Below are 54,332 nucleotides of genomic sequence, written 5' to 3' on the forward strand. Positions count from 1 at the left end.
TATCATCACCAATCTCTGCCTTGTTGTAGACGTCGTCGCCACCTGCACCTTGCAGTTCAACGGTCGGCGCCGGGGCCGCCACGTTGTCTACGGTGTAGTCTTTGGTGTCGGACTTAGTGGTGCTGTTACCCGCCGCGTCGGTCACTGTAATCTCGGCTTTGACGCTGCTGCCGCCAACCAGTTTGTCGGCGGTGGTGCTGGTGCTAAAGCCCCGCAGGCCGTTGCCCAGAACGACTACCTGGGTGGTCAGCTTGCTGCCGTCGCCCAGCGTCAGAGTCACGGTGTCGCCCACTTTGGCGTCGCCGCTCACGGTGCCGCTCAGGGTGACACTGGCCTTGTCATCCGCCTCGGCCTGGTTCACCACGTTGTCGCCACCCACCACGATCGGGTTCAGGTTGATGCCCAGATCCGGTGCCACGCTGTCAACGCTACCGTCGTCCGTTGCCTTGCCGGTGTTACCCGCCGGATCGGTAACGCTGGCCGTCACCTGATAGCTGCCTTCAGCTAACGGGGTGGTGACATCCACGCTGTAGCTGCCGTCCGGCTGTAGGGTGGTGGTCAGGGTCTGTTGGTTGCCGTTGGCATCGGTCACGACCAGGGTAACGGTACTGCCCGCCGGGGCATCCGTCGTACCGGTAATGGTCGGGGTGGTGTCGTTGGTGTTGTCCGGCGCATCGACCGTGATCACTGGCGCTGTCACATCAACGCTGCCATCGTCGGTCGCGGTGCCAGTGTTGCCGGCCGGATCGGTCACTGTGGCTGTGACGGTATAAGAACCTTCCGCCAATGGGGTGGTGACATCCACGCTGTAGCTGCCGTCCGGCTGTACCGTAGCGGTCAGGGGCTGCTGGTTGCCGTTAGCATCGGTCACGACCAGGGTAACGGTACTGCCCGCCGGGGCATCCGTCGTACCGGTAATGGTCGGGGTGGTGTCGTTGGTGTTGTCCGGCGCATCGACCGTGATCACTGGCGCAGTCACATCGACACTGCCATCGTCGGTCGCACTGCCGGTATTACCCGCAGGATCTGTCACGGTGGCTGTAACGGTATAAGAGCCTTCGGCCAACGGGGTAACCACATCCACGGTGAAGGTACCAGCGGGTGTGACGATAGCGGTCAGGGTTTGTTGATTACCGTTTGCATCTGTGACCAGCAGGGTCACGGTGCTGCCAACGGGAGCATCCGTGGTCCCGGTCAGGGTTGGTGTGGTGTCATTGGTGTTATCTGGCGCAACCACGGAAATGGTGGGCGGCGTCAGGTCAAATACTTCATCTTCGCCAGCAACACCCAGCGGTGGCTCGCCATTGGTGTTGTAGGTGGTATCGAAAGTGGCTTCGGCAATGGTTGCATCACCGGTACGATCGATGGTGACAAAACCGCCGTTACCACTGGACCCGGCAACACCACCAATTCCGCCACCGCCGGCGGCAGGCGCGCCGCCTGCTGCAGAGGCTTCAAAGGCCTGGGTCGGGTCAGCGCCACCCAAGATCGCCTGTTGTAGGGCACTGATATCATCAGGAGTACCTGCAGCGCCGTTTTGCGCCAGCTGGGGAGCATCTCCCTCTTCGGCAGGCTCACTCTGTTCGCTGGCTGGTTGCACAGTGAACGACTGTCCGCCGCCCATGAAACTAGCGCCATCCGGCGACATGATCACCGCCCCTTTCGGCAGCACATCACCTTCAGCCAACAGCTTCCGGCTGCCATCTGCGGCAACCAGATAAATTTGTCCTTTAAGTTGGGTTACGGTTACGCCCTGTTCCAAGGTAACGGCATTGGTGATCATGTTCTCTCCTGAATCCTGATTTGAATGCAATAAGCCACAGCCTACTTTGCAGACTGAGGGGAAAAATAACCAGCTCGAAAATTCGAAAGGATAGACCGATTTGAGGCTGAACTGTTCAGCCAGACAGAAGTGTATAAAACGAGGTTGCAAGAATGGCAAAAACCAAAATTATCAATAAATTACAGAGTAATGACAGGAGCATGACAAAGCATGCTCCCGTCAGGATTAACCCTATACACCCGCCCAGAGGATGATAGCCAGCAGCTGTGGCGAGATGATCCGCAGGAACATCACCAGCGGGTAGACAGTGGCGTATGAGAGCGCACTGGCGCCACTGGTCGGGTGCATGGCGTTGGCAAAGGCCAGCGCGGGAGGGTCTGTCATGGAGCCGGCCAGCAAGCCGCACAGGGTCAGATAGTTCATCTTGCCGTAGAGGCGCGCCAGCACACCGACTACCAGCAGCGGGATCAGGGTGATCGCCATGCCGTAGAGCATCCAGGCCGGGCCATCACCGTTGATCAGGGTATCGACGAAACCGGCTCCGGACTTGAATCCGACCACCGCCAGAAACAGCACGATCCCGATCTCCCGCAGCGCCAGGTTGGCGCTGGGTGGCATGAACCAGTAGAGCTTGCCGATGCTGCCGATCCGCGACAGGATCAGCGCCACCACCAACGGCCCGCCCGCCAGACCCAATTTGAGGGCGGCCGGAAAACCGGGCAGATAGAAGGGGATGGAGCCGAGCAATACGCCAAGGCCAATCCCGATAAATACCGGCAACATCTGCACCTGCTGCAGTTTTTGCTGCACGTTGCCGACCACATTGGTCACCGCTTCGATGGCATCGAGGCGCCCCACCAGGTTGAGGATGTCACCAAACTGCAGGCTGGTCTGACTGGTCGGCACCAGCTCGATACCGGCGCGGTTAAGACGGGAGATCACCACGTCATAGCGCTGTTTGATGTCAAGATCGCGGATCTTCTTGCCAAGTACCTGCTCGTTGGTCACCACCACCCGCTCGACGCGCAGATCGGTGCCACGGGTCGAGAGCGAGGTCTCCACCTCCTCCCCCAATACCAGCAACACCTTGTGCAGCGCGTGACGCTCACCCACCAGGTGCAGCAAGTCACCCAGTTCGATACGGGATTCCGGGCGCGGCACCATCAGCTCGTCGCCCCGTTTGAGCCGTGAACAGATGACATCGGACTCGTCGAGACTCGGGATCTCGCTCAGCATCAGGCCGTGCATGTTGGGATTGCGCACCGCGATGTTGATGGTCTGCAAGCTCTCCTTGGTTTTACCGGTTTGTAGCTCGAACTGGGCGGCTTCATCGTCGATCTTGATGCGAAAGAAGACCCTGACCAGCCACATGGTGAGCAAAATGCCACAGATACCAAACGGATAGGCAACCGCATATCCCATCCCCATCAGGCCGGTAGAACCGGGCGCGGCGCCCAGCTCGGCGAGGATCTGCTGGCCCGCACCGAGGGATGGCGTATTGGTGACGGCACCGGAGAAGACCCCCAGAATGACCGGCAACGGCACATCGAAAAATTGATGCAAGCCAGCAGCCACCACGCAGCCAAGGATGACCAGCAAAGCGGCAAAGGCGTTGAGTTTGAGACCCGAACTGCGCAATGACGAGAAGAAACCCGGCCCGACCTGGATGCCGATGGTATAGACAAACAGGATCAGGCCAAATTCTTGAATAAAGTGAAGCGTTTGTGCATCCAGCGCGAGATCGGAGGCGCCTGCAAAGTGACCCACTATGATGCCGCCGAACAGCACCCCCCCTATTCCCAAGCCAACGCCATAGACTCGCCAGTTTCCCAGCCAGAGTCCTAGCACTGCCACCAGCGACAACATGCTGATGGAAAGCGCGATTTCACTCATTTCGTGCATCCTTTGCGAATTGAACTGGCCCTAGCTTGTCAGCAAACGCTGATGCCAACTGTGTGATACCGCACGAATTTATCCTTTTACGCGCTAAAAATACCAATTAAGGGCTAGTTGCAAGACGTTAGGCGACGTAGCCGTAAATGGCCATAAAGTGACAAACGCTGCCACCCAGCACAAAGAGATGCCAGATGGCGTGGTTATAGGGGATCTGCTTGGCCACATAGAAAATGACCCCGAGGCTGTAGATAAGGCCACCGAGCCCGAGCAGCAGCAGCCCCTCACCGGCCAGATGGATATAGAGCTGATAGATGACCACCAGCGACAGCCAGCCCAACATCAGGTAGGTAAAGAGCGACAGCTTCTTGAAGCGGTTGATAAACACCAGCTTGAACACCACACCAGCCAGCGCCAGGGCCCAGATCACCACCATCAAGCCCTTCGCCAGCGGCGTATCGAGCGCCACCAGCAGGAAGGGGGTATAGGTGCCGGCAATCAGCAGATAGATGGCGCAGTGATCAAACACCTTGCACCAGCGTCTGGCCCGCCCTTCCGCCATGCTGTGATAGAGGGTAGAGGCTAGATAGAGCAGCACCAGACTGCCGCCATAAAGGCTGTAACTCACCAGCGCCTGCGTGCCCTGCCCCCATCCCTTGATGAGCAACAACACCAGCCCGACAATCCCCAGCAACAATCCCGCACCGTGACTCAGCCGGTTTGCCAGCTCCTCTCGGGGGGAGTAATCCATCACACCACTCATAACATCGACTCCACAATAACTGTGGCTCACTCTACCCAGCGCCATTTCAGAGTACAAGTGTTCGCTTAAAAAATGGAGTGGCTGTCACCTGCCCCCCTTTGGTGTATGCTCTGCCGCCGATGCCCGAGACAAACGGCATAGACACCTACCCTGGTGAACTGGTCTGGAGAACCTGATGAAGTTGACTGAGCTGTTTGCACAAGCGGATCCCGCCTTTGGCGAGGCGATGAACACCTTGCTGGAGAGCTTCCACCACTCCGACGACAGTCAGGCCCCCTATCAGCGCGACCTGTTCACCCACCAGCTCGATCAATCCCGCATGCCTGCAGTCGGCCAACCTATCGAGGAGTATCTGGCGCGGCTGGCCACTCTGGTGCCCGGCGCCTCGCACCTCACCTCACCACGCTACATGGGCCACATGACGGCGCCCCTGCCGGCCTATACCGCCGAGCTGTCGCGCCTGCTGGTGATGCTCAACCAGAATCCGATGAAGATGGAGTCCTCCCGCCTGCTCAGCTTTCTGGAGCGGGAGGTGCTGGCCAAGCTGCACCGCCTCATCTATGGCAGGGACGATGCCTTCTACGGCGAGCAGATGCATGCCAAGGATGCCGCCCTCGGCGTCATGACCAGCGGTGGCACCATCGCCAACGTCACGGCACTGTGGCTGGCCCGCAACCGCGCCTGCGGCGACAACCTGTTCACCCTCTATGAGCAGGGCTATCGCGGCGCCGTTATTCTGGGCTCCCGCCTGATGCACTACTCCTTCGACAAGGGGATGGATCTGCTGGGGCTGGGCGCCCGCAGCGTCTGGCGCCTCGAGACCGACGAGCAGAACAGGCTCAGTCTGGCTGCGTTGGAGCGGGCGCTGCTACAGTGCAAGGAACAGAAATTGAAAGTACTGGCATTGGTCGGCGTGGCTGGCAGTACCGACTTTGGCTCCATCGATCCCCTGCCTGAGCTGGCCGCCATAGCCGAGCGCGAGCAGATCCACTTCCACGTGGATGCCGCCTGGGGTGGCCCGACCCTCTTCTCCCCCCGCTATCAAAACCTGCTGGCCGGCATTGAGCGAGCCGATACCGTCACCCTGGATGGCCACAAACAACTGCTGGTGCCGCTCGGTACCGGCATGCTGCTCTGCCGCCAGCCCGACCTGATGATGGCGGTCAAGCGCGAAGCCCCTTACGCCATTCGCGCCACCTCGTTCGATCAGGGGCGCTTTACGCTGGAGGGCACCCGTCCGGCCAACGCCCTCTATCTGGATGCCGCCTTCCAGCTGTTTGGCCAGCAGGGTTACGCCCATCTCATCGAAGCCAACTACGACCGCGCCCGGCTGATGGCAGAGCTCATCGAAAGCGACCCTGCCTTCGAGCTGATGTCGGCGCCGGTGATGAACTTGCTCTCCTACCGCTGCATTCCGCCCCACCTGCAGGGCAAGGTGCTGGACGAAGCGGCCAACGCGCAGATCAACGACTTCAACGTGGCGCTGCAAAAAGCCCAGCGGGCCGAGGGGCACAGCTTTGTCTCCCGCACCCAGCGGGCAGTAGTGCGCTACGGCGCCCAGCCGCTCACCCTGCTGCGCGCCGTGCTGCTTAACCCGCTTATCGAAGAGCGCCACATCCGCGAGCTGCTGGCGGATCAAAAACGGCTGGGCGAGCCCCTTGCCCGCCAGCTATTTGGCTAGCGCCGCGCCAGGGAACTGGACGTAAATTGGGCGGTCTTATTCATTTGCCGTTGCCCATCGGGCAGGTAAACTGGACACAGTTTTGAGATCCATTCTTGAGGGCTACGCGCCAGACATGAAGCAATTTATTGAATTTATTCCACTTATCGTTTTCTTCGCGGTCTACAAGTTTTACGACATCTACATGGCTACCGGCGCACTGGTGGTGGTCACCGGTCTGCAGCTCGCCTATAGCTGGATCCGCTACCGCAAGGTCGAGAAGATGCAGCTCTTTACCTTCCTGCTGGTCGGCTTCTTCGGCGGCCTCACCGTGTTTTTCCACGATGACACCTTCATCAAGTGGAAAGTGACTGTCATCAACGTGCTGTTCGCACTGGGTCTGCTCATCAGCCGCTACGGCTTTGGCAAGAATCTGATCAAACAGATGCTGGCCAAGGAGCTGCAAGCGCCCGATGCAGTCTGGGACAAGGTCAATCTCGGCTGGGTCGGCTTCTTTACCGTCTGTGGCCTGCTCAACCTCTACGTGGCGTTCAACATGCCGCAAGAGATGTGGGTCAACTTCAAGGTGTTCGGCCTGCTGGGGATGACGCTGGTCTTTACCCTGCTGAGCGGCGTCTATCTCTACCGCCACATTCCGGCTGAACAAAAAGAACAGCTGAAAAAATAACCCTCATCAGAAAAGGATCCTCTCATGTGGTATCTCATCTACTCCGAAGATGTCCCCGATAGCCTGCCACTACGCAAGCAGGTTCGCCCTGCCCATCTGGCCCGGCTGCAAGCGCTGCAGGATGAAGGTCGCCTGCTGACTGCCGGCCCCAACCCCGCTATCGATGCCGAGGATCCGGCCGATGCGGGCTTTACCGGCAGCACTGTCATCGCCGAGTTTGCCTCGCTGGCTGACGCCAAAGCCTGGGCCGATGCCGACCCTTATGTGACCGCCGATGTCTACGCCAAGGTCACCATCAAGCCGTTCAAGAAAGTCTTTTAAACCGGCGTCAGATGCAAAGAGGCCGGAACGGGTGTACAACCCGCTCCGGCCTCTTTTTATTGGGCGATATGAGCAATGCTCAGCTCCCCGACAAGGTCACGCCCTGGCGACAAACCAGGGGTTGAGGATATCTGGCTTGTTGTAGGCAAGGGGTGAACCGTCGAGTTGGGTGACGCTCCCTCCAGCCCCCTCCAGCACCGCTTGCGCCGCACCGGTATCCCACTCGCAGGTGGGGGCGAGGCGCGGATAGAGCTCGGCGCCCCCCTCGGCAATGATGCAAAACTTGAGGGAGCTGCCCATGGAGACCAGCTCGATTTCACCAAAAGGAGCCAGAAAATCGAGGGTCTCCTGCGACAGGTGGTTGCGACTGCCCACCACCCGCCACACTTCGCCTTCACGATGAGGCCGGGTCTGGATGGACTCGCGTTTGCCATCGGCGATGCGCCAGGCGCCAAGCCCCTTTCCGCCATACCAGAGCGTGTCCAGCACCGGCGCATAGACCAGCCCCCAACGCGGCGCCCCCGCTTCAATCAGCGCGATATTGACGGTGAACTCGCCATTGCGAGAGACAAACTCCTTGGTGCCATCGAGAGGATCCACCAGCCAGTAGCGTGACCAGCCGTGGCGCGCGGCCATCACCTCGGGGCCAGATTCCTCCGACAGCACAGGGATCTCGGGGGTCAACCGCGCCAACGCCTGCACAATCACCTCATGCGCCCCCTTGTCAGCAGCCGTGAGCGGACTCTCGTCGCTCTTGTACTCCACCGCAAAAGGCTCGCGGTAGATCGCCATGATGGCTGCCCCCGCCGCACGAGCGACAGGTTCCAGATCGGTGATATCGGGGTGGTACAGGGGGTGCTCCATAACAATCTCGTCCAGCTCACAGGGTCAACCAGTGTAACTCTTTTGACATCAACTGCTTATAGCCGATTGTGCTGGGTTATTACGGTGCGGGAGTCGCCAGCCCATTTCGCTTGGGTAAACAGGACCAGAAACAACAAAGGACGCCGTGGCGTCCCTTGTTGTTTTGGCGACCTTTATCAGGCCGCTGACCTATCCAGCGGATCAGATCCCCTGACGGGCTTCCTGCATCAGCAGGCGCATGTCGCTCACGGCCTTGGCCAGACCGTCGAAGGCGGCGCGGCCGATGATGGCGTGGCCGATGTTGAGCTCATAGAGCTCGGGGATGGCGGCGATGGCCTTGACGTTGTGATAATGCAGGCCGTGGCCGGCATTGACCTTCAAACCCTTGCCAGCGGCATAGGAGGCACCGGCGGCGATGCGCTTGAACTCGGCGTTGCGCTCGGCATCTGTGGTGGCATCGGCGTAACGGCCGGTGTGGATCTCGATAAAGGGGGCACCACTCTCGGCGGCCGCATCGATCTGGATGGGATCGGCATCGATAAAGAGCGAAACCTGAGCACCTGCGGCAGAGAGGCGGGCCACGGCGTCGGTCACCTTGGCCAGCTGACCGGCAACATCGAGACCGCCCTCGGTGGTCACTTCGGTGCGCTTCTCCGGCACCAGACAGACGAAGTGGGGCTTGATGCGACAAGCGATGCCGACCATCTCCTCGGTCACTGCCATCTCCAGGTTCATTCTGGTCTGGATGGTCTGGCGCAGGATCTCCACATCACGGTCGGTGATGTGGCGGCGATCTTCACGCAGATGCACGGTAATGCCATCAGCACCAGCCTGCTCGGCAACAAAAGCGGCCTGCACCGGATCCGGATACTGAGTGCCACGGGCGTTACGCAGGGTGGCGATATGGTCGATGTTCACACCCAGATAGATTTCACTCATTGAGAACTCCTTGAAAAGCTTCATCTGTTGACTGCGCGGTCAGCGAATCACCCCGCGCCAATATCCGTATGTCTGTAATCTGTGTCAGCTCGTAGGTTCGATTAGCGCAGCGTAATCGGACGTAGGTAACATTCTTATCGTGCCGGGTAACACCGCAGGACGGTTAACCCAAGCTATTACGGCGTTTTAAAAACAGCTCCCGGCTCTTTAACTGGCGCTTGCCCAGATAGGGTTGCAACGCCAGTCGGCTGAAACGTTTGGCCGCCTGCAGCAAGGGAGGGGTATCGAAACGGCCCTCGGCAAAGGCGAGCAGGTGGGCACCGAGAAACAGGGTACGGGGATCCGGCGCCCGCTCGCAAGCAACAAAGCCCAATTCACGCTCGAAGCCATAGAGCAGGGTCGGCTCGATGGGTGACTCGTCGTCCGCCGTGTATTCGAAATCCACCGCATACCCCAGCGCCTGCAGCAGCAGGAACTCGAAGCGGCGCAGCGGCAGCTCCGGCGTCTCGCCGTCGGCCAGCGCCATGATGGCTCGGGCATAGGCGTCAAATACTTCGGGGAACGGGGTATGCGCTTCCAGCAGGTAATAGACCAGCTCGTTGAGATAGAGGCCGTAGAAGAGGCGGTCGCCGCCGAGGCGCAGGGAGTGATCCGGGCATTCGACTTGGGTGAGGTTCTTGAGATCCCCCTTGCCGCGCCAGGCGATGGTGAGCAGGGTAAAGGGTTGCAGCAGCCCCTTGAGGGGGGAGCGTGGCCCGCGAGAACCGCGAGCCACCAGGGTAAAGCGGCCACTATCCTGGGTGAAGACCTCGACCAGCTGGCTGGTCTCCCGATAGGGCCGACTGTGGATGACGAAAGCCGGGCTCAGCAATCAGTCATCACCATACCCGAGACTACGCAGGGCGCGCTCGTCATCAGCCCAGCCTGACTTGACCTTGACCCACAGCTCGAGGTGCACCTTGTTCTGGAACAGCCGTTCCATGTCGAGGCGCGCTTCGGTGCCGATGGTCTTGATCTTCTCGCCTTTATTGCCGATGACCATCTTCTTCTGGCCATCACGCTCGACCAGGATCAGGCCGTGGATGTGGTAGAGGCCGTTCTCCTCCACCTTGAAGCGTTCGATCTCCACCGTCACAGAGTAAGGCAGCTCCTCACCGGTGAAGCGCATCAGCTTCTCACGGATGATTTCGGAGGCCATGAAACGAGACGAACGGTCGGTCACGTAATCTTCCGGGAAGAAGAAGTTGTTCTCTGGCAGCAGATCCTTGGCCCACTCGCGGATCTTCTCCACATTGGTGCCCTTCTCAGCACTGATGGGCAGGATATGGGCAAAGTTCATCTGCTGGCCCAGCCACTCGAGGTGGGGCAGCAGATCTTCTTTCTCTTTGACGTTGTCGATCTTGTTGACCGCCAGCACCACCGGACACTTGAGATGGCGCAGCTTGCCGAGCACCATCTCGTCATCTTTGGTCCAGTGGGTACCATCGACCATGAACACCACCATGGCCACATCACCCAGCGAACTGGTGGCGGCACGGTTCATCAGGCGGTTGATGGCCCGTTTCTCTTCGATGTGCAGACCCGGGGTATCCACATAGATGGTCTGGTAGTTCTCCTCGGTGTCGATCCCCAAAATCCGGTGACGGGTGGTCTGGGGTTTCTTCGAGGTGATGCTGACCTTCTGGCCAAGCAGCTTGTTGAGCAGGGTGGACTTGCCCACATTCGGGCGGCCCACGATGGCGACAAAGCCGCAATAAGTGGTATCTGTCATGCCAGTGTTTCCAATGCCTGTTGTGTCAAAAGACCGCGCCTTTTCAAATCGGTAGTATCTGTCATGACAGTTTTTCCAATGCTTGCTGCGCTGCGGCCTGTTCGGCCTTGCGGCGGCTGGTGCCGACCCCTTTGATCGGACCATCCAGACCTTCCACGTCACACTGGACGGTGAACTCCTGGTTGTGGGCCTCACCCTTGACGTTGGTCACGGTGTAGGTCGGCAGGGATTTGCGGCTTCCCTGCAAAATTTCTTGCAGACGGGTCTTGGGATCTTTCTGCTCGATGCCGGGCTTGATTTCATCCAGGCGGCTGGCGTACCAGCTCAGCAGCAGCGTCCGCACCGTCTCAAGATTGGTATCCAGATAGACGGCACCGATCACCGCCTCGACCGTGTCGGCCAGAATGGATTCGCGGCGAAAACCGCCGCTCTTGAGTTCGCCGGGACCGAGGATCAGGTGATCCCCAAGGTCAAACTCCCGGCCCAGTTCGGCCAGGGTCTTCTCACGCACCAGAGTGGCGCGCATCCGGCTGAGATCCCCTTCCGCCGCTTGCGGGAAGCGGTGGAACAGGTCATCGGCAATCACCAGACTCAAAATGGAGTCACCCAGAAATTCCAGTCGCTCATTGTGACGGGAACCGGCGCTGCGGTGAGTCAGCGCCCGGGTCAGCAGTTCCTGATCCTGAAAGACATGCCCGAGACGGGACTGCAGTCTGTTCATCTTGATATTCATTTACTTGATTCCGCCAATGCGGTTGAAGCGCACACCTGTCGGTACCCAACTTGGCAGCAGGGAGCCTTCTTCGCGCTCGAATTCAAAACTTATCCAGATAGCGACCGCCTTGCCGACCAGATTCTGCTCGGGCACAAAGCCCCAGAAACGGCTGTCGGTGCTGTTGTCGCGGTTATCGCCCATCACGAAATACTGGCCTTCCGGTACCACCCACTCGTCGGGGTAGGTGCCGGGCTGGCGATAGTAACGACCAACCATGTCGGGCATCAGCGGATTGCGCAGGGTCTCGTGGGAGACATCACCCAACTGCTCGGTATAGCGGTCAAGGGGGATCCCCATCTGGGTAAATTCGCCTCTTTGTTCAAACTTGACGTCGAGCTTCTTGAAGCCCGGGCACGTTTTCCCTTCCTGCTCCTCGCACTTGGGCCGAATCATCAGCTCCTTGTTGCGATAGATGACCCGATCACCCGGCATGCCGACCACCCGCTTGATGTAGTCAACGCGCGGTTCAAGGGGATACTTGAACACCACCACGTCGCCACGCTGGGGCTCGCCGGTCTCGAGGAACTTGGTGTTGGTCACCGGGTCCCGCAGACCGTAGGCAAATTTTTCCACCAGGATGAAGTCGCCCACCAGCAGGGTGGGCATCATGGAGCCTGACGGGATCTGGAACGGTTCAAAGATGAACGAACGCAGGATCAGCACAAAGGTGATGACCGGGAAGACCCCGGCGGTCTGTTCAATCCAGACCGGCACGGGAGCAACCTTGGCCAGGGTCTTCTCATCCAGGTGGGCACCGCCATGGGCACGAGCCACGGCAATCTTGGCGGCGCGCTGCTTGGACCAAATCATCTTGTCCAGACACCAGATAATACCGGTGATCGCGCAGACCACCACCAGGATCAGGGAAAACGTGCTTGCCATCTATTATTAGTCCTTTCCGACGTGGAGAATCGCGAGGAAGGCTTCCTGCGGCACGTCTACACGGCCGACAGACTTCATCCGCTTCTTACCTTCTTTCTGCTTGTTCAGCAGCTTTTTCTTCCGGCTCACGTCACCACCGTAGCACTTGGCGGTCACGTCTTTACGCAGCGCCTTGACGGTACTGCGGGCGATGATCTGGTTGCCAATGGAGGCCTGAATAGCGATGTCGAACATCTGACGCGGGATCAGCTCGCGCATCTTCTCAACCACCTGGCGACCGCGATACTGGGCGTTCTCCTTGTGGGTGATGATGGCCAGCGCATCGACGCGCTCACCGTTGATCATGATGTCCAGACGGACCATGTCAGAGGTTTCGAAGCGCTTGAAGCCGTAATCCAGCGAGGCGTAACCGCGACTGGTGGATTTCAGGCGGTCGAAGAAGTCCAGCACCACTTCTGCCATCGGGATTTCATAGGTCAGTGCCACCTGCTTGCCGTGATAGACCATGTTGGTCTGCACGCCACGCTTCTCGATACAGAGGGTGATCACGTTGCCCATGTACTCCTGCGGCAGCAGGATATGGCACTCGGCGATCGGCTCACGCATCTCTTTGATATTATTGACCGCAGGCATCGCTGCCGGGCTATCGATGTGGATAGTCTCGCCGTTGTTCAGCTCGATTTCATAGACCACGGTCGGCGCCGTGGTGATCAGATCCAGATCGTATTCCCGCTCCAGACGCTCCTGAATGATCTCCATGTGCAGCATGCCAAGGAAGCCACAACGGAAGCCGAAGCCCAGCGCAGTGGAGCTCTCCGGTTCGAAGAACAGGGAGGCATCGTTGAGCGACAGCTTGTCGAGGGCGTCACGGAACGACTCGTAGTCATCGCTGGAGATGGGGAACAGACCGGCATAAACCTGCGGCTTCACCTTCTTGAAACCGGCCAGCGCCTTGTCGGCACCGTTCTTGGCCTGGGTCAGGGTATCGCCCACCGGCGCGCCGTGGATGTCCTTGATACCGCAGACAACCCAACCTACCTCGCCGCAACCCAGACCCTGGGTATCCACCTGCTTGGGCGTGAAGATACCGATACGATCGACACCCCATACCTGGCCGGTGCTCATCACTTTGATCTTGTCGTTCTTCTTCAGCGAACCGTTCTTGACCCGCACCAGCGAAACAACGCCCAGATAGGAGTCGAACCAGGAGTCGATGATCAACGCCTGCAGCGGGGCATCCGGATCACCTTCCGGAGCCGGGATGCGGGCAACGATCTCTTCCAGCACCAGATCGACACCGAGGCCGGTCTTGGCGGAGCAACGTACCGCATCCATCGCATCGATGCCGACGATGTCTTCGATCTCCTCGGCAACCCGCTCGGGCTCTGCCGCAGGCAAGTCAATCTTGTTCAGCACCGGCACCACTTCCAGCTCCATTTCCATGGCGGTGTAGCAGTTGGCCAGAGTCTGTGCCTCAACCCCCTGGCCGGCATCCACCACCAGCAGCGCCCCTTCACAGGCCGCCAAAGAGCGGGAGACCTCGTAGGAGAAATCCACATGGCCCGGGGTGTCGATAAAGTTCAGCTGGTAGGTGTTACCGTCTTGTGCCTGGTAGTTCAGGGTCACACTCTGTGCTTTGATGGTAATGCCGCGCTCGCGCTCCAGATCCATGGAGTCAAGCACCTGAGCCTGCATCTCGCGGTCGGACAAGCCACCGCAAGTCTGGATCAGACGGTCCGACAGGGTCGATTTACCGTGGTCGATGTGCGCAATAATCGAAAAGTTACGAATGTGTTTCATCGAGCAAGAGTCACTCAAAATTGGTTAAGGTCAGTTATGGAGGCGCGATTTTACTGGATAACCCGGCTGACGGCCATTCTTTAGTCGCCAGCGCCAGTGAAATAGCGCCTGTTCGGTCAGGGGAGGATGCGGACAGGAACCACCACGCCAAGCATCTGCGGGCCGTAGCGCCCCTGATCCAGGCGGTTGGAAAAGTAACGAACCAGTAAAAAGCCCAGCAGGCCCCCCAGCAGGCAGCAGAGTATGGTAATCCCCTCCCCGCCGGAGAGCAGCGGCGCCAGCCAGAGCTGCCCCAACAGGGCCCCCACCAGCAGGCAGAACAGCGGCAGCACATAGACCAGCGCCGCCCCGCGCAACAGACTCGCCTGCGGGATGCCGAGCCTCACTTGTTGGCCAATCCGCACTTCGGCGGTCAGCCTGACCCGCAAGCGGGGGGATTTCAGGGGAAATGCCTTGGCCACTGTGCCGGTACCGCAACTGGATTGCTGCTGGCAGCCACTACAGGCGGAGCGACGTTCACACTCCACCCAGGCATGGTCACCCTCAATGGCCACCACGGTCGCCAGCTCTTCACTCATCTCGTTCACGGCAACACCTCGTGCTCATGCAATGGCAGGATCTGAACACGACTTGCAGTCTGCGGCAAGCTGGGCACCACTGTCAGCCCAGAGCATGGACTCACTGCACGGCCTCGTTGCGAGCCAGCGGCTGGACCGACTCGGCGATGCGCTTGGCGGTCTCGGCCGGCACTTCCCCGACCACGGTGATCTCGACGCCCACTTCGTTGACATAGCTCACCAGCGAGGTCGCGCCCTGGCGGATCAGCTGCTGGCGCACCGCCTGCTTGGGATCCACCCGGGAGACATAGACAGAGAGATCCACCAGCCCATCGGAGAGCATCATGTAATCCACCGGCATACTGGTGGTCACCAGCTGGTGCCGGTCTTGCGACAGCACCTTGAAGCCATCGGGCAGCCAGGTGATCTGCCAGTTCAGCGCCTGCTGCGGCGCCGGATAGGCATCCTCCAGCGCCAGCGCAGGAGGCTGCTTGCTGTTGGCCAGCTTCACCAGCCAGGGGGCCGGTTTGCTCTGCAGATCCAGCTCGACGCCGAGCACCTGCTCCACCAGATTGCCTTCCCGCTCGACCATGTCGATCCGCAGCAACAAGTGGCTCTGCTCGTCAATCCAGAGCACGAAACCATATTTGTCGGCCTCTTTAGGCACCAACCTCACCACCTGCGCCACCACACCGGCGACCCGGCTGCGACCGGCCAGCACAGGATCATAGCTCTCCAGCACCTGCGCCAGCGGCATCTTCACCAGGGTCGACCAGATGCCGGGGAAGCGGGCATCCTTCAGGGTGTAGGGATCGTGGCTGTTTTCAAAGAAGGTGTATTCGTTCTGGCGCTGGAGATACTCGATCGCCTTGCCATCGAGGTAACTGAGGTGGGCCACTTCCTTGCCGTTGATCACGGCGTGGCTGATCCGGATCGGTTCAAGGCGCCCCTGACGGGCCTTGACCATGGACAACTCGAAATTCTGTTGCTGCACGGCACTCTGCATCTGCTGCAACAAGGCCTCGGCCGACTTATCGTCGGCCGAGGCCTTGGCACTGATCAGCAGGAGAGAGGCCAGCAAAATACGGCTGGACTGGCGCACGTTTGTATCCCTGACAATTCGTTATTGTTGGATCTGTCTGTCTTGCAACAGGCGCTGCTGCAACTGGTGGTCACGCAGGAAGGCGTTGATCCGCTCCCGCTGCTCCTGCATCTGCTGTTCGGTCAGCCCTTGCTGACGGGCACGGGCGCCATCCTGTTGCGGATAGTGAACACTCACAGGCGCCGCACTGCCACCGATAGGAATGGTATTGAGCACCGGATTGGCCGGTACGCCATCCTGTCCCTGATACTGCTGCACACCGAAGATGACGGCAGCGGCCACGGATGCCGCAATGGCATATTGACCCAGTTGCTGACCGACACGGCGGAACAACGGAACCACATTGGAATCTGTCTTGACCGGTGCAACGACAGGTTGCAGCACAGGCGGAACCTCAACCGGCTTGGGTGCCAGTATGGTGGGCTCATCCTCCAGCGCAGCCATGATGCTGTCACTGAGATCCAGTTGCAGATTGACCGGCAGGTCACCCCGCATGGCATCGCCGATCAGGTGGTAACGACCCCAGGTATCTTGCAAGTCGGAGTCCATCTCCAGCTCGTTCAGTACCTCTGCGTCAATCAGGTCACCATCCATCAGGGCAGAGATTTGCTCTTTATTTGCCATAAGTTAACCCGTCTTTCCCCAGTTAATTCTCGATCAGAGGTTGCAGCTTTTTATCGATTGCTTCCCTCGCCCGGAAGATACGGGATCTGACCGTACCCACTGGGCAATCCATGATTTCGGCAATCTCTTCGTAGCTCAGCCCTTCCAGTTCGCGAAGGGTGATAGCTGTCCTCAGGTCTTCCGGCAATGCCTCTATGGCTGAAAACACCGTGCGCTTGATCTCGTCAGTCAGCGCCAGGTTTTCGGGTGTTGAGACCTCTTGCAAGGCTTCGCCACCACCATAAGACTCCGCTTCGTCAGCCTCCACATCACTGCTGGGCGGCCTGCGCCCCTGGGAGGTCAGATAATTCTTCGCCGTGTTCACGGCAATTCGGTACAACCAGGTATAAAAAGCACTTTCGCCACGGAATGTCGGCAATGCACGGTAGGCTTTTATGAAGGCCTCTTGCGCCACATCGGGCACATCACCGGGATTGTTGACATACCTGGCAACCAAGTTGACCACCTTTTGCTGGTATTTTTTTACCAACAGGTTGAAAGCTGCTTTATCGCCGCGCTGGACCCGTTCAACCAGCTGTTCGTCCAGTAGATTCTGGTCGCTCATCAGAGCCGTAAAACCCCCATCAGGTTATCGTTCTTCTTTTCCGGCCCTTCCTAAGCGCACAAGTTCAGACAGGGAGAATCAGAGAAAGTTCGCTTCAATTGAAAAAAATGTGATGCAGGCTGCATCCTCGCCCTCGCTTGGGCTACCATGGTGCCAGTTCTTAATCCAGGCTAATGATACTTATGAAAGCAAGTGTTGAATACCTTTGCGATGTACTGATCATTGGCAGCGGTGCCGCTGGTCTGTCCCTCGCGTTGCGATTGGCAGACCACGCCAAAGTCCTGGTTCTGAGCAAGGGGCCCATCAGTGAAGGGGCCACTTTCTATGCGCAAGGAGGCATCGCTGCCGTTTTCGACGAAACCGACAGCATCGAATCCCACGTGAGCGACACGCTCAACGCGGGCGCCGGGTTGTGTGACCCGGCAGTGGTGGAGTTCACCGCTCGCCACGCCCGCGAGTCCATCCAGTGGCTCATTCAGCAAGGGGTCCCCTTCGATCAGGAGGAGAACGCCGATGGTGAATCCCACTATCACCTGACTCGCGAAGGGGGCCACAGCCATCGCCGCATATTCCACGCGGCCGACGCCACCGGCAAGGCGGTGCAGCTCACCCTGATCGATCAGGTACATGACCACCCCAATATCCAGCTGATGGAGCGCTTCAACGCGGTCGACCTCATCACCACCCGCAAGCTCAATCTGCCGGGCAACAAGGTGCTGGGTGCCTACGTCTGGAACCGCAACGCCGAGCAGGTCGAGGTGATCCGCGCCCGTTTCGTGGCACTGGCCACCGGTGGCGCCTCCAAGGTCTACCAGTACACCTCAAATCCGGATGTGAGCTCTGGCGATGGTATCGCTATGGCGTGGCGGGCCGGTTGTCGGGTGGCGAACCTGGAGTTCAACCAGTTCCACCCCACCAGCCTGTTCCACCCGGATGATCCCAACTTCCTGCTGACCGAAGCACTGCGTGGCGAGGGGGCCTATCTGCGCCGCCCGGACGGCAGCCGCTTTATGCCGGAGTTTGACGAGCGGGCCGAGCTGGCGCCACGGGATATCGTCGCCCGCGCCATAGACCACGAGATGAAGCGGCTCGGGGCGGATTGCATGTATCTGGATATCAGCCACAAACCGGCCGATTTCATCATCAAGCACTTCCCGACCATTTATGAGCGCTGCCTCGCGGTCGGCATCGACATCACCAAAGAGCCAATGCCCATCGTGCCTGCCGCCCACTACACCTGTGGCGGCGTGATGATCGACAACAACGGCCAGACCGATATTCCCGGCCTCTACGCCATCGGCGAAGTGACCTATACCGGTCTGCACGGCGCCAACCGGATGGCCTCCAACTCCCTGCTGGAATGCGTTGTCTATGCCCATCAGGCGGGGGCTGACATTCTGGCCAAGCTGCCGATGAGCGTGGAGCCGCCGCACCTGCCGGTATGGGACGAGAGCAAGGTGGAAGATTCTGACGAACTGGTGGTGATCCAGCACAACTGGCACGAGCTGCGGTTGATGATGTGGGACTATGTGGGAATCGTGCGTACCAACAAACGCCTGGCCCGTGCCAAGCGCCGCATCGACCTGCTCAAGCAGGAGGTGCAGGAGTACTACGCCAACTTCCGCGTCTCCAACAACCTGCTGGAGCTGCGCAACCTGCTGCAGGTGGCCGAGCTTATCGTCAACTGCGCCCTGCAGCGCAAGGAGTCCCGCGGCCTGCACTACAACCTGGATCATCCGGATATGCTGCCGGACTCCAAACCGACCGTGCTGACCCCGGAGCGGGATTAATCCCCTTCCCGCCAAGCATTACAGCAATCAGTGACCCCGCCCCGGCGGGGTCACTTTTTTCAGCCTGTTTTTTCAGCAACAAAAATAGTGCCACCAGCCATATGGCCGCCGCTCACCACGATAAGTCAGCGCATGATCATCACGGGAAACGGGTGTCAGCGCCGGGACGGCAGAAAGTGGATGGCTCGCGCCAGCAGGCGGTAATGTTCGGGGGGAAGGGCGTCGGAGAAGAGCCACAGTTGCCGTGGCAATTGAGCTTCAGAGTCTTGCGGCTCGGGGCAAAGCGCCAGCCTGAGCACGCCGGGCAGAATGCGGCTTTTCTTGCCGAGCTGATAGCGGCGCCCTTGCCACTGTAGCCACTGGCCATCCCAGACAAGCTCGAACGGGGGCTCGGCGAGCGCCCGCCAGCTCAGCCAGAGCGACACCAACCAGACGGGCAGCAACAACGCCCACTGCCAACCGGCAATCAGGCCCGCCACCGGCCAGAGCAGGAACAGAAAGAGGGCCACCAGCAAACATTGCTGATGGCGGGAGGGGTGAACCGTCATGATCACCCGCTCCACGGTATTACCCCTGGCGGTCGTGGCGCGCCTGATTGCGCTCCAGGATCATCGGGATCATGGCGGCAAATGCGGGATCGGCAGGGACACCATGACCCATGCACCATTTGAACAGATCCGGATCGTCGCTCGCCAGCAGGCGGATAAAGGTCTGCTGATCGGCGTCGCTCAGGGAGTCGAACTCGTGTTCGAAAAAGGGCATAAAGATCACATCCAGCTCGAGCATGCCGCGACGGCAGGCCCACTTCAGGCGGGATTTTTCAACTGGGCTCAACATGGCTCTCTCCTTACAAAGACCGGGGGATGGTACCAGCTGGATTTTCCAGCTGACAAACATTAGTTACGTCTTTACCATGCAGCTCACATACTTTCTCTCTGGAATACCATCGTGAGCCTGCAACCACCTGTTTTTCCTGCCGAGCCGACCCGCTTCCCCCTGACCAAGCTGGCCATCACCCGTATCAGCGGCCAGGATCGCGTCAAATATCTGCAAGGTCAGGTCACCTGTGATGTCAACGCCCTGCAACCGGGGCAACAGACCCCGGGTGGCCACTGTGATCCCAAGGGCAAGCTGTGGAGCAATTTCCGCCTGCTCTGCCTCGACGACAGCCTGCTGCTGCTGACCAGCCCCTCGGTACTTGAGCGTCAGTTGCCGGAGCTGAAGAAATTTGCCGTCTTCTCCAAGGTGGAGATTGCCGCCGACGAACGCCACGCCACCGGTCTGGCTGGCAAGGGCACAGATGCGTGGATCGCCGAGCAGTTTGGCCTTCTGCAGAGCGGTCTTATCGACGGCGGCATGGCGGTGAAGATTGAGCAGGATCGCTGGCTGCTGGTGAGCAATCAGCAAGCCGACGCCCTGCCGCAAGGTGACGAGTCACTCTGGTGGGGGCTCGAGATCAAGGCGGGCCTGCCACACATGGAAGCGGTGCATCAGGGGGAGTTCATCCCGCAGATGCTCAACCTGCAGGCACTGGACGGCATCAGCTTCAACAAGGGCTGCTACATGGGGCAAGAGACGGTGGCCCGCGCCAAGTATCGCGGCGCCAACAACCGCGCCCTGTTCCTGCTGGCGGGCACTACCGGCGAGCAGGTCGCCAGCGGCGATACCCTTGAGCTGCAACTGGGTGACAACTGGCGCCGTAGCGGCATGGTGCTCAACGCCTGGCAACAGGCCGGGCAGGTGTGGCTCACCGCCGTGCTACCAAAAGATACCGAGGCTGACGCCCAATTCCGCCTCAAGCAGGACGAAGGCTCCCGCCTCACCCTGCAACCCCTGCCTTACGCCCTGACCGAGTAAGGTCGGCTAGCGAGGCACCCGCGCCAGCAGTGCCTCCTTCAGCCAGTGCCCCGCCTGCCCGAGCGGGCGGGCGCGATGCCACTGCAACTCCAGCGCCAGCGCGTGGCTGGCGATAAAATCCGGCTCCAGCACCACCACTTCACCCCGCTTCAGCGGCTGATGCAGCAGAAATTCCGGAATGGCGGACCAGCCAAGACCCCGTTTGACCAGCTCCAGCACCCCGAGATCCCCCTCGACCCACCACACCTGAGCCGAGATGCGAAAACGCTGGCGATCGCTCCCTTCCCGTCGGCCGGTCACCATCAGCTGGCGTGCCCCCTGCAGATCGACCTCCCGCAGCGGCTGCTTGCGGGCCAGCGGATGATCCGGTGACACCACCAGCGGCATGGTCACCTCCCCCAGCGAACGGGCGACGATCTCCCGCTGGGGATGCACCTTCTGATAACTGATGCCGAGCTGGGCCCGGCCGGTCACCAGCATCTCGGTCACATCTTCCATCAGCGGGAAGAGCAGCTCCAGCTCCACGGTCGGGTAACGAGTGGCGAACTCCTCCAGCAGGGTGCCGAGCCAGGGGAGGTGGGAGTCATCATCGATGGCCAGGGTGAGGCGCGTCTCCACCCCGGCCGCCAGCTCCCCGGCAATGGATTGCAACCGTTCACTCTGCGCCAGCAGGATCCCCGCCTCCTGCACCATGCGGGCCCCCGCCTCCGTCAGCTGCGGATAGCGGCCGCTGCGATCAAACAGGGTGAGAGCCAGATCGATCTCCAGATTGGCGATGGCGCTGCTCACCACCGACTGCGCCTTGCCCAGCTTGCGGGCGGCAGCGGAAAACGAGCCGGTTTCGGCGGCCGCCAGCAAGATCCTCAGTTGTTCCAGTGATGGCGTCATCTTATGGCCCTCCGGTAAGCACTCTAATCCATCTATTTTAGCGATGGATACCAACATGAATCTATCGCCAAAAATCTATAGATTAACCAGTAATCCGTGAATAAATCTGATTGAGAGAGTGACTTATGCGTACCCGTAACGATCGCTTGCGCCATGCCATTGGCTTTGAATTCATTGGCCTGCTGATTGCCGCCCCGCTGGCCAGCTGGGTTACCGGGGTCGGGCTCAACCATATGGGCCCGCTGGCACTGTTCTTCTCGGTGCTGGCCACCGTCTGGAACTACATCTACAACATCGGGGTCGACAAGCTGCTGCTCAAATATCAGGGCCATACCCACAAAACCCTGTGGCAACGGGTGCTGCATACCTTCGGCTTTGAGGGCGGTCTGCTGATTGTCGCGCTGCCGGTCATGTCCTGGTGGCTGAGCGTCAGCATGCTGGAGGCGCTGGTGCTGGATCTGGGCTTCGTCGTCTTCTATCTGATCTATGCCTTCGTCTACAACTGGGGCTATGACAAGGTGTTCCCCATCCCCCGCGAAATGCCGCACGGCATGCCCCAAGAGGCGCGCTAAGGCACGAAGCAGTTGGATTGAAACCGAGAAGTGAAGGTCAACAAAGGAAGGCAACAGAAGAAACGACAAGGCCCATCATGGCAGACATGATGGGGCCGCAACAGGGATCAGCGCTGGCAGGCCGGCTGATTCAGAAGTAAGGATTCAGGCCTGCCCGTCGCTCAAGCCTGGGCCTTGAGCTCTTCGCCGCTCTCGTCGGCCGCGGCAGCCTCTTCAGGCTGTGCCTGGACAGCCTGCAGCGCTTCCAGCTCGCTCTGATAATCGCTCAGGATCTGCTGGGCAACCGCCATATCTCCCTTGTGTTTGCGCTCGAACAGATGGTGCTGCACCACGCCGTTGAGATACTCCACCGTGATGGGCTGCTCCAGGGTGGCCATCAGCTCCTCTTTCTCCAGCTCGGCATTGATTTCATCGGCGGTCGTGCGCAGCAGCCCGGCCAATTGAACCAACATGCGGCGCTCACCTTCGCGCAGCAGGCTCAACATGCGGTTTCTCTGCTGCTCATTCTGTTGGGTCATACATTTCCTTACGTCAATTGGGAACAAGCCCGCTCATTCTGCCCTGTCCCCATGACAGCGTCTATCTCATGCCCCCCACAAATTTTTGGCGCTGGCTCACAAATGGCTACAGATGCTATTTGAAGCGGCTCTGGGGTATAGTAGCCGCTGATTTTCAGGCGCTTTTTTCACCTTCATCCGCGGAAAGGGATGAGACGGCAAGAGCGCCTGCCCGGTTTACCCCAACGAGGTGAAGATCCGCTTTATGACCGACGCCATTGTGGTGCTCTGCACCTGCCCAGATCAAACCAGTGCCGACCTTCTCTGCGAACAGCTGCTGAACCAGCGACTGGCCGCCTGCATCAATCAACTGCCGGGTATTACCTCCGTCTATCGTTGGCAAGGCAAGGTGGAGCGCGCCACCGAAATTCAGCTCATCATCAAATCCCGCCAGCCACTCTTTGCCGAGCTGCTGGCATGTATTCAAATCCATCACCCCTATGAGGTGCCCGAGCTGCTGGCCCTGCCGGTGAGTGCCGGACTACCTGCCTATCTCGACTGGCTCAATGGGGAGACCTCATGACGTTCAACCGCTTGCTCTCTCCCCTGTTGCTGCTCTGTGCCCTGTTGATGACAACAGTGGGCAGCTCCCCTGCCCGCGCCAGCGGCGCCGATCTGCTCAGCTCGCTGGGTATTGAGGCCAACGCCAAGCCCAAATTTTTGCAGGTCGATGAGGCCTTTCAGATCGAGAGCGAACAGCGTGGCGATCAGCTGCTGCTGACCCTCCACATCGCCGACGATTACTACCTCTATCGCCACAGCCTGCGCTTCAAGGGGAACAACCTCACCTTCAGCGAGCCGACCCTGCCAGAAGGCGCCGAGCACGAGGATGACTTCTTCGGTAAGACCCTGGTCTACTACCAGCAGTTGAGCATCGCGGTGCCGCTAAAGGAGGTGGGGGAAAATGCCACCCTGCGGGTGCGCTATCAGGGCTGTACCGACGGCCTCTGCTATCCGCCGACTGACAAGCTTATCGATGTGGCCCCGCTGGTCACGGCAACCACAGCTTCCACTGCTGATACGGCACAAAGCGTCGCACCGGTTAGCCAGCAGGATCAGCTCGCCGCAGCCCTCGGCCATCAGGGGTTCTGGCTCAGCATCGTCGCCTTCTTCGCCCTGGGGCTGGGGCTCGCCTTCACCCCCTGCGTCTTCCCCATGTACCCGATCCTGACCGGCATCATCGCCGGTGCCGGCCATCGCCTCTCTACCGGTCGCGCCTTCCTGCTCTCTCTGGTCTATGTGCAGGGGATGGCGGTCACCTACACCTTGCTGGGGCTGGTAGTGGCCTCGGCAGGGCTGAAATTCCAGGCGGCGCTGCAACACCCCTATGTGCTGATCGGCCTCTCGGTGATGTTCGTGCTGCTGGCCCTCTCCATGTTCGGACTCTACACCCTGCAACTGCCGAGCAGTTTGCAAACCCGACTCTCCGGCCTCTCCAACCGCCAGCAGGGCGGCTCGGTAGTCGGGGTTGCCATCATGGGGATGATCTCCGGGCTGGTCTGCTCCCCCTGCACCACGGCGCCGCTCTCGGGGGCGCTGATCTACGTGGCCCAGAGCGGCGATCTCTGGCTCGGCGGCGCGGCGCTCTATGCACTGTCACTGGGGATGGGGCTGCCGCTGCTGCTGCTCGGCACCTCAGGTGGCAAGCTGCTGCCCAAAGCGGGCGCCTGGATGGATGTGATCAAGCAGCTGTTTGGTTTTGCCCTGCTGGCAGTGCCGATCCTGCTGCTGTCACGGCTCTGGAGCGATCAAGTTACTACCCTCGCCTGGCTTGGCTGGGGGCTGCTGCTGTGCGGCTATCTCTATCACCACAACCAGCACCAGCCCCACTCGGTGGCCAAAAGCGTGCGCGGCTTCGTGCTGTTGCTGGCGATGATCAGCGCCGTGGTGGTGGGCAAGGATCTGCTGCAACCGGCCGCCCCGGCTGCCGTCACGGCGGATGCCAGTCAAACGGCGCCGCAGTTTATCCGCATCAAGACGCTGGATGATCTCAAGGTGCAGCTGGCCGCCGCTCGCGGCAAGCCGGTGCTGCTCGACCTCTACGCCGACTGGTGCGTCGCCTGCAAGGAGTTCGAGCACAAGACCTTCAGCGACCCGGCGGTGAGGGAGCGCTTCGGCCAGATGGTGCTGCTGCAGGCGGATGTTACCGCCAACGACGATGCCGATATCGAGCTGCTCAACAGCCTCAATGTACTGGGGTTGCCGACCCTCATCTTCTTCGACCGCGAGGGCAAAGAGCTGACAGGCCAGCGAGTCACCGGTTTTATGGGGCCGACCGAGTTTCTGGGCAAGCTTGATCAGCTACGCTGACCAGCGGCGCCCTTGTCGACAGACAGGGGCCGCTTCATGCGTTACGCGCTGATTTTTCTGGCAATCCCTTGTATATGACCGGCAGCATGGCAAAATTTGCCCTTCGATTGTCTCGCCCGTCCGGAGTTTTGATGAAAAAGTGGTTCCTCCCCCTGCTAGCCCTCTGGCTTTATGGCTGCAGTGCAGGGCCCGGTGAAGAGGATATCCGGAGCCAAGTTACCGCCAGGTTGCTGGCCGAGACAGATGCCAACCTGTTCGAAATCAGCGACTTCACCATCCTCGGCAAGGAGGAGCGGATGGAGGGGGTCTATCTGGTCAAGGTGAGTTACCAGCTTCACTTCAAGCAGGGGCTCGATCAGTTGCAGGTGTTGCACGACGAGGATCTGGTCTACGACCGGGTTGGCCCCTTCCAGCAGGAGATGGGACTGATGGAGCTCGAGCGCAAATATGGCGAGTTCGAGGCAGGTCAGGTGCTACCGCAAGAGGAAGAGGTGTGGATGATGAAGGACGAACAGGGCTGGCGGCTGGCCGAACCGGCCCAATAAAGGGCAGCAAACCCCCTCTGCAACGACGGGGCTGCCGTTGCCAACCAGCTCAGACCTGGGTATCGACCCGATACCCTTTTCGCTCTGCGGGTTCGTTCGGCAGCTTGCTGGCCAACCCTGACAGTACCTCCTTGAGGGTGAACCCGCGCTCTGCCGCACCGCTGCTCTCCAGCAGCTTGGTCAGCTGGCTCTGCAAGGGGTTCACCGCTTCACGCTCGGCTCCTTGCTCGCTCTCTTTTCCCTGCCCGCCCTGTTGATCCAGCTTGTCCAGCAGGCGCTCCAGATCCCGTTTGAGCGGGTTCTCGCTGCTGTCATCGATGGCGAGTTTGCGCTGCTCCTGCTCTTGCTGCTGTTGTTGCTGCAATGCCAGCTGTTGCTCCTGCTGCTGTTGCAGGGCTCCCATCATGGTGTTGATAAACGCCTCCAGCGAATCCCTGATTGAGATGCTGCTCCCGCCGCGGCTCTCACCTTGCGGTGACAACCCCAGCTCGTCCAACACAACACCAAGGTCGCGTACCATCCGGCTGTCGCTGCCTGTCGATGACGACGGGGTGGCCCTCTCCGGTGCCTGCGCAGCGAGAGATCCCTGCCGTTGCGCCAGCGGGCTGAGCCCGCCAGACGCGACCACATTCATCTCCATCTCGGCCCTCCTCTCTCTCCGTCCTCGGCCCTTTTTCGGCAAGTATTCCGACAAGCAGACACACCCTCGTCCCCTTGGCAGATAACCGCTCTCACACCTAAAAGATAGCGCCAACCGGAAGGGATTGGCGCAAAGGCATCTTTTGGTCTATCAGGCGGAACGATAGTGCCAAGCCGCTATAAACAAGGGGTTGGCAAAAAGAGGCCACGTTCAGCCAGCACTGTGCAGGCTGACAATGGGGGTCAGAAGATATCCTTCATCCGGTGCCACAACATTCCCAGCGCCAGCAGCGGGGAGCGCAGCGCCGGGCCGCCGGGGAAGGTGATATGAGGCACGCTGGCAAAGAGATCGAAACCCCGGCTCTCGCCGCGGATCGCCTCGGCCACCAGCTTGCCCGCCATATGGGTGGCGTTGAGGCCGTGGCCCGAGTAAGCCTGGGCGTAGAGCACGTTGGGGTGCTCTTTGAGACGGCCAATCTGTGGTAACCGGTTGGCACTGATCCCGATCATCCCGCCCCACTGAAACTCGATGGAGGTCTCGGCCAGCTCGGGGAAGACCCGCAGCAGCTTGGGCAGCATAAACGCCTTGATATCCTTGGGATCGCGGCCGGAGTAGTTGCAGGCGCCGCCAAACAGCAGGCGGCCGTCGGCGGAGAGGCGGTAGTAGTCGAGCGCCACGTTCTGGTCGCACACTGCCATGTTTTGCGGCAGCAGTCGCTGGCGCAAGCGGCGATCGAGCACCTCGGTGGCGAGGATGTAAGAACCGGCGGGCAGCACCCGTCCTCCCAGCTCCGGATTAAGATCATTGAGATAAGCGTTGCAGCCAATCACCAGATAATCGGCAGTGACCCGGCCGTGGGCGGTGGTCACCTCGACCTGCTTGCCGTAGTCGATATGAGTCACTCTGGAGTGTTCAAACAGGGAAACCCCGAGGCTGGCGGCGGCGCGCGCCTCGCCCAGCGCCAGATTGAGCGGATGCAAATGGCCGGAGCCCATGTCGATGAGGCCACCGATATAGCGATCCGACCCCACCACGCTATGGATATCTTCGCGCGGGACCAGTTTCAGCTCGTGCTCATAACCCAGACTCGCCAGATGTTCGAGATCATCTTCGAAACCGGCCAGATGACGCTGACGGGTCGCGAGATCGCAGTAGCCCCAGGTGAGATCACAATCGATATTGAAACGCTCGACCCGCTCGCGCACCAGTTGCACCGCCTCCAGCCCCATCAGATCCAGCTCGCGCACTCCTTGCTCGCCAATCCAGCGGGCAAACTGGCTGGTGTCGTGGCCGATACCGCGAATAAGCTGGCCGCCGTTGCGCCCGGAAGCGCCCCAACCGATGCGATTGGCCTCCAGCAAGGCGACCTTGTAACCGGCATCCGCCAGATTGATGGCGGTGTTGAGACCGGTAAAGCCGCCCCCGATGATGCAGACGTCAGCCTTGTACTCCCCCTCCAGCTCGGGCCACTGCTGCGAGTCGTTGCGGGTGGCCGCGTAGTAGGAGGCGACGTGCTCCTGATATCCGTTGTGCTTTCCTGCCTGCATACTCAGCATCCTGCTTTTATGGCAAATTGTTTAATAAAATAAGCAAAGTTGTTTCGATAATACCCACCTCTTCGCCCACTCGCCAACCTGCGCGGATCACAGAAATGCAAAAGGCGCCCCGAAGGGCGCCTTTTCATGCAATCAAGGTGCGGTAACGAATTACAGTACGTCGATGGCGTTCAGGTCGGAGAATGCTTTCTCCAGACGAGCGATCATGGAAGTCTGACCTTCACGCAGCCATACACGCGGATCGTAGAACTTCTTGTTCGGCTTGTCGGCGCCTTCCGGGTTGCCCAGCTGGCCTTGCAGGTAAGCTTCGTTCTTCTTGTAGAAGTTCAGCAGACCTTCCCAGGTTGCCCACTGGGTGTCGGTGTCGATGTTCATCTTCACTACGCCGTAGGAGATGGACTCGCGGATCTCTTCCAGAGTGGAACCTGAACCACCGTGGAATACGAAGTCCAGAGACTTGGCAGGGATGCCAAACTTCTCGGAAACGTACTTCTGGGAAGCGTCCAGGATGGACGGGGTCAGCTTGACGTTACCCGGCTTGTATACACCGTGTACGTTGCCGAAGGAGGCAGCGATGGTGAAACGCGGGCTGATCTTGGACAGACGCTCGTAAGCGTAAGCAACATCTTCCGGCTGGGTGTACAGAGCGGATTGATCCATGTGGCTGTTGTCGACGCCGTCTTCTTCGCCACCGGTGCAACCCAGTTCCAGCTCCAGAGTCATGTTCATCTTGGCCATGCGGGTCAGGTACTCGCAGCAGATGTCGATGTTCTCTTCCAGAGACTCTTCGGACAGATCCAGCATGTGGGAGGAGAACAGCGGCTTGCCGGTTTCAGCAAAGTGCTTCTCGCCCGCGTCCAGCAGACCGTCGATCCACGGCAGCAGCTTCTTGGCAGCGTGGTCGGTGTGCAGGATCACCGGTACACCGTAAGCTTCGGCAACGGCGTGAACGTGCTTGGCACCGGAGATGGCACCCAGGATGGCGGCTTTCTGGCCTTCCAGCTTCAGACCCTTACCGGCGGTGAACACGGCACCACCGTTGGAGAACTGAACGATAACCGGCGCTTTAACCTTGGCGGCAGCTTCCAGTACGGCGTTAACGGAGTCGGTACCAACGCAGTTTACGGCCGGCAGAGCAAAGCCGTTCTCTTTAGCGATGGCGAACACTTTCTGAACGTCATCACCAGTGATCACGCCGGGTTTTACGAAGTCGAAAATTTTCTTAGACATGTTTAATCGTCCTGTCTCGTATGCCGTTAATAAAAAATGGGGGGTTCATCATGAACCGGCACAGCGGGCACATGATAAACGAAACGGGAGGCTTTTGCCCCCCGTCTCGGGTCAATTAGGCTTTGGCGCGCTGTTCCAGAATCTCAACAGCCGGCAGAACCTTACCTTCTACGAACTCCAGGAAGGCGCCGCCGCCAGTGGAGATGTAGGAGACTTTGTCAGCGATGCCGAACTTGTCGATGGCAGCCAGGGTGTCACCACCGCCAGCGATGGAGAAGGCCGGAGAAGCAGCGATCGCTTCAGCGATGATCTTGGTGCCTTCAGCGAACTGGTCGAACTCGAATACACCGACCGGGCCGTTCCACAGGATGGTCTTGGCGTTCATGATGATGTCAGCCAGGGCCTTGGCAGAATCCGGGCCGATGTCGAAGATCATGTCGCCGTCGGTCACGTCAGAGACGGACTTGATGGTGGCCGGAGTGGACTCGGAGAACTCGGCACCTACAACCACGTCGGTGGTCACAGGAATGTTGGTCTCGGCAGCCAGTTTCTTGGCGGTGTCGATCAGATCGTGCTCGCACAGGGACTTGCCGACGTTGTGACCGGCAGCAGCGATGAAGGTGTTGGCGATGCCACCACCGACAACCAGCTGGTCAGCGATTTTGGAGAGGGATTCCAGAACGGTCAGCTTGGTGGAGACCTTGGAGCCGCCAACGATGGCAACCATCGGGCGCTCGGGCTTCAGCATGGCTTTGCCCAGCGCTTCCAGTTCACCCGCCAGCAGCGGACCGGCACAAGCGACCGGAGCGAACTGGGCCACACCGTAGGTGGAACCTTCGGCGCGGTGAGCAGTACCGAACGCATCCATTACAAAGACGTCACACAGGGCGGCGTATTTTTTGGCCAGCTCTTCGGTGTTCTTCTTCTCGCCTTTGTTGAAGCGGCAGTTTTCCAGCACAACCAGCTCACCGGCAGCGACTTCTACGCCATCCAGGTAATCCTTGGCCAGGCGAACCGGGCAGGACAGAGCGTCTTTCAGATAGTTGACAACCGGAGCCAGGGAGAATTCTTCGTTGTATTCACCCTCGGTCGGACGACCCAGGTGGGAGGTGATCATCAGCTTGGCGCCCTTTTCCAGAGCCAGCTTGATGGTCGGCAGAGTCGCAACGATACGTGCATCGGAGGTGACCTTGCCGTCTTTTACCGGTACGTTCAGGTCAGCACGGATCAGAACGCGTTTACCCGCCAGATCCAGGTCAGTCATCTTGATAACAGACATATTCAGTCCTCTATATTTTCAGGTAATGTTAAAAACAGTAACCTATTCGCCCGGGGCAGGCTCAGCCTGCGGCCATCATGGCCCGGGTGGTATCCAGCATCCGGTTTGCGAAGCCCCATTCGTTATCGCACCACATCAACATCTTGACGAGGTTGGCATCGCTCACCCGGGTCTGGGTACCATCAATGATGCAGGAGTGTGCATCATGATTGAAGTCTACGGAGACCAAAGGCTCTTCCGTGTAATCCAGAATACCGTGTAATGTACCTCTGGATGCCCGTTGCAGGGCTTGATTTACGTCAGTAACTGTCACTTTTTTACGAACAGTAATACTGAGATCCATCGCTGTTACATTGATGGTCGGCACCCGCACCGCGATCGCCTCGAACTTGCCGGCGAAGTGGGGCAGGATACGCTCCAGCCCCTTTGCCAGCTTGGTATCCACCGGAATGATGGACTGACTGGCAGCGCGGGTTCGGCGCAAGTCACTGTGGTAGGCATCGATGACTTGCTGATCATGCATGGCCGAATGAATTGTCGTAATAGTACCACAATTTATCTCGAATTCTCGATGCAATGTTTCAATCACCGGCACCACGCAGTTGGTGGTACAGGAGGCGTTGGAGACGATCCGCTCACGCCCCGTCAGCACCTGATGGTTGACCCCGTAGACCACGGTGGCATCCACATCCGCATCGGCCGGATGGGAGAAGAGCACCTTGCCCGCCCCCGCCGCCAGATGCAGCTCGGCATCGGCCCGCGAGCCGAACACCCCGGTGCAATCGAGCACCACATCCACCCCCAGCGCCCGCCACGGCAGCTTTGATGGATCCCGCTCGGCAAACAGGGAGATGAGGTCCTCCCCCACCAGCATGCTGCTGCCCGCCAGTTGCACCGGATGGTGGAAGCGACCGTGACTGGTATCGTAACGGGTCAGGTGCACCATGGCCTCGGGGGCCGCCAGCTCGTTGATGGCGACGATCTTGATGGTCTTATCGCGCCCGCTTTCATAGAGGGCTCGCAACACGTTGCGACCGATCCGCCCGTAACCATTGATGGCAATCTTGATCATCGAGAATCCGTTTCCTTGAACCAGCAACAGGGCGACGCACCGGCCGCCCGGGAGCCCCGGCTACGACAGCAGGGCCTCCTGGAATTCACCGCGGGCCAGCAGTGCGGCCCCGAATACCCCGGCACTGTCGCCAAGGGCAGGAGCAATAATGGGGGTTGCGAAGCGGGGATTAAAGAGGAAGGGCAAAATTGTCTGCCGTCCGGCGCTGTAAAGGCTCTGCACATTGCCCACCCCGCCACCGATGACGATCACATCCGGGTCGAGAATGTTGACCACATTGGCCAGCGCCTGACCAAACAGCAGGTTCAACCGGTCGATGGTGAGCTTGGCCACATGATCGTAAGCGGTGGCAGCCGCGATTTGGGCCAGCGAAAGATGACGCTTGGCCTTGGCCTCGTACCAGGCCTCCAGCGCCGGGCCGCTGATCAGGGTCTCGACGCAGCCGCGCTTGCCGCAGTAGCACTCGGGACCATCGGGGGAGAGCACGTTGTGGCCCCACTCACCAGCGATGCCATGGTGGCCGTTGAGGATCTGGCCGTTGATGACGATGCCGGAGCCAACTCCAGTGCCCATGATGATGCCGAACACCACTTTCGCATCGGGATGGTGCTGGCGCACCGCCCCCAGATGGGTTTCTGCCAGCGCGAAGCAGTTGGCATCGTTGGCGATCAGCACCGGCACGCCCAGTTTGCGCTCCAGATCCTCCTTGAACGGCTTGCCGTTGAGCTCGGTGGTGTTGCAGTTCTTCATCAGGCCGGTCTGCGGATCCCGCGCCCCCGGCGTGCCCATACCGATGACGGTCGGGCGCTGGCCAATCTTCTCGGCACACTCAGCTACCAGTTTGGCGATCTGGCCGATCATGTGCTCATAACCGCCAGCCCGTTCGGTGGGGATGCGGTGGCGCAGCAGCACCTCGTCGCCATCCAGCACCACGCATTCACACTTGGTACCGCCAAGATCGATACCCCAATCCAGTGACTTGCTGTTCATCTTGCCTCCTGCACCGGCGCCGCGGCTCATTCGTGGCGACGCCTTTTAAATGTAAAACGGGGCCTTGCGGCCCCGGATATCAATCAGTTTCTCTTCGCTCGCCCCGGCCTTAGCGGCCGTGATACTGGGCGGAGAGCTCGTGCACCGCGTTGACGAACACGCCAGCGTGCTCCGGGTTAACATCCTGATGGATGCCGTGGCCCAGGTTGAATACGTGGCCATTGCCCTGACCGAAACCGGCCAGAATGGAGGCGACCTCTTCACGGATGCGAGCGGGAGTGGCGTAGAGCATGGAGGGATCCATGTTGCCCTGCAGCGCCACCTTGTCGCCGACCCGGCGCTTGGCGTCGGCGATGTCAGTGGTCCAGTCCAGACCCAGCGCATCGCAACCGGTGGCGGCGATTTGCTCCAGCCACTGACCGCCGTTCTTGGTGAACAGGGTGACCGGCACGCGGCGACCATCGTGCTCGCGGATCAAGCCATCGACGATCTTGTGCATGTACTGCAGGGAAAAATCGCGGTAGTCACGCGGGGTGAGCACGCCGCCCCAGGTATCGAACACCATGACAGCCTGCGCACCCGCCTTGATCTGGGCGTTGAGATAGCTAATCACGCTGTCGGCCAGCTTGTCGAGCAGCAGGTGCAGGGTTTGCGGCTCTGCGTACATCATCTGCTTGATCTTGGTGAACGCCTTGGAGCTGCCCCCCTCCACCATGTAGGTGGCCAGGGTCCATGGACTGCCGGAGAAGCCGATGAGCGGCACTTCGCCCTTGAGCTCACGGCGGATGGTGCGCACCGCGTTCATCACGTAGCCCAGCTCATCTTCCGGATCCGGGATCGGCAGCGCCTGCACATCGGCCATGGAGGTGATCGGACGCTCGAAACGCGGGCCTTCACCCTGCTCGAAGTAGAGCCCCAGCCCCATGGCATCGGGCACGGTGAGGATGTCGGAGAAGAGAATGGCGGCATCGAGCGGGTAGCGGCGCAGCGGCTGCAGGGTGACTTCACAGGCCAGCTCGGCATTGCGGCACAGGGACATGAAATCCCCCGCCTGGGCGCGAGTCGCCTTGTATTCCGGCAGATAACGGCCAGCCTGGCGCATCATCCATACCGGGGTCATATCCACGTCCTGACGCAGCAAAGCGCGCAGGTATCGATCGTTCTTCAGCTCTTTCATCCCAGTTCCTGAGTTCGTATCACGCATAAAATGGCGGCCATAATACCACTTTGCCCAGCCAAGCGGACTGCCCAAAACGTGGCAAATGGGCGCGCGGTTGCAAAGATGTGAAGGGGCGCAAACCTGACCGCCCCGCTTGTAACAAGAAGTGCAAAAAGATTGGCGAAAAGATAAGCGCCTCGTTATGCCTCGCCCGCCAGCGAACGCTCAATCAAGCGTCGAGCGATGGTGCCGTGGGGCGGCAAGCGCGGCAGCCGATCGGCGGCAAAGAAATCGGCTGCGACCAGTTCGTCGTCCTGTACCTTGATCTCTCCGCTCTCGTAGTCAGCGGTAAAGCCCATCATCAGGCTGTGGGGGAAGGGCCAGGGCTGGCTCGCCACATAGCGCACATTGCGCACCCGGATGCCGCTCTCCTCGAACACCTCCCGCGCCACGCACTGCTCGAGGTTCTCCCCCGCCTCCACAAAGCCGGCCAGCACGGTATACATGGGATCGTCCGCCTGATAGTGACGGCGATGGGCCGCCAAGAGGATCTCCGGCCCCTTGCGCACCGCCACGATAATGCAGGGGGAGATGCGCGGATAGGCCGTGTGACCATGGTGGCACACCTGCGCCCACTCCCCCGCCTTCGGGCTCATGGGGGCGCCGCACTCGCCGCAGAAACGGTGGGTGCGGCGAAAGGTGGTGAGCTGCCAGGCGCGGCCCGCGAGGCGAAAGCCCTCTTCATCCCCCGCCACCATCAGCTGGCGCAGAGGGGCCATCATAGTCGTGTCGGCCTCAGCCCCCAGATCCAGCAGATAGCAGGGCAATCCCTGCCACTCGTCGAAACGCTCGAAAGGGGCGTCAGCCAGCGCAGCAGGCAGGCACCCTTTACTGCCCTGTGGCACCTGACCCTGCTGATCGAGCAGTACCAGATGATCGCCCCCCAGCACGAACCAGCGGGCTTGTTCGGTTAATGACATCAGATGAACACTCTCGTTTAAACAAAACCCTGGCTACGGCGGGCCCGCCAAGGGGCAAAAGCCGTGCGAATGGCCCCATCTTACGACCAGCACAGGTCGCTGACGACCCCGCCGTGGCCGATTGTCCTATTCGTAAAAAACGGATGGCGCAAATAAAGAGGCCGCCCGAAGGCGGCCCGCTGTTATCCGGCATCCACTATCCGGCCTCTATCGACGCGGATCAGGCATCGCCCATCGCCAGCAGGGAGGCGTTGCCACCCACAGCAGTGGTGTTGATGGTGCGGGTCTTCTCGGTGACGAAGCGACTCAGATAGTGAGGACCACCCGCCTTGGGACCGGTGCCGGAGAGCCCCTGCCCGCCAAACGGCTGCACCCCGACCATGGCGCCGATCTGGTTGCGGTTGATGTAGACGTTGCCCACGTTGATGCGGCTCGCCAGCTCCTCCGCGTGGGATTCGTTGCGGCTGTGGATCCCCAGCGTCAGACCGTAGCCGGTGCCGTTGATGTTGCTGATCACCTGGTCCAGATCCCGGGTGGCGTAGCGCACCACGTGCAGGATGGGGCCGAACTGCTCCTTGGCCAACTCACGGATGGAGCCGATCTCCAGCGCGGTCGGCTGGACAAAGTGCCCTTCCATGGTCGCGGCTGGCATCGGCGCCTGGGCAATCAGGCGAGCACGCGGGATCATGTAGGCGAGGTGGGCATCGAGACCGGATTTGGCATCGGCATCGATCACCGGGCCGACGTCGGTGTTGTGCTCGGCCGGGTTACCCACTTTCAGCTCCTGCATGGCGCCGGTGAGGATCTCCAGCACCCGCTCGGCGATCTCTTCCTGCAGGTAGAGCACCCGCAGGGCCGAGCAGCGCTGACCGGCGCTCTGGAAGGCGGCGCTCACCACGTCGCGCACCACCTGCTCGGGCAGGGCGGTAGAGTCGACGATCATGGCATTCTGGCCGCCGGTCTCGGCGATGAGCGGCAGGATGGCGCCATCGCGCTTAGCCAGCGTCATGTTGATCAGCTTGGCGGTCTCGGTGGAGCCGGTGAAGCAGACGCCGCCGATGCGCGAGTCCGCCGTCAGCTTGGCGCCGACGGTGGCGCCGTCACCGGGCAGCAGTTGCAGCACATCGCCCGGAATACCGGCCTGATGGGCCAAAGTCACCGCCAGATGGGCGATAAGACCGGTCTGCTCCGCCGGCTTGGCGATGACGGTGTTGCCGGTGGCCAACGCTGCAGCAACTTGGCCCAGGAAGATCGCCAACGGGAAGTTCCACGGGCTGATGCAGACAAACACCCCGCGCCCCTGCAGGAACAGCTCGTTCTGCTCGCCGGTGTAGCCCGGTAACAGAGTCGCCTGCCCCATCAGGCTGCGCGCCTGCACCGCGTAGTAGCGGCAGAAATCGACCGCCTCGCGCACCTCGTCGATGCCATCTTGCAGCAGCTTGCCCGCCTCGCGGGTACAGAGGGAGACAAACTGCTCGCGGTTCGCTTCCAGCAGATCCGCCAGCTTCTCCAGCGCCGCGGCACGATCGCTCACCGGGGTTTCGCGCCAGCGCGGGAAGGCGGCGTGGGCGGATGCCAAGGCCTGCTCCACCGCCTGTTCGTCAGCCCAGTGGATCTTGCCGACAGTCAGGCTCACATCCTGCGGGCTCAGCACGGTGCGAGCCTCGCTGCGCTTGAGGGTCTCGCCATCGACGATGGGCCCTGCCAGCCACTGCTTGCTCTCCAGCTCTTTCAAGCGGGCGAAGAAGGGGCGCTGGATGGAGAGAATATTCATATTGACGCCGCTGGAGTTCTTGCGGTCGGTGAAGAGGTTCACCGGCTGCGGAATGCGGTCGTTGGCAAAGCCAGAGTAGCGCTTGAGGGTGCGCAGCGGGTGCTCGGCCAGTGAATCCACCGGAGTGTTGGGATCCACCAGCTTGTGGACGAAGGAGGTATTGGCCCCGTTCTCCAGCAGGCGGCGCACCAGATAGGGCAACAGATCCTTGTGGGCACCGACCGGTGCATAGATGCGGCAGTGCAGGCCGGGATTGTCGTTCAGCACGGCGTTGTGCAGCTCCTCCCCCATGCCATGCAGGCGCTGAAATTCAAACTGGCGATCACCCGCCATCTCCAGAATGCTGACCACGGTATTGGCATTGTGGGTGGCAAACTGGGGGGCGATAAAGCCGCGGGTCGGCTCGCTCAGCAGGTAGCGGGCGCAAGCGAGGTAGGAGATATCGGTGCCCGCCTTGCGGGTAAAGAGCGGGTAGCCGGGCAGGCCCGCCTGCTGGGCATATTTCAGCTCGCTGTCCCAGTAGGCCCCTTTCACCAGTCGCACCGGAATGAGATCACTCTGCTCGCGGGCCAGCGCGGTGAGCCAGCAGAGTACCGGCAACGCTCGCTTGGAGTAGGCCTGCACCACCATGCCGAGCTTGCCCCAGCCACGATTGGCGTCGGAGCGGTAGAGTTGCTCGAACAGATCCAGCGACAGCTCGAGTCTGTCCATCTCTTCGGCATCGATGCTGATGGCCACATCTTTGTCGCGAGCCAGCCGCACCAGCCCCACCAGCCGCTCGCACATCTCGCCAAGCACCCGCTCACGGTTGGCTACGTCATAGCGCGGATGGAGCGCCGAGAGCTTGATGGAGATGGAGGGGGCCGGGCCACCGTCGCTGATCCGCTCGTTGCCCACCGCCTCGATGGCATTGCGGTAATCGGTCAGATATTTGTCGGCATCCTGCAAGGTCAGCGCCGACTCACCCAGCATGTCGTAGGTGTGGGTGTAGCCCAGCTCGCGGGATTTGCGGCTCGCCTTGAGCGCCTCTTTCATGTCGCGCCCCAGCACGAACTGCTTGCCCATGATCTTCATGGCGGCGTACATGGCGGAGCGCACCACCGGCTCGCCCAGCTTGTTGACCATCCGTCCCAGCAGGTTGGCCGGGTTACCGTCGAGCTTTTTGTCGAGCTTGATGATCTTGCCGGTCAGCATCAGCCCCCAGGTGGAGGCGTTGACCAGAGTAGAGTCGCTCTTGCGGAAATGGGAGGACCAGTTGGCGCCGGAGAGCTTGTCCTTGATCAGGGCGTCGGCGGTCTCGGCATCGGGAATGCGCAGCAGCGCCTCGGCCAGACACATCAGGATGATCCCCTCCTGGGTATCCAGGCTGTACTCCTGCAAGAAGGCGTCGATACCGTCACCGGAGCCGCTCTCCTTGCGCACCTTGGTCACCAGGGTGCGGGCACGCTGGGTCACCTGCTCCAGCGAGGCGCCATCCCCCGGCAGCATGGCCGACAGTTCGGCCAGATAGGCATTTTCATCCACCACGTAGTTCTGGGTGATGGCTTCGCGCAGGGCGGCCAGATCGGAGGGGATATAGTCAGCAGCAAGCACTTGAGTAGCTTTGAACATAGGGGTCTTCCTGTACGCCCGAGGGCTGATATCGACAAAGGCGGACGCGCCGCCGAAATGCCGATAATGTATACAATGTTGCCCCCTATATGAAATGAATTTGTTGCCACTCTTTAACAAAGATCGTTAATTTTGCGCCACCATCCCTCTGCGAGCTGCCTTGCTGAGTATGAGGAGGGTCATCTGGCATCATTTTGTATACAATCCTGCCGCCATGCATTCCGCTTCCCACCCCACCGCCAGCGGCAACCGGTGCGGTCGCAAATCGGGATAAAAAAGAAGGGCCGCCACGGCGACCCTTCGATTCGTTCAGACAACTATTGTCAGTTCATCCAGCGATCGCCGCGGCTGCGACGACGGGGCAGCATCGGCAGCAGGATGCCGAGCAGGATCCCCGCCCCCACCATGGCGCCACCACGAATAAACCAGTCCATCTGCATGTCGTGTTCCTGGTTGTCGTAGCTCTGGGTCAGGGCATCATTCTGCTCTTTGAGATTGCTCATCTCCTCGCCCTGGCTGGCCAGCTGGGCCTTGAGGGCGGCGATCTCCTTGCTCTGGGCCGCGATCTGGCCATCCTTCTCGGTGAAGCGTTGCTCGTTGTCACCGTTGAGGTTCTGCAGCCGGGCTTTGAGCTCGTCACGCTCCTTTTCCACCTGGGGCAGGCGCTCGCGCAGGCTGATCTCGCCCTGCAGCTCGCTGTTCTTGATCCACCCCTCGCGGCCACGACCGTCCACCACCTGGGTGAAACCGGCCTCGCTGTTTACCGCCTTTACCTCCAGCGGTTCACCAGCCTTGACGCTACCAAGGATCCGGTACTGGGTGCCCGGGCCATTGTGGATAAAGGTAAAGATGTTGTCGGAGACATAACGGGTATCGGCCAGTGCCTGATTGGCACACAAGCAGATCAAAATCCCGAGAAGGGCGCGCATGGTCGATCGGTTCTCTTTTTCAGGTTTGGACAAGAGGTTGAATGTTAAGCCGCCTGCAGGTTAAAGGACAAGCAAAGAAAAAGCACCTCCCCCCGGATAAAGAGCGCAGAGTTGCGAGTCACCTCGCAACTTGCCCGCCCGCGGCCTCACTTGTTCTTCAGCTCCCGCACCTCGTTGCGCAGGGCGCGAACCTCCCTCAGCAACTCCTCCTGCTGATTGTTGTAGTGATGGCGCCACTTGTCGGTTTCGCCATCCCCTTTATGAGGTTGCAAAAACAGACTGGCCATAAAACCGCTCAGGGCACTGAACAGACCGACACCGAACAGGATCAGCAAGCTGGCGACGAAACGCCCCTCCTCGGTTTGCGGCACTATGTCGCCATAGCCGATGGTGGACAGGGTCACTAGAGTCCACCAGAAGGCATCATAGGCATTGTGGATCTGACTGCCGGGCTTATCTCCCTCTATCCAGTAGATGAGGGCGGTCCCCACCCCGATCTGCAGAAAGAAGAGCAGCAGGATGCCTGCCAGCCGGGTCTCATTTCGTTCCTTGTTTACGATCGCCAACAGGCTGGGATTGCTGCGCAGCAACTGGATCACCCGATAAAGCTGGATCAGCCGGGCCCAGCGCAACTGTTCCACCATGGGTAGACTGCCCGGCAAATAGAACCAGTTCGCCTTGAAAAAAGCGCGCTTGTCACTGGCACAGAACCAGCCATAGAAGAAGTGGGAGAGGGAGAGGAAGATGTAGCAGATCAGACTGTCCAGGTCATAAAACAGGGCGAGTGTCTCGGTCGAAAAGTGACCATCCCCCAACCAACGGAATCCCACCAGGGTCACCGAGACGATTGAGAGCAAAGCCATAAGCAGATCCATGGATCTCAGGCCAGAAGAGTGATTTCGCATACATTTTCCAACTTTAAGCACAATACAAATTAATAAAAGAGAAGATAATGCCGATAGTCCTGAGGACAAAGGAAAAGCCGCAATTAAAAGGAGAGCAACAATGCAGTTGAACCTGCTGGAGAAACGGATGAGCAACATCCGCCTGGTACCCAAAGTGGTGCTGCTGATGGTGTTCAGTACCCTCCTGCTACTGACCAAACTCTGGTTTGACGCCAACAATCTGGAAGCGACCCTTCTCAGCGAAGGACTCGACCCCGCCAAGGCGGATGCCATCTCCAATCGCCTGCTCTGGACCGGTCTGATGGAGACCGCCATCATGGGACTGCTGTTCGTGATCCTGCTGCTCACCGGCTCCCGCCTGATGGTCAAACAGGTTCACTATCTGGTCGGCCTGCTGGAACGTTTCGCCAAACGGGATCTCAGCCACAAGGTGCTGCTCAAGTCCCGCGACGAATTCGGTGATATCGCCAAGGCGGTCTCTCACTCCCAGGATAACCTCAAAGAGGTGTTCGGCAACCAGCGTGCCGCCTGCAAGGAGCTCAACGACATCGCCTCACAGGTGACCCTCTGCATGGAGGAGGCCAACGAAGCGATCAGCGAAGAGTTTGCCCAGATCGAACAACTGGCCAGCGCCATGAGCCAGATGGTCGGCGCCATTCGCGAAGTGGCCGCCCATGCTGATCAGGCCTCCCACGCCACCGCAGAAACCAGCCTGCTGGCGGAAGAGGGAAGCCGCTGCGTCACCGACACCGTCAGCACCATCGACACCCTCTCCGGTAACATCCAGCAATCTGCCACCGTGGTCAATCAGGTGGAGCAAGGGGTCGAGCGCATTGGATCTGTGGTCGACACCATTCGCGGCATCTCGGAACAGACCAACCTGCTGGCACTGAACGCCGCCATCGAAGCGGCTCGCGCCGGTGAAGCGGGTCGCGGCTTTGCCGTGGTCGCCTCCGAAGTGCGCGAGCTGGCCAACCGGGCCCAGGCTGCCACCGTCGAGATCCAGAAGATGATCGAGCAGTTGCAGGGCAATGCCGCTCAGGCCGCCGAACTGATGGCCCAGAGCGTGCGTCAGGCTGACAAGGGGGTGGAGCAGGTGACCCAGGCTGGTACCCAGCTCGCTACCATAGTGCAGCGAGTACAGGGCGTGGCCGACATGAACCGCCACATCGCCGCCGCCTCCGAGCAGCAGAGCTCGGTCGCCGAAGAGATGCGCGGCAATCTGGAACAGGTCAAGCAGATCGCCGAAGGCTCCGTCGTGGTGCTACGCGAACTGCAAGAGGCCTCCGAGCTGGTCGAGCAGCACAGCAAGGATCTCGACAGCCAGATCCACTCCTTCAAGCTCGCCTGACTGTTTTCGCGTCCCAATCCGGTTAGACTGGAAGGCCCCTTGTGGGGCCTTTCTCATTTCCAGCGCACGGCAAGGAGCCAACATGCAGCAGAACGCAACGCACCCACCACTCGAGATCAGTGACGACAAGGGGCGGCTCGACGTGCCGCTGATCCACCGTTTCCTCTCCGAAGAGGCCTACTGGTGTCGCGGCATTCCGCACAGTACGGTGGTGCGGGCCATCAACCACTCTCTCTGCGTTGGCGGCTATGTCGGCGGTCAGCAGGTCGCCTTCGCCCGGGTCATCACAGACAAGGCCACCTTCGGCTATCTGGCGGATGTCTTCGTGCTGCCAGAGTATCGCGGCCACGGCTACAGCAAGGCGCTGGTGGCGGCCATTGTCGACCATCCCGAGTTGCAGGGGTTACGCCGCCTCGCCCTCGCCACCTCCGATGCCCACGGCCTCTACGCCGGTTTTGGCTTTGCGCCGCCCGCCAACCCGGGCAGCCTGATGGAGATCTACCACCCCACCATCTACCAGCGCACCTGAATAACTGACCGCCGATAATTCCCGCCGGATCATGCTTCTCGCCCCTGCGCTGTGACGCGGGGGCCTGACAATGCTAGATTGGCAGCCACCATTTTGAACCGGCAGTTTCGTTAACCCCGTGTCGTTAACCAGCTGTCGTGAACCACAAGGACGGCAACCGTGGCCCAGCACTCTCCCTCTTTCTCCGCTCTCTCTCCCTTGCTGCAAGAACAGGCCGAACGTCAGTGGCAGCGACTGACCGAGCTGGCCCCCGATTATGGCAACCTGCCCGAGCCGGTGCGCCAGATCCTGCGGACCCTGCTTGGTCTCTCCGATTTTGTCGCAGACTCCCTCTTCAAGCAGCCGGAGTTGCTGACCGAGCTGCTCGCCTCCGGGGATCTGGAGCGGGCCGAACGCTGGCCCGCCTACCAGAGTGACCTCAGCACCCTGCTCGCCGAGGTGAGTGATGAAGAGGCGATCAAGCGCATCCTGCGCCAGTTCCGCCGCAGCCGCATGCTGGTGATCGCCTGGCGCGAGCTGCTGGGCTACGCCGAAGTGGAAGAGAGCTTTATCCACCTCACCAAGCTGGCGGATGCGCTGATCTGCACCGCCCGCGACTGGCTCTACGCTAAACAGTGCAGCGAGCTGGGCACCCCGATGGACGGCAACGGCAACCCGCAGCCGCTGCTGATCCTTGGTATGGGCAAGCTCGGCGGTGGCGAGCTGAACTTCTCCTCGGACATCGACCTTATCTTCACCTTCCCTGAAAATGGCTACACGGTCGGCGGGCGGCGCGAGCTCGCCAACCAGCAGTTCTTTATCAAGCTGGGCCAGCGCATCATCAACGCCCTCCACCAGCCCACCCAGGATGGTCAGGTGTTCCGGGTCGATATGCGCTTACGCCCCTTTGGCGATGCGGGGCCGCTCGCCATCTCCTTCGCCGCCATGGAGGATTACTACCAGCATCACGGTCGCAACTGGGAGCGCTACGCCATGGTCAAGGCGCGGGTACTGGGGCCCCAGTGCGAACACGCAGTGGAGCTGGCCGAGATGCTGCGCCCCTTCGTGTTTCGCCGCTATATCGACTTCGGCGTTATCGACGGTCTGCGCCAGATGAAGGCGATGATCGCCGCCGAGGTGCGCCGCAAGGGGCTGGAGGGCAACATCAAGCTGGGGGCTGGCGGCATCCGTGAAGTGGAGTTTATCGCCCAGGCGCTGCAGCTTATTCGCGGCGGTCGTGAACCGGCACTGCGGGTGCGTCACCTGCCCCAGGCGCTGGCCGCCATCGCCCAATGTGGCGCCCTCGAATCTGCCCATTGCGATCGCTTGCTGGAGGCCTATCGCTTCTTGCGCCGGGTCGAGAACATCTTGCAGGAGATCGGCGATCAGCAGACCCAGACCCTGCCCACCGAAGAGCGGGATCGCCAGCGTCTGATCGCTGCTCTGGGTTTTGCCGACTGGGGCGCCTTTATGGCTCATCTGGATGAGGAGATGGCCGCCGTCCATCAGGAATTCGCCGCCGTGGTGGGGGAAGAGAAGGAGGCTCCCGCCCATCTGGAGCAGCTCTGGCTCGATCTGTGGCGCACCGAGCTCGATGCCGCCGAGCTGGAAAAACTGCTGACCGCGCAGGGGGTGGCCGAGCCCGCACCACTCTGCGCCGCGCTGCTGCGTTTCAAGGAGGAGTACAAGCGCCGTCAGGTGGGCCCGCAGGGACGCATCGCGCTGGACTGGCTGATGCCGGAGCTACTGCGGCTGGTGGTCGCCAGCGAGCAACCCGCCCGCCTGTTCGAGCGGGTGTGTGAGCTGCTGACTCGCATCTTCACCCGCAGCGCTTATCTGCAGCTGCTGGCGGAAAACCCGGGCGCCCTGCGCCAGCTGGTGCGGCTGTGCGACGCCAGCCATCTGGTGAGCGAGCAGCTGGCCCGCTACCCGATTTTGCTGGACGAGCTGCTCGATCCTCAGCACCTCTATCACCCCACCCCGCTCGATCAGTACAAGCCCCAGCTGCGCCAGTTCCTGCTGCGCATCCCCGAAGAGGACGTGGAGCAGCAGATGGAGGCGCTGCGACAGTTCAAGCAGGTGCAGCTGCTGCGCATCGTGGCGGCCGACATCGCCGGCGCCCTGCCGCTGATGAAGGTGAGCGACCACCTCACCTGGCTGGCGGAGGCGATCACCGAAGAGGTGGTTAATCAGGCCTGGGCCCAGATGAGCGAGCGCTACGGAGTGCCGCCCGAGGTGGCAACCAGCGGCCAGCGCGGCTTTGCGGTGGTGGCCTACGGCAAGCTGGGTGGCATTGAGCTCGGCTACGGCTCGGATCTCGATCTGGTGTTTCTGCATGGCGGCGACCCCAACAGCTACACAGATGGCCGCAAGCCCATCGACAGCCGCCAGTTCTATCTGCGTCTGGCGCAGCGGATCCTGCACCTGTTCAGCACCCGTACCCCCTCCGGGATCCTCTACGAGATCGATATGCGGCTGCGCCCCTCCGGCGACTCCGGCCTGCTGGTCTCGTCGCTTTCGGCCTACGAGCAGTATCAGCAAAACGAGGCGTGGACTTGGGAGCATCAGGCGCTGGTGCGGGCCCGCCCCATCTATGGCGATGATGCCATCGTTGCCGAGTTTGCCCGTATCCGCCGCGATGTGCTGGCCAAGGAGCGGGAGCTGCCGACCTTGGCCCGCGAGGTGCGCGAGATGCGCCACAAGATGCGGGATCACCTGCTGAAAGCGGGGGCTGGCGAGTTCGACCTCAAGCAGTCCCCCGGCGGCATGGTGGATATCGAGTTTATCGCCCAGTATCTGGTGCTGGCCCACGCCTGTGGCGAACCCGATGCCCTCACCCGCTGGTCCGATAACGTGCGCATCTTCGATGAGTGCGTGATGGCGGGGGTGCTGACGCTGGAGCAGGCGGAGGGGCTAAAGCAGGCCTATCTGGAGATCCGCAACCTCGGCCATCGTCTCAACCTTTCGGAGATATCCCGCAAGGTGAGCGACGATCAGCTGCAGAGTGAGCGCAACCATGTGCTCGCAGTCTGGCAAACCCTGCTGGGAGAGTGAGATAAACCACTGCTGGTTCAACGAGAAAGGGGCGCTTGGGCGCCCATTTCTAATATAAATATCAGCTACAAGCTCATATTTTCTTCATATGAAACTCAATAGCGGTGAGCTGGATCCTGTTTCAGGCATACCGACCTTGGAATCGTATGGCACTTTGCCGAATATACGCAGAGATAAGCCGTGTCTATGACTTCACCTGATTTTGGCCAGATATGACGGGTGAATATCAACTAAACAATTCCAGTCCCAGCGCAGAGAGGAAACAATAGATTTTTCAGAGCAGCTACAGAGTCTAGCCAAAAAGATTGCTCAACAGTCATCGATGATCACCACTGAAGAAGCAACCAAAAACGCATTTGTCATGCCATTTCTCAATCGTGTGCTTGGTTATGATGTGTTTGATCCTACGGAGGTGATTCCGGAATTCACCGCAGATACAGGCATCAAAAAAGGGGAAAAGGTTGACTACGCCATTCTCAAAGATGGACAAGTGCAAATTCTGGTTGAGTGCAAAAAGTACAGTGAAAAACTCTCGGCCAAGCACTCTGGTCAACTCTTTCGCTATTTTTCAGTTACCAATGCTCGAATCGGCATTCTGACCAATGGGGCACAATATGAGTTCTACACAGATCTTGATGCGCCAAACAAAATGGACGAAAAACCATTTTTGACGCTCGATCTGGAAGACATTGATGAACACATAGTGCCTGAGGTATTGAAACTAACCAAAACCTCTTTCGATGTTGATTCTGTGGTCGATGCAGCTGGTGAACTGAAGTACCTCAGCCAGATCAAAAAGTTGCTAGCCGAACAATTTGCCTCACCGGAAGAAGACTTTGTTAAGTTCTTTGCATCCAGAATCTATGACGGTGTACTGACTGCAAAGGTCAAACAGTCCTTTACCGACATCACCAAGAAGGCACTCAGCCAATTCCTGAATGACAGCATCAATGCCAGATTGAAGTCTGCGATTGGTGGCAGTGTCAGCTCCTCAACGATCCAACCGGCATTTGATAGTAATCCATCAAGTGACAACAATAATACCGAAGGCAGTAGCGAGGAAAAATCAAAGGTCGATACAACGATTGAAGAAATGGAAGGCTTTAATGTCGTCAAGGCAATTCTGAGACAGCGATTTGATGTAACAAGAATCGCGGCACGAGATACCCAAAGCTATTTTGGTATTCTCCTCGACGATAATAATCGCAAGCCGTTATGCCGGTTGCATTTCAATGCAAAGCAGAAATATATCGGTTTATTTGATGCTGACAAGAAAGAGACCCGACATCCTATCTCCTCGATAGATGAGATTTTCACCTTTGCAGATCAGCTACTGACAGCCAATTCAGTCTACGAGTAAGGCTGGTTAAAGGGGGGCGAAATCACTCCGCCCCCATTTCCTTCTGTAAGCGGCAAACTAACCGAGACCTGTGTCAACGCACCCCATCCGGTTGCGAGACAAACTGCAACTTCCTGCCATCGGGCAACAGCGCCAACACGCTTTGAGCGGCCAGTTTTATCCCTGCCCGCTCGGTGGCCGGACCGAAGTTCGCTATCAGCCGAGTGCCATCGGCAAACTCGCTCTGCTGCACCACACCTCTTTTATCGAGCCAGCGAAAACCGATGAGGGGCTGGTTGTAGAGCCGCTCATGCAGCGGACGGAAGAAAGCATCGAGCCCCTTGAGGTAGGGAATGCGCTTACCGGCACTATCCAGACTGAGATTGAGCAGCGGCGGCACGTTGTAGAGCTGCTGCAACAGTTCGGTCACCTGGCGGCTCTCCTTGAACTTGAGGCTGTCCATCGTCCAGTGGTGGGTGGTCACTATGCTGTCGTGAAAGACGCTCTGGAACAGCGGTAGCCGCAGCGCCGGATCGAAGTAGAGCCCCTGATACCCGGGTTTGAGGTGGCTCTGGCGAAAGAAGTAATCGGGCTGAAACTCGGGATGCCAGGCCCCCAGATAGTAGGGGGAGCGCTTGTTGCGGCGCATATCGGGATCCTGCCAGCCAAAACCGCTGGTCTGGGGGCCGTGGGCAAAGGCCGCGGTGCGGTTGGCTACCGCGCCGCCCTCCTCGGAGCCCACCAGCACCCCCTGACTCTTGGCAATCCACGCCATCCCCGCCATCCGGGTCTGCGCATCCTGCGCCTGAGTGGTCGGCTTGGCCGGGTCGAAGTCGTCAAACACCATGCCGGTCGCCGCCACATCGAGGAACCAGCTGTTGTAGTGGCTCGCCTGCTGCAACCAGGGTACGCGTTGCTCCATCACCGGGCGCACGCAGGCCTGATTGGTGTAGACACCGCTGCTTTGAAAGCCGCTCTTGCGCCGCCCGTTCTCCTGCATGATGCCGCAGCGCAGGTAGCTATCCTGCCCCATCTGGGCGGTGAGCCAGCTCTGCTGGCGATTTCCCTCCGGCAGCGCGGTATCGCAGGAGTCGTAAGGTGCGATGAGATAGCCCGCCTGTTTGGCAAGCGCTATCCCCTCTGGCGCAGCAAAACCGGCGGTCCACTGGGGCAACCCCAGCCAGAGTTTGGGGAGTCCAGCCTGCTTGAGAGCGGCGATCATCTTGGCCGAGCTGCCATCACCCCAGCTCTGTGGCTCGTTGAGCGCCGCCCCCAGTTGCGTGGCAGCCAGCGTGCGCCGGGCAGCGAAATCAGCCGGTTGCTGACCCGGATGGCGCAGCGCAAGCGCCTGCTCAACTCCGGTCAGCACCAGATTTTGCAGATAGCGGTTGCGCTCGAGATCCGCAGCTTGCAGCGCGGCCTGCTCCCCTCCCTTGAGCCAGTCGGCAGGGATCAGACGGCGCAACGCGGGCCAACTCTTCACATCCTGGGGCACCAGCAGTCGCTCGCCCCATAGATAGAGGTGAGAGGCGCCGATCAGCCGCTTGCCATCCGGCACTGCCGCCAGCTTGCTCTCGAGCGAGGCCAGCTCGCCCCGCGCTTGCAGCCAGTTGCGATAGGCCTTGCCCGCCGCCAGCCAGTCGTTGCCCGGTTGCAGCGACACCGCCACCTCATAGGGGGCGGCCAGATTGAGGCGATTGATATTATGGGTCGCAGTGAGTGCTATGCCGTCCGATTTGGGCGTAAAGGAGAGGCGGTTGTTGAAGGGGTTGGCAAAGAGGATCGCCAGCTGTTGATCGCCGTGATCCAGCCCGACCAGCGGCAGGGTGAGATCCTCGGTGGTGTTGATCCCCTGATACTCCTGCGCCAGCGCCTTGCGCCACGCGGGATGAGTCGCCGGGATGCGAAAACCCTCGTGGATCGGCAGCATCAGCGCCTGTGCCCCTGCCGGCACCCGCGGCCATACCAGCTCGCCGGAGGTCGCGCGGTTCAGGGTGAGGATCAGCCGGTTGCCCTCGAGGCGAGCCGAGGCTCGCACCTCGCCATCGGCACGGGTGCGCCAGCTGGCACGCTCCCCCTCCTGCTGCAAGGCAGTGACCGGCTGACGCGGGCCGGGGGCAGAGATGGCAAGGTGCCTGCCCGATGGCAACACAGCCTCGGCCGCCAGGGTGGCGGGATCCAGCTCGATGCGCCACTGATCGTTGGCCAGAGTCAGCGCCTCGGCAGGCAGGGAGAACAGCGGCAGCAACAGCAACAGCGAGCGGCTCCGGCTCGTTGGCACGGGAAGAAGAGTCATGGTCTGTGATTCCTGATAACACACGGGAATCGCATTTCAGCAGATCGGCGGGCTGCGATTGTCAGGCCAATGTCAGGATTGCGTGCATCTGACCATCACGACATCCATTAGTCCACTGGCCCCGCCTGACTGTGACTCAGCTGCAACACCAGCTGGCCACGCTGGCTGGTCTGCACCAGCGAAAGGGTGCGCCAGCTGTCGGGCGTGGCGGCAGGCCAACCCACCTTGCCATCGAGAGGCAGGCGGTTCCACCAGAGCAGTGAGTATTGTGGGCGAGCCAGCACCGTCTGCTCAAGCCAGAGCGGAGTGCACGAAGCGGGATTGGCGGGGGGATTGGCCACCGCCTGCGGCGAGCGGGATAGCCAGCCCAGATCCTGCACCGCAGGCAGCGGCAGCGCTACCTGCCACTCCTTGCCCGCCACCGCCAGCCGCAGCTGATAGAGTCCGGCTGGCAAAGGCATCGGTAGATCGGCCCCCACGACCCTGACTCCGGAGTTCTCCTCCGCCTCCCACTGGGCGCCAGCCAGTCGGTCACTACCAGCGGGATCGATAAGTTCAGCGGCGGTAATGGGCCCCTCCCCGGTCAGCTGTACCCGATAGTCCCGCAGCAGCGGCGCATCGCGCTGGATCAGCTCAAGGCGCAGCTCGCTCATGCCATCAGGCAGAGTGAGCGGGAAATCCTTGCCGCAATGCTGGGCACTCAGCGCAGCCAGCATTCCCTGCCAGCTGCGGCGCTCGGCATCGCTGTTAAGCGCAGGCCATGCCTGCTGCAAAGCTTGCCAGGCGTGCCGGTTATCCCCCTGCAACAGCGCCAAAGTAGCCGGTTGCAGCGGGTCGGCGCGCTCGGTTTCCAGGAGGAGTTCGGTTGCCATCACACTGCCTGCATTCAGAAGGCCGACGCCTAGAGCCAACAGCAGCGTAGCCAGCGTAGAGTGCTTCACGCTGGCACCTCCAGCCGGTAGCCGATGCCGCGCACCGTCTCGATGGCCAGTCCGGGCAGCTTCTGGCGCAGTTGCAGAATATGGGTATCGACGGTGCGGGTGGAGGGGAACGCCTGATAGCCCCACACCCGGTTGAGGATCTCCTCCCGGCTCAGCACCCGCCCCGCCATCCGTACCAGCAGGGTGAGCAGGGCAAACTCGGTAGGGGTAAAGCTCACCTCCGCATCCTGCCAGCTCGCCTGCATCCGGGCAGGATGAAGCTGCAAGCCGCCCACCGCCTGAGTGCCATCCCCCAACTGGCGCAGCTGAGCCCGGATCCGTGCCAGCAGCTCGTCGTGGGAGAAGGGCTTGGTCAGGTAGTCGCGCGCCCCCGCATCGAGCCCGGCCACCCGATCGCTTACCTCCACCCTGGCGGTGAGCACGATCACCGGCAGCGCCTTGCGGGCCAGCCATAGAGGCAGCCAGTCGAGGGCATCCCCCTCCGGCATGGTGCGATCCAGCAGCACCAGATCCGCCGCCAGCCACTGCTGCTCCGCCGCAGTCAGGGTGTCGCACCAGAGGCAGCGATACCCTTCGCGGGTCAGATAGCGTTGCAGGTTCTCCGCCAGCAACGCCTCGTCTTCGACAAGCAGGATAGTCTTCATGATTCGGTGTCGCTCCAGAGTTGGCAGGGCAGCGTCAGGGTAAAGGTAGTGGGCGGGCCGGATAAGGCGAGGTGCCCGCCAAGGCGGCGCAACAGATGGCGCACGATGGCAAGCCCCAGCCCCAAACCATCGGCACGGGCACCACGGCGCAGCAGGGTGGCGAGCCGATAACCCGGCAGCTCGCCGCCATCGCTGACCGCGAGGATCAAGCGCCCCGCCTGCCAGCTGGCACAGATCCGAACCGGCGCGCGGCCATGCTGGCTGGCGTTGCGCAGCAGGTTGTCGAGGGCGAGATCGAGCCAATAGAAGGGGATCGCCAGAGTCATCTCCCGCTCAAGGCAGAAGGTAGCGCCATGCCGCTCGCAGGCCAGGGTGAGCCACTCGGCCAGACTGACCGCCACCCGCTCATCTTCGAGGGTCTCTGCCGCCAGATAGTGGCGGCTCGCCTGTGCCAGCTGATGCAGACGGGCGACACTGCCCAGCAGCTGCCCCACGCTCTGCTGGGCGGAAGGGGGCAGCCGGTCGAAATCGTGGCGCAGCTCCTCGCTGATGCCGGAGAGCGCCATGATGGGAGTGCGCAGCTCGTGGGTCAGCATCTGCAACGCGACGCGCCGCTCCCGCAGCAGGCGCCAGCGCTGCCAGCTGGCCCACCCCAGCAGCAAGATGAAACCAAGGGAGCTGGCCAGCGCCAGCCACTGCCAGTCAAGCGTGGGGCGCTCGTTGATGCAGATCACCCCAACCCGCTCCTGGCAGGAGCCATCGACCCGGCTATCCAGCGTTACACCAAGCCGATCGGCCAGCGGTTGCCACTGCCCGGCGCTATAGCGGCGCCACTGCCCATCGCCAAGCAGCCAGAGTTGGCCGGATTGCAGCAGCCAGCGCTCGCCCCGCAGCAGGGCGTCGAGGTTGTCATCATCAAGCTCGCCAAGCTGCCCCAACCGATCGCGCCGCTCCCGCACATGGAGCAGAGCGTTGAGCCCGGCCGCCGGATGACCAGCCTGCCAGCGAGCTGCGCTGGAGCCGCCCAGCGGATAGACGGGGTGAGCGGCAAACCAACTGGCCGAGGGCATTGGCCCATCTTTGCAAAGCGCCCGCAGCAGCGGCAGCCACTCGGCGGGCAAGTCATTCTCTGTCCCGCACTCCTGCTGGTAGCGATAGATAGCCTGCAACTGGCGCAGCGGATAGCGCTGCCAGGCGGGATAGAGGGTGTCGGGAGCGATCAGGCGACGATCGAGCCGCTGCACCTCGTCAAGGGGCAACGCCTGTTCGGGAACCTGCCTGGCCAGCTCGCCAGCCAGACGATCCGCCAGCGGCCCGGCCAGCACGGGAGAAACCATGCCGTAGCAGATCAGGGAGCATAGCAGCAGGATCAGGCGCATGGGTTCAACTCGAGATGACTCCGGATGAAGGCGCAGCAGATCACTGCGCCATAAAAAATGTCAGCGCCATTTTTCAATGGCGCTGACATCCGGTCAACCGCTAACGGCATTGGCGCGGCTCCCGCCAGCCCATATGAACCGTCACCTATTTGAACAGTCCCTTGAGCAACTGGTCGGCCGCCCCTTTGACGGCCTCGTTGTCGGCCTTGTCACCCAGCAACTTCTTGAGGCCGCGCTCGGCCTCCTTGCGGGCCTTATCCTCCAACAACTTGTTGTTGCTGAGCAGCGCCTTCACGTCGAGCTGGTAGCTGGGAGCTTGCCAGTGGCCACCGATCCGCACCGGAATGGTGATCTCTTTGAGCTCATCCACATCCTTGCCTCCCTGCCCCTTGCTGCTCTCGACGATGGAGGTGAGGAACAGGAAGTCGAGGCTCTCCGGCACCAGCGCCGTCTGCCCCTCCCCCTTGACTCGCAAGGCCGGGGCAAAGAGCTGGATATCTTTGCTGCGGGCGATGCCATCGGCAATCTGGAAGCTGGCGGTCAGAGCGCTGAAGTCGGTCTTGCGCGCCTCCTTCACCTGCTCGGCCCCCTTGCCGGTGAGGGTAGCCCGCGCCTCGCGGATCATCTCCGGCAGGTTGATGCCGTGCAGGGCGCCATCGCTCAGCTTCAATGTGACTTTGCCCTGCATCCCGTTGCGCAGAGCCAGCGCGGAGAGACCACGGCCCTGCACCTGCACATCCAGATCGCCCTTGCCCTCCAGCAGATCACTCTGGGCCAGAGTCTGCAGCAAGGGACGAATGTTCACTCCGGCCACCTGCTTGTGCACCTTGTAGGTGGCGGGTTGCTGGCGCGCGTCGAGTACCCCGTTCGCTTTAACCTGACCGCCAGCCACGGTCGCGCTGAACTGCTTGAGCGTGAGCAGCCCCTTGGCCAGAACCACCTGAAGATCGACAGCGCCGAGATCCAGCCCTTTCAGGCGCAAGCTGCCGAGTTGCAGCCGACCATCCAGATCCACCCCTTTGAGCGCGCCCAGATCCGGTTCAACCGCGGAGAGGGCTTCGCTCTTGCCGCTTACTGCTTTATTGCCACTTGCCGCGGCATTGGAGGCACCGGTCGCCGGTTTGCTCTCTTTCGCCTGTGCGGTCGTGGTCGGTGTCGCTTTGGCGAGCCAGCTGTCGAGATCCAGCTTCTCACCCTTGAGATCGAAAGTGATTGCTGGAACAGCTCCAAGCTGCACGGTTCCATCACCACTCAGCAGCGCCTCATCAGCACTCATCACCAGCTTGCTCAGGGTAATCAACTTCTTGTCGAGCTCGGCGCGAGCAAAACCGGCCAGTTTCAGCTTCATCTGCGGGCGCGGCAGCGCATCACCTTCCAGCGCTGCGGTCAGAAGCACATCGGAGAGTTCGGCAAGCTTCATCTCCTTGTCGAGCCGTCCCTTGAGCGTTCCTTCCAGCGAACCAGCCAGTAAAGCTTGCTGCCCCTCTACCTTGGCTCCTTTCAGCGCCAACGTGAGGTTGCTCCACTCACCCAGAGCAAGTCGATCTCCCTTGATGGAGAAACTGTCGAGTCGCAGGGCCGGGTCACTCAGGCTGCCGCTGAGGCTCAGATCTTTCAGTTCACTGGCCATGGTCTCCTGCGCCAGCTTGATCTGGGTCTGCCCTTTAACATCGAACGCGAGCTTGTCGGCACTCCCCTTGGCCGCCAGCGTCACGGGCACCCACTGACCGGTAACCAGCAGCCCCATATCAAGAGCGAGGCGATCCAGTCGCAGCGAGGTGCCGCTGCGATCATCCTGTACCAGCGCACTGGCCTGAGAGAGCGCGACTCCCTGCAAGCTGATCTGCCAGGGCTTGCTATCAGCGGTTGGCGCAGGGGTTGCGGGGACGACCGGTTCGCTTGCATCAGCAGTGACATCTTTGATCAGTCCGCTCAGATTGGAGCTGCCATCCGCTTTGGTCTGGATAAAGAGATGGGCACCGCTCAGGGTCACCTTGCCGATCTCCAGTCGATGGGAGAGCAGCGGCAACAGGGCCACTGAGGCCTCCCCCTGATCGAAACGAACCAGATCCGGCTCGGCAAAACCGGCCGGATTGCGCAGGGCGACCTTTTCCAACGAGAGGCCGATACTCGGCCAGAAACGCCAGTCAATCTCCCCCGCCATCACCAGTTCGCGGCCCATGCTCTTGCGCGCCTGTTCAGCCAGTTGGGGCTTGAATTGATTGGGGTCGATGAGGCTTATCAGCGTCACTATGGCCAGCAAGGCCGCCACGGCGATGCCCAACAAGATGTAGATGATCTTCTTCACGATGAACTCCTTGAATAGGGATCCTGACCGTGACTATATCACCCGGGGCAATGCAGAGGGGGCATGGCGGCAAAAAGGGCGAGAGCACCGGACAGGGATAGTCGCGAACTCTGGCATCCGCGCTCAACAGAGGCCCGAAGGCCCTCAAGTTCAGGGATGAGCAGACTGCTGCAATAGCGTCACGGCAGAGCGGGTCGAGGTGAAAGCGAAACGGGAAAAGCAGAGCGAATCGAGCTTCATCCACTGACAATCAGCCACGTCATCCGCGGGCTTGATAACCGGTTTCTCTGCCAGTGTAATGGCGAAGAATGTGTCACAGGTGTGATAGGTGATGCCATCGTAGGGGTAAATATTGGGGAATGAGCCAAGATAGGTGCAAGGATGAGCGCTGACATCGAGTCCCAGCTCCTCCTGCAACTCGCGCACCAGCGCCCCCTCCAGCGACTCGCCGGGATCGACAAATCCCCCCGGCAGATCCAGTAACCCCTTGCCCGGATTGCGGGCACGCACAGCAACCAGCACCTCATCCTGCCAGCAGATCGCCACCATCACAGCCGCCGCGACATTCTGGAAAAAATGAAAACCGCAGTCACAAAGACACTCTTTCTGACTGACGATCAGCAGGGTTTTGCCACCGCATTTTGGACAAAACATGGGCTATCTCCGACGAAATGACGAAATAAAGCGTCATTTTACGCCGTTAACACCGATTTTTATGAGTAAAACAGAAGGGAAGATAAATAGTTCAGGGAAAGGAGGGGTAAAACAGGTCAATTATCAGCCAACCTTCTGAATTACAGGCAATAAAAAACCCCGCTCATCGAGCGGGGTTTCTTGGATTG

48 protein-coding genes are annotated in these 54,332 nt (G+C 60.4%); 13 read left to right on the plus strand and 35 right to left on the minus strand.

Features of this window, described 5'->3' with window-relative positions:
• From BN1115_RS11310 to trhA, 3 genes are all read right to left on the minus strand, one after another.
• Positions 1–1,783 (minus strand): retention module-containing protein (locus BN1115_RS11310; protein ID WP_042657242.1); only part of this gene is annotated, 1,783 nt, incomplete at its 3' end.
• Positions 1,784–2,014: 231 nt separating this feature from the next.
• Positions 2,015–3,676: a putative transporter gene (locus tag BN1115_RS11315; protein ID WP_021229463.1), complete on the minus strand. Its 1,662-nt coding sequence runs from the start codon at positions 3,674–3,676 to the stop codon at positions 2,015–2,017.
• 127 nt (positions 3,677–3,803) lie between these two features.
• Positions 3,804–4,439, minus strand: coding sequence for a PAQR family membrane homeostasis protein TrhA (gene trhA / locus BN1115_RS11320; protein ID WP_005335337.1), 636 nt, complete (start codon positions 4,437–4,439; stop codon positions 3,804–3,806).
• A gap of 175 nt (positions 4,440–4,614) precedes the next feature.
• Here trhA and BN1115_RS11325 point away from each other — a divergent pair, with 175 nt between their 5' ends.
• From BN1115_RS11325 to BN1115_RS11335, 3 genes are all read left to right on the plus strand, one after another.
• Positions 4,615–6,120 carry an aminotransferase class V-fold PLP-dependent enzyme gene (locus BN1115_RS11325; protein ID WP_042657243.1) on the plus strand — a complete coding sequence of 502 codons (1,506 nt, stop codon included), beginning with the start codon at positions 4,615–4,617 and terminating at the stop codon, positions 6,118–6,120.
• A gap of 115 nt (positions 6,121–6,235) precedes the next feature.
• A complete protein-coding gene (locus tag BN1115_RS11330; RefSeq protein ID WP_042657244.1) occupies positions 6,236–6,787 on the plus strand; it encodes a septation protein A in 552 nt (183 codons plus the stop codon).
• A gap of 24 nt (positions 6,788–6,811) precedes the next feature.
• Positions 6,812–7,108 carry a YciI family protein gene (locus BN1115_RS11335; protein ID WP_042657245.1) on the plus strand — a complete coding sequence of 99 codons (297 nt, stop codon included), beginning with the start codon at positions 6,812–6,814 and terminating at the stop codon, positions 7,106–7,108.
• A 96-nt stretch (positions 7,109–7,204) separates the two neighbouring features.
• Here the strand turns inward: BN1115_RS11335 and cysQ are convergent, their stop codons facing one another.
• The 11 genes from cysQ to rpoE form a co-directional block, all read right to left on the minus strand.
• Entirely contained in the window at positions 7,205–7,972 is a 768-nt protein-coding gene (gene cysQ, locus BN1115_RS11340) for a 3'(2'),5'-bisphosphate nucleotidase CysQ (RefSeq protein ID WP_128821669.1), read from the minus strand.
• A gap of 201 nt (positions 7,973–8,173) precedes the next feature.
• Positions 8,174–8,911, minus strand: a complete 738-nt coding sequence (gene pdxJ / locus BN1115_RS11345; protein ID WP_042657246.1) for a pyridoxine 5'-phosphate synthase — start codon at positions 8,909–8,911, stop codon at positions 8,174–8,176.
• A gap of 163 nt (positions 8,912–9,074) precedes the next feature.
• Positions 9,075–9,782: a DNA repair protein RecO gene (gene recO / locus BN1115_RS11350; RefSeq protein ID WP_033136291.1), complete on the minus strand. Its 708-nt coding sequence runs from the start codon at positions 9,780–9,782 to the stop codon at positions 9,075–9,077.
• Positions 9,783–10,682, minus strand: a complete 900-nt coding sequence (era, locus tag BN1115_RS11355) for a GTPase Era (RefSeq protein ID WP_042062104.1) — start codon at positions 10,680–10,682, stop codon at positions 9,783–9,785.
• Positions 10,683–10,743: 61 nt separating this feature from the next.
• Positions 10,744–11,415 carry a ribonuclease III gene (rnc, locus tag BN1115_RS11360; protein ID WP_042062103.1) on the minus strand — a complete coding sequence of 224 codons (672 nt, stop codon included), beginning with the start codon at positions 11,413–11,415 and terminating at the stop codon, positions 10,744–10,746.
• Complete coding sequence (gene lepB, locus BN1115_RS11365; protein ID WP_042062102.1) at positions 11,416–12,339, minus strand: signal peptidase I; 924 nt, start codon at positions 12,337–12,339, stop codon at positions 11,416–11,418.
• 6 nt (positions 12,340–12,345) lie between these two features.
• Entirely contained in the window at positions 12,346–14,139 is a 1,794-nt protein-coding gene (lepA, locus tag BN1115_RS11370; protein ID WP_042062101.1) for a translation elongation factor 4, read from the minus strand.
• Between the two features lie 116 nt (positions 14,140–14,255).
• A complete protein-coding gene (locus tag BN1115_RS11375) occupies positions 14,256–14,717 on the minus strand; it encodes a SoxR reducing system RseC family protein (protein WP_042657247.1) in 462 nt (153 codons plus the stop codon).
• A gap of 100 nt (positions 14,718–14,817) precedes the next feature.
• Entirely contained in the window at positions 14,818–15,798 is a 981-nt protein-coding gene (locus BN1115_RS11380; RefSeq protein ID WP_042657248.1) for a MucB/RseB C-terminal domain-containing protein, read from the minus strand.
• A 21-nt stretch (positions 15,799–15,819) separates the two neighbouring features.
• Positions 15,820–16,422, minus strand: coding sequence for a sigma-E factor negative regulatory protein (locus tag BN1115_RS11385; protein ID WP_042657249.1), 603 nt, complete (start codon positions 16,420–16,422; stop codon positions 15,820–15,822).
• Positions 16,423–16,444: 22 nt separating this feature from the next.
• Positions 16,445–17,026: an RNA polymerase sigma factor RpoE gene (rpoE, locus tag BN1115_RS11390; RefSeq protein WP_042062096.1), complete on the minus strand. Its 582-nt coding sequence runs from the start codon at positions 17,024–17,026 to the stop codon at positions 16,445–16,447.
• Positions 17,027–17,208: 182 nt separating this feature from the next.
• Between rpoE and nadB the strand changes: the two genes are divergently transcribed.
• A complete protein-coding gene (nadB, locus tag BN1115_RS11395; RefSeq protein WP_042657250.1) occupies positions 17,209–18,816 on the plus strand; it encodes an L-aspartate oxidase in 1,608 nt (535 codons plus the stop codon).
• A 155-nt stretch (positions 18,817–18,971) separates the two neighbouring features.
• On the opposite strand, the gene BN1115_RS11400 is transcribed toward nadB, so the two are convergent.
• Positions 18,972–19,364: a protein YgfX gene (locus BN1115_RS11400; protein WP_042657277.1), complete on the minus strand. Its 393-nt coding sequence runs from the start codon at positions 19,362–19,364 to the stop codon at positions 18,972–18,974.
• Positions 19,365–19,383: 19 nt separating this feature from the next.
• Positions 19,384–19,653, minus strand: coding sequence for an FAD assembly factor SdhE (locus BN1115_RS11405; RefSeq protein WP_033136300.1), 270 nt, complete (start codon positions 19,651–19,653; stop codon positions 19,384–19,386).
• Positions 19,654–19,764: 111 nt separating this feature from the next.
• Here BN1115_RS11405 and ygfZ point away from each other — a divergent pair, with 111 nt between their 5' ends.
• The gene (ygfZ, locus tag BN1115_RS11410) at positions 19,765–20,673 is read left to right on the plus strand and encodes a tRNA-modifying protein YgfZ (protein ID WP_042657251.1); all 909 of its coding nucleotides are present in this window, start codon (positions 19,765–19,767) and stop codon (positions 20,671–20,673) included.
• A gap of 6 nt (positions 20,674–20,679) precedes the next feature.
• On the opposite strand, the gene BN1115_RS11415 is transcribed toward ygfZ, so the two are convergent.
• Positions 20,680–21,561 (minus strand): LysR family transcriptional regulator, encoded by an 882-nt coding sequence (locus BN1115_RS11415; protein ID WP_042657252.1) that lies wholly within the window; start codon positions 21,559–21,561, stop codon positions 20,680–20,682.
• A 125-nt stretch (positions 21,562–21,686) separates the two neighbouring features.
• Here BN1115_RS11415 and BN1115_RS11420 point away from each other — a divergent pair, with 125 nt between their 5' ends.
• Positions 21,687–22,133 carry a PACE efflux transporter gene (locus BN1115_RS11420; RefSeq protein WP_042657253.1) on the plus strand — a complete coding sequence of 149 codons (447 nt, stop codon included), beginning with the start codon at positions 21,687–21,689 and terminating at the stop codon, positions 22,131–22,133.
• A 161-nt stretch (positions 22,134–22,294) separates the two neighbouring features.
• Here the strand turns inward: BN1115_RS11420 and BN1115_RS11425 are convergent, their stop codons facing one another.
• Entirely contained in the window at positions 22,295–22,651 is a 357-nt protein-coding gene (locus tag BN1115_RS11425; RefSeq protein WP_042657254.1) for a hypothetical protein, read from the minus strand.
• 244 nt (positions 22,652–22,895) lie between these two features.
• On the opposite strand from BN1115_RS11425, the gene cutA reads away from it, so the two are divergent.
• From cutA to BN1115_RS11440, 3 genes are all read left to right on the plus strand, one after another.
• On the plus strand, positions 22,896–23,213 hold the full coding sequence (gene cutA / locus BN1115_RS11430; protein ID WP_042657255.1) for a divalent-cation tolerance protein CutA: 318 nt from the start codon (positions 22,896–22,898) through the stop codon (positions 23,211–23,213).
• Positions 23,210–25,000 (plus strand): protein-disulfide reductase DsbD, encoded by a 1,791-nt coding sequence (locus BN1115_RS11435; protein WP_042657256.1) that lies wholly within the window; start codon positions 23,210–23,212, stop codon positions 24,998–25,000. Before cutA ends, BN1115_RS11435 begins: the two co-directional genes overlap by 4 nt.
• Positions 25,001–25,131: 131 nt before the next feature.
• The gene (locus BN1115_RS11440; protein ID WP_042657257.1) at positions 25,132–25,545 is read left to right on the plus strand and encodes a hypothetical protein; all 414 of its coding nucleotides are present in this window, start codon (positions 25,132–25,134) and stop codon (positions 25,543–25,545) included.
• A gap of 49 nt (positions 25,546–25,594) precedes the next feature.
• Here BN1115_RS11440 and BN1115_RS11445 read toward each other — a convergent pair whose 3' ends face one another.
• The 11 genes from BN1115_RS11445 to BN1115_RS11495 form a co-directional block, all read right to left on the minus strand.
• A complete protein-coding gene (locus tag BN1115_RS11445; protein WP_042657258.1) occupies positions 25,595–26,185 on the minus strand; it encodes a hypothetical protein in 591 nt (196 codons plus the stop codon).
• A 242-nt stretch (positions 26,186–26,427) separates the two neighbouring features.
• On the minus strand, positions 26,428–27,732 hold the full coding sequence (locus BN1115_RS11450; RefSeq protein WP_128821671.1) for an NAD(P)/FAD-dependent oxidoreductase: 1,305 nt from the start codon (positions 27,730–27,732) through the stop codon (positions 26,428–26,430).
• Between the two features lie 159 nt (positions 27,733–27,891).
• Positions 27,892–28,971, minus strand: a complete 1,080-nt coding sequence (gene fbaA, locus BN1115_RS11455; RefSeq protein ID WP_042062080.1) for a class II fructose-bisphosphate aldolase — start codon at positions 28,969–28,971, stop codon at positions 27,892–27,894.
• A gap of 115 nt (positions 28,972–29,086) precedes the next feature.
• The gene (locus BN1115_RS11460) at positions 29,087–30,250 is read right to left on the minus strand and encodes a phosphoglycerate kinase (protein WP_042657260.1); all 1,164 of its coding nucleotides are present in this window, start codon (positions 30,248–30,250) and stop codon (positions 29,087–29,089) included.
• Between the two features lie 61 nt (positions 30,251–30,311).
• Positions 30,312–31,322, minus strand: coding sequence for an erythrose-4-phosphate dehydrogenase (epd, locus tag BN1115_RS11465; protein WP_042062076.1), 1,011 nt, complete (start codon positions 31,320–31,322; stop codon positions 30,312–30,314).
• A gap of 60 nt (positions 31,323–31,382) precedes the next feature.
• Positions 31,383–32,312 (minus strand): ROK family protein, encoded by a 930-nt coding sequence (locus BN1115_RS11470; RefSeq protein WP_042657261.1) that lies wholly within the window; start codon positions 32,310–32,312, stop codon positions 31,383–31,385.
• A 109-nt stretch (positions 32,313–32,421) separates the two neighbouring features.
• Positions 32,422–33,489, minus strand: a complete 1,068-nt coding sequence (gene hemE, locus BN1115_RS11475; protein WP_042657262.1) for a uroporphyrinogen decarboxylase — start codon at positions 33,487–33,489, stop codon at positions 32,422–32,424.
• Positions 33,490–33,671: 182 nt separating this feature from the next.
• Positions 33,672–34,451 carry an NAD(+) diphosphatase gene (nudC, locus tag BN1115_RS11480; protein WP_042657263.1) on the minus strand — a complete coding sequence of 260 codons (780 nt, stop codon included), beginning with the start codon at positions 34,449–34,451 and terminating at the stop codon, positions 33,672–33,674.
• Positions 34,452–34,671: 220 nt separating this feature from the next.
• On the minus strand, positions 34,672–37,836 hold the full coding sequence (gene putA / locus BN1115_RS11485) for a bifunctional proline dehydrogenase/L-glutamate gamma-semialdehyde dehydrogenase PutA (RefSeq protein WP_042657264.1): 3,165 nt from the start codon (positions 37,834–37,836) through the stop codon (positions 34,672–34,674).
• 323 nt (positions 37,837–38,159) lie between these two features.
• The gene (locus tag BN1115_RS11490; RefSeq protein ID WP_042657265.1) at positions 38,160–38,765 is read right to left on the minus strand and encodes a TIGR04211 family SH3 domain-containing protein; all 606 of its coding nucleotides are present in this window, start codon (positions 38,763–38,765) and stop codon (positions 38,160–38,162) included.
• Between the two features lie 146 nt (positions 38,766–38,911).
• The gene (locus BN1115_RS11495) at positions 38,912–39,670 is read right to left on the minus strand and encodes a potassium channel family protein (protein WP_042657266.1); all 759 of its coding nucleotides are present in this window, start codon (positions 39,668–39,670) and stop codon (positions 38,912–38,914) included.
• Between the two features lie 100 nt (positions 39,671–39,770).
• Here BN1115_RS11495 and BN1115_RS11500 point away from each other — a divergent pair, with 100 nt between their 5' ends.
• The 4 genes from BN1115_RS11500 (at position 39,771) to BN1115_RS11515 (ending at position 45,943) form a co-directional block, all read left to right on the plus strand.
• Positions 39,771–41,021: a methyl-accepting chemotaxis protein gene (locus tag BN1115_RS11500; protein WP_042657267.1), complete on the plus strand. Its 1,251-nt coding sequence runs from the start codon at positions 39,771–39,773 to the stop codon at positions 41,019–41,021.
• 82 nt (positions 41,022–41,103) lie between these two features.
• Positions 41,104–41,550, plus strand: coding sequence for a GNAT family N-acetyltransferase (locus BN1115_RS11505; protein ID WP_042657268.1), 447 nt, complete (start codon positions 41,104–41,106; stop codon positions 41,548–41,550).
• 159 nt (positions 41,551–41,709) lie between these two features.
• A complete protein-coding gene (gene glnE, locus BN1115_RS11510) occupies positions 41,710–44,583 on the plus strand; it encodes a bifunctional [glutamate--ammonia ligase]-adenylyl-L-tyrosine phosphorylase/[glutamate--ammonia-ligase] adenylyltransferase (protein ID WP_042657269.1) in 2,874 nt (957 codons plus the stop codon).
• Between the two features lie 265 nt (positions 44,584–44,848).
• Positions 44,849–45,943, plus strand: a complete 1,095-nt coding sequence (locus BN1115_RS11515; protein ID WP_042657270.1) for a type I restriction endonuclease — start codon at positions 44,849–44,851, stop codon at positions 45,941–45,943.
• 73 nt (positions 45,944–46,016) lie between these two features.
• On the opposite strand, the gene BN1115_RS11520 is transcribed toward BN1115_RS11515, so the two are convergent.
• The 6 genes from BN1115_RS11520 to BN1115_RS11545 form a co-directional block, all read right to left on the minus strand.
• Positions 46,017–48,218 (minus strand): glycoside hydrolase, encoded by a 2,202-nt coding sequence (locus BN1115_RS11520; protein WP_042657271.1) that lies wholly within the window; start codon positions 48,216–48,218, stop codon positions 46,017–46,019.
• 107 nt (positions 48,219–48,325) lie between these two features.
• The gene (locus BN1115_RS11525) at positions 48,326–49,090 is read right to left on the minus strand and encodes a DUF2861 family protein (protein ID WP_244152263.1); all 765 of its coding nucleotides are present in this window, start codon (positions 49,088–49,090) and stop codon (positions 48,326–48,328) included.
• A gap of 65 nt (positions 49,091–49,155) precedes the next feature.
• Entirely contained in the window at positions 49,156–49,803 is a 648-nt protein-coding gene (locus tag BN1115_RS11530; RefSeq protein ID WP_040067997.1) for a response regulator transcription factor, read from the minus strand.
• On the minus strand, positions 49,800–51,182 hold the full coding sequence (locus BN1115_RS11535) for an ATP-binding protein (RefSeq protein WP_042657273.1): 1,383 nt from the start codon (positions 51,180–51,182) through the stop codon (positions 49,800–49,802). The genes BN1115_RS11530 and BN1115_RS11535 overlap by 4 nt, the downstream gene beginning before the upstream one ends.
• 145 nt (positions 51,183–51,327) lie before the next feature.
• Positions 51,328–53,490, minus strand: coding sequence for an AsmA family protein (locus BN1115_RS11540; RefSeq protein WP_042657274.1), 2,163 nt, complete (start codon positions 53,488–53,490; stop codon positions 51,328–51,330).
• 150 nt (positions 53,491–53,640) lie between these two features.
• Positions 53,641–54,144, minus strand: coding sequence for an NUDIX hydrolase (locus tag BN1115_RS11545; RefSeq protein WP_042657275.1), 504 nt, complete (start codon positions 54,142–54,144; stop codon positions 53,641–53,643).
• Between the last annotated feature and the right edge of the window lie 188 nt (positions 54,145–54,332).

Origin of the sequence: Aeromonas allosaccharophila, assembly GCF_000819685.1 — a bacterium.
Lineage (GTDB): Bacteria > Pseudomonadota > Gammaproteobacteria > Enterobacterales > Aeromonadaceae > Aeromonas > Aeromonas allosaccharophila.

Coding starts and splice junctions, on each gene's coding strand:
- BN1115_RS11495 (WP_042657266.1), bottom strand. CDS start 39,670: ATGCGAAATCACTCTTCTGGCCTGAGATCCATGGATCTGCTTATGGCT.
- BN1115_RS11420 (WP_042657253.1), top strand. CDS start 21,687: ATGCGTACCCGTAACGATCGCTTGCGCCATGCCATTGGCTTTGAATTC.
- nadB (WP_042657250.1), top strand. CDS start 17,209: ATGAAAGCAAGTGTTGAATACCTTTGCGATGTACTGATCATTGGCAGC.
- BN1115_RS11535 (WP_042657273.1), bottom strand. CDS start 51,182: ATGCGCCTGATCCTGCTGCTATGCTCCCTGATCTGCTACGGCATGGTT.
- BN1115_RS11470 (WP_042657261.1), bottom strand. CDS start 32,312: ATGAACAGCAAGTCACTGGATTGGGGTATCGATCTTGGCGGTACCAAG.
- BN1115_RS11330 (WP_042657244.1), top strand. CDS start 6,236: ATGAAGCAATTTATTGAATTTATTCCACTTATCGTTTTCTTCGCGGTC.
- putA (WP_042657264.1), bottom strand. CDS start 37,836: ATGTTCAAAGCTACTCAAGTGCTTGCTGCTGACTATATCCCCTCCGAT.
- cutA (WP_042657255.1), top strand. CDS start 22,896: ATGACCGACGCCATTGTGGTGCTCTGCACCTGCCCAGATCAAACCAGT.
- BN1115_RS11440 (WP_042657257.1), top strand. CDS start 25,132: ATGAAAAAGTGGTTCCTCCCCCTGCTAGCCCTCTGGCTTTATGGCTGC.
- BN1115_RS11445 (WP_042657258.1), bottom strand. CDS start 26,185: ATGGAGATGAATGTGGTCGCGTCTGGCGGGCTCAGCCCGCTGGCGCAA.
- BN1115_RS11545 (WP_042657275.1), bottom strand. CDS start 54,144: ATGTTTTGTCCAAAATGCGGTGGCAAAACCCTGCTGATCGTCAGTCAG.
- BN1115_RS11520 (WP_042657271.1), bottom strand. CDS start 48,218: ATGACTCTTCTTCCCGTGCCAACGAGCCGGAGCCGCTCGCTGTTGCTG.
- lepB (WP_042062102.1), bottom strand. CDS start 12,339: ATGGCAAGCACGTTTTCCCTGATCCTGGTGGTGGTCTGCGCGATCACC.
- epd (WP_042062076.1), bottom strand. CDS start 31,322: ATGATCAAGATTGCCATCAATGGTTACGGGCGGATCGGTCGCAACGTG.
- BN1115_RS11315 (WP_021229463.1), bottom strand. CDS start 3,676: ATGAGTGAAATCGCGCTTTCCATCAGCATGTTGTCGCTGGTGGCAGTG.
- BN1115_RS11405 (WP_033136300.1), bottom strand. CDS start 19,653: ATGTTGAGCCCAGTTGAAAAATCCCGCCTGAAGTGGGCCTGCCGTCGC.
- pdxJ (WP_042657246.1), bottom strand. CDS start 8,911: ATGAGTGAAATCTATCTGGGTGTGAACATCGACCATATCGCCACCCTG.
- BN1115_RS11325 (WP_042657243.1), top strand. CDS start 4,615: ATGAAGTTGACTGAGCTGTTTGCACAAGCGGATCCCGCCTTTGGCGAG.
- BN1115_RS11460 (WP_042657260.1), bottom strand. CDS start 30,250: ATGTCTGTTATCAAGATGACTGACCTGGATCTGGCGGGTAAACGCGTT.
- BN1115_RS11375 (WP_042657247.1), bottom strand. CDS start 14,717: ATGAGTGAAGAGCTGGCGACCGTGGTGGCCATTGAGGGTGACCATGCC.
- BN1115_RS11500 (WP_042657267.1), top strand. CDS start 39,771: ATGCAGTTGAACCTGCTGGAGAAACGGATGAGCAACATCCGCCTGGTA.
- BN1115_RS11450 (WP_128821671.1), bottom strand. CDS start 27,732: ATGCAGGCAGGAAAGCACAACGGATATCAGGAGCACGTCGCCTCCTAC.
- BN1115_RS11435 (WP_042657256.1), top strand. CDS start 23,210: ATGACGTTCAACCGCTTGCTCTCTCCCCTGTTGCTGCTCTGTGCCCTG.
- trhA (WP_005335337.1), bottom strand. CDS start 4,439: ATGAGTGGTGTGATGGATTACTCCCCCCGAGAGGAGCTGGCAAACCGG.
- rnc (WP_042062103.1), bottom strand. CDS start 11,415: ATGAATATCAAGATGAACAGACTGCAGTCCCGTCTCGGGCATGTCTTT.
- BN1115_RS11530 (WP_040067997.1), bottom strand. CDS start 49,803: ATGAAGACTATCCTGCTTGTCGAAGACGAGGCGTTGCTGGCGGAGAAC.
- cysQ (WP_128821669.1), bottom strand. CDS start 7,972: ATGGAGCACCCCCTGTACCACCCCGATATCACCGATCTGGAACCTGTC.
- nudC (WP_042657263.1), bottom strand. CDS start 34,451: ATGTCATTAACCGAACAAGCCCGCTGGTTCGTGCTGGGGGGCGATCAT.
- hemE (WP_042657262.1), bottom strand. CDS start 33,489: ATGAAAGAGCTGAAGAACGATCGATACCTGCGCGCTTTGCTGCGTCAG.
- BN1115_RS11525 (WP_244152263.1), bottom strand. CDS start 49,090: ATGGCAACCGAACTCCTCCTGGAAACCGAGCGCGCCGACCCGCTGCAA.
- era (WP_042062104.1), bottom strand. CDS start 10,682: ATGACAGATACCACTTATTGCGGCTTTGTCGCCATCGTGGGCCGCCCG.
- lepA (WP_042062101.1), bottom strand. CDS start 14,139: ATGAAACACATTCGTAACTTTTCGATTATTGCGCACATCGACCACGGT.
- rpoE (WP_042062096.1), bottom strand. CDS start 17,026: ATGAGCGACCAGAATCTACTGGACGAACAGCTGGTTGAACGGGTCCAG.
- BN1115_RS11385 (WP_042657249.1), bottom strand. CDS start 16,422: ATGGCAAATAAAGAGCAAATCTCTGCCCTGATGGATGGTGACCTGATT.
- BN1115_RS11425 (WP_042657254.1), bottom strand. CDS start 22,651: ATGACCCAACAGAATGAGCAGCAGAGAAACCGCATGTTGAGCCTGCTG.
- BN1115_RS11415 (WP_042657252.1), bottom strand. CDS start 21,561: ATGACGCCATCACTGGAACAACTGAGGATCTTGCTGGCGGCCGCCGAA.
- BN1115_RS11400 (WP_042657277.1), bottom strand. CDS start 19,364: ATGACGGTTCACCCCTCCCGCCATCAGCAATGTTTGCTGGTGGCCCTC.
- fbaA (WP_042062080.1), bottom strand. CDS start 28,971: ATGTCTAAGAAAATTTTCGACTTCGTAAAACCCGGCGTGATCACTGGT.
- BN1115_RS11490 (WP_042657265.1), bottom strand. CDS start 38,765: ATGCGCGCCCTTCTCGGGATTTTGATCTGCTTGTGTGCCAATCAGGCA.
- BN1115_RS11505 (WP_042657268.1), top strand. CDS start 41,104: ATGCAGCAGAACGCAACGCACCCACCACTCGAGATCAGTGACGACAAG.
- BN1115_RS11335 (WP_042657245.1), top strand. CDS start 6,812: ATGTGGTATCTCATCTACTCCGAAGATGTCCCCGATAGCCTGCCACTA.